The following is a 57,096-nucleotide window of genomic DNA, read 5'->3' as shown; positions in this document are numbered from 1 at the left end:
GCCCACGGCGGACAGGGAGGCCCGGTCCCACTGGAAGATCTCGTCGGCCAGCTGCCGGAGCTGCTCCCGGGTGACGGCATCGTAGGCGGCCAGAATCTCCTCCTGGCTACGCACCCGGCCGTAGAGAAGCTCCGAGGCCCCCATGGAGCTCATGCGGGTCTGAACGGACTCGGCCCCCATAAGGAGCCCCGCCTTGGCCTGCTCCCGCACCCGGTCCAGTTCCTCCTGGGTAGGGCCGTGGTCCCGGAGATCGCTGACCACACCCCGCAGGGTGTCCAGGGCCAGCTCCTCCTGCTCCTTGCCCAGGGCGGTGTAGATGCCCAGAAGGCCGGTGTCCGCGTGGTCAGCCACATAGGAGTAGACGGTGTAGCAGAGGCCCCGCTCCTCCCGCACCTGCTGGAAGAGCCGGGAAGAACAGCCGCCGCCCAGCAGGGAGTTGAGCAGCATCAGCTGCTCCCGCCGGGGATCCAGATAGGTGAGGGCGGGAAAGGCCAGCAGCAGATGGTTTTGCTCAATGGCCTTTTTCCGGGAGGTAACGGCGGGACGGTAGGCGGCCGGGGCCTGCTGGGCCAGGGGGCCGGGCTCCAGGCCGGAAAGGAGCTCCGCCAGCCGGTCTGTCTGCTCCTGGGTAAAGCTGCCCGCCAGGGAGACCACCAGCGCCCCGGAGCGGTAGTGCTCCCGCTGCCACTGCTGAAGGCTCTCCCCCGTCATCCCCGCCAGGGTGGCCTGGGTGCCCAGAATGGGACGGGCCAGGGGGCTCCCCTTGTACACCGCCGCCGACAGCCGCTCGGCAGCCAGATCCTCGGGGGTGTCCTCGTACATACCGATCTCTTCCAGAATCACGCCCCGCTCCAGCTCCACGTCCCCCTGGTCAAAGCGGGAGCGGAAGAGCATGTCGCTTAAAATGTCCATGCCCTGGTCCAGATGCCTGTCCAGCACCCGGGCATAGAAGCAGGTGTGCTCCTTGGTGGTGTAGGCGTTGAACTGGCCCCCCAGGGCGTCCATGTCCCGGGCCAGCCGGGCGGCGGAGCGGGCGTCCGTTCCCTTGAAGAGCATGTGCTCAATAAAGTGGGCGGCGCCGTTCTCCTCCGGCCCCTCGTGGCGGGAGCCCGCCCCCACAAAAAAGCCCAGGGCGGCGGATCGGGCGCCGGGCACCGCCCGGGTCAGCAGCCGCGCTCCGTTGGGCAGGGTCGTCTTCTGGTAATCCATCGTCTCTCCTCATCTCTCCATGGTGTTTCAAAAGTATAGCACAAAGGAAGAAAACCGTCCATCCTCCCCCAGGGGCGGAAAATTTTTTCTGCCCATGTATAACCTTCCTCCCCCTTGTCCAAACTAGGGCTACGGAGGTGGTTTTCCCTTGAAAAAGCGAACTATACTGGAAAAATTCGGCGACTTTGTGCTGGGAAAAGGGTTCTACATCGTCCTGTTCCTGTGCGTCGCCACCATAGGAGTTTCAGGCTACTATTTGTTCCGCGGCCTGGGCGGAGGGCCGGAGGTCACAGAGCCGGTCACCGGCAACCCCACGGTCATCCTCCCGGACTCCGAGGCCAACGGGCCTGACCCTGTGGGCCCCTTCACCCAGGACCCGGACAAGAGTGCATCCGGCACCGAGGAGGTCACCGACCTGGAGCAGAAGGCGGAGAGCGACCCGGCCGAGCCGTCCCAGGCAGAGCCTGAGGAGGCTGACCAGGAGCCCTCCGGCCCCGTGGTGTACACCTGGCCGGTGAAGGGTGAGATTCTCCGCAATTTCAGCGCGGAGACCCTGTCCCTGGACCCCACCCTGGGGGACTGGCGCACCCACGGCGGTGTGGACATCGCCTCGACCCTTGGGGTTGAGGTGGTGGCCCTGTGCCCGGGCACCGTCTCCGAGGTGTACGACGACGGGCTCATGGGCACCACAGTGGTCATTGACCACGGCAACGGCCTGAGCGCCGTCTACTGCAACCTGGCCGGCCAGCCCACGGTGGAGTCGGGTGACACGGTGGAGACCGGCACCATCATCGGTACCGTGGGTGACACCGCCATCGCCGAGAGCGGCATGCCCGCCCACCTGCATCTGGAAGTGAGTTTGAACGGGATCCTGGTGGACCCCAGCGAGTATCTGCCCGACCGCTGACCCCAGCTCAGCAAAAAGGGCCCCAGCTGCCTAAGCGGCAGCTGGGGTCCTTTTTTGTACGGTTCAAGCCCTTTTATCCACGAGAACACGCCGGATATGTTCCCCGAAGCGGTCCAGCCGCTCCTCAATCCCCGACAGGGCCAGGGCCTCGCCGGGGTTGTTGGCCGTCTCCATGAGGGCGAAGCGGCCGGGGAGGTAGAAGGACTTGTTCATATTCATGGCAGCGATGAGCTGCCGGGCCAGGATGTCCCCGCCGGAGTAGCCCGACACCACCAGAGCGAAGAGGGCCTTGTCATAAAAGCGGGTCTGGCGGAAGAGGGCGGTGAGGCGGTTAATGAAGGCGGTGAGGTTCGCGGAGAGGGCATCGTTGTAGTTGGGGCAGAGCATCACCAGGGCATCGGCCTTCCGCACCGCTGGGTAGACCTCCTCCTGCATGACGCCGCCGTAGAAGCAGCCCCCCCGCTCGCCGAAGTGGAGGCACATGGTATAGGGGCAGCCGGAGCAGTCGGACAGGGTGCCGTTGCGCAGGCCGATCTCCGTATAGGAGAAGGCCTCCTCCCCCAGCCGCTCCCGCACCCGGCTCCACAGGGCCATGGTGTTGGAGGTGTGGTGGCTGGAGGCGTGGAGCACCAGCAAATTGGGCCGCTCCCTTTGGGTGAAGGTCTCCTCCTCCAACCGCTGGGCCAGCTCCCGGGCGGCGGCGGCATAGGCCTCCTCCAGCCCGCAGCCCAGATTTTTGGCCTGGATGCGCAGGTTTAAAAGCTCTCCCGTTCCCTCCACCAGGGGACGGCCCAGGAAGGCACAGCCGGCCAGGTTGGCCGCCAGGGTCAGCTCGGCGGCGGCGGACTTGGTGTAGAGGGCGGAGGAGCCGTCCACGATCAGTCCGGCCACACAGCCCTCCAGCAGCCCCGGCTCCCGCCGCAGCCGCTCCAGCATCCGGACATACGCCAGGTTAATCCCAAACTCTCCCAGAGGGAGGGCAAATAAAAGCTTTTTCCCCGCCAGGCCCGAGAGCTCCTCCGCCCGGCGCAGGGTCACTGTCTCCCGCCCCGCCAGAGCCCGGGCCAGAATCCCCTCCAGCCTCTCCCCGTCGCCGGACCGGTCTGCGGGGGGCGCGATGATCACAAGAGACAATTTAACTTCCTTCTTTCTCCGCCTTAAAGAGGAAAGGCGTCCGTTTTCTCCTGGAGCCCTTCCAAAAAGCGGCCCACATGGTAGCCGTCACACACGGCGTGGTGCACCTGTATGGCCAGGGGCAACAGCTGCCGTTCCCCCTCCTGCCGCAGCTTTCCGGCGGTAAAGATGGGGATGAGATAGTCGTTTCCCTTGGGCAGGTTCAGGTGAAAGCCCTCGAAGGTGATCCAGGGCACCATGGAGACCGTGAACACATTGTCCGGCTGCCCCGGCTTGGGGGAAAATCCGGGTGCGGTTCCAAACTGCGCCTGGTCTGCCAGGTAAGAGGCCAAAAAGGTCTTATAATCCGGGTCCCAGGGGGTCCACAGATTGGAAAAGCGCTCCTCCTGGGAATGAAACACCGTATAGCTGGGGCACATCTCGTCGTAAATGCCCAAAATACCGTCTCGGTTGAAGGCGGTGCGGAACTGGGGCTGCTCGTTGACCTGGGCGGTCAGCAGATAGAGCAGCGCCGGATAGAGCTTTACCCCACCCTCCCGCAGCCGCGTGACATCCAGCGTGGCCGTCAGGCTGTAGGAGCAGGACACCTCCTGATGGTAGTGCTGGAAATAGGACTCCCGTGCCCAGCTGGAGCGGTCAATGATCTGAAATTCCATGCTCTTCTCCCCCGCTCTCCCTTACAGAACGGCCTTCAGGTGGTCCGCCGCCTCCCGGATGTGTCCGAAGAGAGGCTCAGGGATGTGGGGCAGCAGCTCGGTCTCCACCCCGGCGGGGGTATAGCGGTTCTTGCAGCCCATATAGATGCCGTCCAGGAACACCGATCCGCAGTGCCACTCCCCCCGCAGGGTGAGCAGCAGGGACAGGGCGCCCGAGGACAGGGCGGGGGCCACATAGGGCTTGAAGCCGATCTCCCGCATCTTCAGATTGGCGGTGACGGTGAGGTGGGTGAGCTCCTGGGACAGCGCCTCGTCGTAGTGCTCCAGGGAGTTGGCAATAAAGAGGCCGGTGCCGTGGGGGCCGAAGGAGCGCCCCTCGGTGAGGAAGGAGGAAAGACGGGGGTCCCGCTTGGCAAAGTAGGCCGCCCGGGCGTTCATCACCCCCAGGCCGAAGCCCTGCACCTGCTCGGGCCGCAAGCCCTTGCCGTCAAAGTTCTCGTTCTCGTCCTTGTTGCTCTCCAGGTAAGCGGTCTTGGCCAGGGGGTCCACCGGGTCGGACACGGCGCACCACAGGCCCTGGAACCGGGCCGCCCGGGCCATTTTGGCGTAGTGGGCCACAATCTTGGCGTTATTCTCAAACTGGTACATCCGCACGTCCTTCACGTCGGAGCCCACGGGAGGAATGCCCTTGGAGGCCACAAAGACGAAGAGGTCGCAGTCAAAGAGCTGCTCCGGCTTGACCACCTCCACCTCGGGGAAAGCGTCGTAGTTCCAGGGCAGGTTGATCTGGCCCATCTCAAACTCCCACCGGGCGGTGATTTGGTCGGAGAGGTCACAGATGCCGATGGAGGAGATGACGTCCCCACCCAGCAGCTTCAATCCGGTGAGCAGCGTGGAGCCCACGTCTCCGATGGCCAGGATGTTGACCCGCTTCTTCCCAGTTTTGGGGGCGGCGGTGAGCAGTTCCTCCCACCCCGTCCGGTTCTGATTGACGGCGGTGAGGCGGCCCTCACGGATGGCGGCGGACACCGCCTCGTCCACCTGGGTGTCGGGCAAACGAGAGGCGTCCAGTACCTCCAGGCCGTTGGGATTGGCCAGCTGGCCCGGGTGGGTCACCTTGAAGGAGCCGCGGCCCAGCATTGGGTCTCCCCCCACCAGAGCGAAGAGACGGCTGGAGGAAATGGGCTCCACCGGGGCGCCCAGCCCCTCCTGGGGGGTCAGGGAAACCAGGTTTGCTCCCTTATAATCGTAATAATACATCAGAATATCACATCCCGTATTTAAATTCCTTAAAAAATCACAAATTTTGTCTCAGCAGCTGCTCCAGATCGTTCTCCAGATAGACGGAGGCGGACAGGTTGGGGTCGTAGTGCAGGCAGGTGCCCTTATCGGGACACAGGGGCAGAATGACTGCCTCCGACAGGCGGGAGAGGGTCAGGTTCCGGCCATAGAGCACCCGGTACTCCTGCTCCAGGGTAGAGATGACATCGTGGGAGCACTCCAGACAGGTTCGGGAGAGCTGGAACACCGCCTCCCGTCCGCACTCCTCCTGATACTGTGGGGCGGCGTAGGGCAGGATGTGGTTGATGCCGGGCAGCAGGCCGGGCACCGGCGAGGTAGGCCGCCGGACCGTGTTGCCGCCGATGAAGGGGTACAGGGTGGACTCCACAAACCACTGCCGCAGCCGGGGCAGGAAATAGATGCTGTCCACCGGCCGGTTCCAGGACTGCATCAGGTCCTTGCCGTAGCCGGACAAAACACCCACCAGCACCATGCGGATGGTCACATCCTCCTGGCGGAGGATGGGGTCCAGGGTGCGCATACGGAAGCCGGGGTGCATCAGATCGTCCACCAGGATGACCGGACGGTTGAAGGACTTGATGGTGCGGATCTGGCTGGGAATGGGGCTATAGTAGGGGAACGCCTCGATGGTATTCTCCTTCAGGTCAGGCGAGTACACCTTGTCGGTGTGGATGGTCTTGGTGACGGTATTGGGGACGATCTTACCGCGCAGCAGCTTGCCGAAGGGAACGCACATGTTCTCGCCCAGGATGCGGGGGTTGGTGGGCACGGAGGGCACGCAGTTGTAGGCAGTGATCTTCTGCAGCAGCCGGTGGTGAATGACGTCGGCGGACAGGGTGAGCACCAAACAGCCGGGGTACAGCCCGGTCATGGCCATCTGCAGCCGCCGGTGGCCCCGGTCAATGGCGGAGAGCACCCGGTTATTGCGGCACAGAGGCTCCTGAATGGTGGTCTCCAGGTTCTGAATGAGGACGGTGGGGGTGTGCATATCCACCTCTCGGATGGGAGCGGAGCCCTCCTTGGCCACAAAGCCCTGGCGGGAGAGCACGTCCTCCTGCTGGGGGGTGAGGCGGCGGTCATGGGGCATGAAGACGGCATAGACGCACTCCTGCTCCAGGGCCCGGGCCAGCAGCTCGCTGAGCAGCAGCTGGGCGTAGTCCTTATGCCGGTCGGAGGTGTCGGCGGACAATCCGGTGATGAGCAGCACGTTGCCCGCCGAGCGCAGGCGGATGCGGTTTGCCAGCTGGTGGTCCCCCAGGGCCTCGAAAAGTTGGGAGGTGGACAGCAGGCGGTAGCTCACATAGCCCAGCTGCTGCTCCTCCTGGGCCACACGGCTGAGCACCAGAATCTGGTCTCCCTGGCGGGCGATGGCCGCCCGGACGGTTTCGCAGTCGCTCTGGCCGGCGGTGAGGTGGGCCACCAGCAGCTCGTCAGGCTGCTCCTCCCACCGGAAGGACAGCTCCCCGGCGTACAGCAGGGCCTTGTCCTGGCTGTCCCGGAGGTAGAGGCCGTTCTGATAGATAAAGTCCTGAATCACCGGGTCCACCAGGGTGGAGATATCCCGGTTCAAATCCACGTTCTCCCGGATGCGGGTGGAGCTGATGTCCTCCAGGTGGGGCGGGAGCTGGAGCTTGATGACCTTGCCGTCAATGGGCAGCTTCCGGGGCAGAGCGGTATCCCCCGCCCGACGGAAGATCACGTGGTTCATGTGGTGGATGGAGTAGGGCTGGGGCAGGGCCTTGTAGGAGGAGGCGTTGGCCACCACGTCGCTGCCCGCCACGATATAGACCTCCTGCTCCGGGAAGAGGGCGCGCAGCCGCTTCAAATCCGCGGGGTTTGCGATGTTCACCGGGACGTCGTCGGGGAACAGGTGGACATGGAAGTCCCCCGCCACCGACAGGTTGACGATCTGCCGCCGGATGAGGTGGGGCTGGGCCTTCTTGGACCAGGAGAACTCGTCCACCGCCAGATAGACCTCGAAGCCCAGATCCCGGATGGCGTGGACAATACCCTTGTGGGACAGGGTGAAGGGGTCGAAGGTGCCGGGGAAGAAGGCAATTTTCTCCGGCGTGGGGAAGGTGAAGGGGCCGTGGTCCAGCCGCCGCAGGGCTATGAAGCGGTTGATGTGGGCCAGAGCGGCCGCCCGGTAGAAGAAGGTGAGGCTGTCCTTGCCCGGGGATTCCTGAACCAGGAAGAGGAGCTTGCGGTAGCAGAGGGCGAAGAGCCGCCCCTTCTCCTCCATGTTCAGCACCGGGGCCTCGAAGAGCAGCTTGCCGATGACCAGCAGAGCCTCCTGGCGCACCGCCTCCCGGTAGTGGGCCAGCCCCTGGAGCAGCAGGCCCAGCAGGTCCTGGCGGCGGGCCTCAAAGTGCTCCTCCGACTCGGAGAAGCGCCCCCGGTAGGTGGGGTAGTACTGGAGCAGCACCCCGGCAGTGTTCAGCGCTCCGGCCACCGCCGAGTCGCTGGAGGAGCCCAGCAGCCCCTTGAGCCACAGTACCTGCTCGTCCAGCTCGCTGGGGTGGAGGTATAGGGCCGCCTGGCCCAGGTACTGGGGAATGTACTTGGAAATCTCGTACTGGCCCATCTCCAGGCCCTTGCCCAGCTCCACCACCACCTCGTTGCGCTGGTCCCGGCGGAGAAGCTCCAGAGTGCGCACCAGGGCGGCGCCGGCGGTCTGCCGCACCACCACCCGCTCGGACACCTTGACCAGGTTGGAGAAATGGGTGGCAATGTGGAGGATGTGGGTCTTCAGCCCGTGCTCCACCTGGTCCCGCAGCAGCTCCACACCCGCCACCTTCACGATCCAGGGGGTGGCGATCTTCAGGTTGTCCAGGAACACCTCGCTGGTGATGTCCATCTGGTAGAGGGTCTGCTCAATGGCGCTCACGTCCTCCCCGGCCTGGCGAAGCACCCGGCACTTGAGGAAGATGGTGGTCAGCTGCTCGGTCTCTATCCCCCGGGCGATCTCCGCGATGCGGGCCATCTGGGGGTGGTCGGCGGGCAGAGCCCGGGCGGCCTCCAGCAAAAACTCCAGGGCGGCGGTACACAACCGCAGCTCCCCGCACTGCACAAAGCAGGCGGCAAACTCAATGAGCTTGCTTCTGGTCTCCTCCCCGTAGTACTGGGGCGGGAGATAGCGCACCGCGTCCAGCAGGGTGAAGGCGGTGTCGGGCGTGGTGGCCTCCGGGTGGTCAAAGTAGCTGAGGAAAATCCCCAGGAAGCGGGGAATGTCCCCCGGCCGGGCGTGCTCCAGCATGGAGCCCACCACCAGCTTCAGGGTGTAGGCGATGTGGGAGCGCTGCTGGGGGGTGGTCTTGTGGTCGGGGAAGATGATCCGGTCCAGATACTGTCCCCAGAGGGTGAAGGGCACCTCCTCCGCCGGGTCGTTCTGGGCGTCGGCGGGAACCTCCTTGCGGTAGACCATGTGGAAGCGGGCGATGATCTGGCCGATGAGGCTGCCCGCCTGACGGCGGATGTCGCCCTCGCGGTGGACCAGCAGCTCGTAGAGGAAGGAGAGAGCCTGGGTCTTCTGGCGCACGGACAGATAGGTGAAGTACTCGCCGAAGACGTTGAGGTAGGCCCGCAGCTGCTGCCAGCTCTTCACCGAGCGGGCGGCCTCAATAATGTTGCCGAACTTCTGCTCGTTGGACAGCAGGTGCATCAGTCGGAGGTTGTGCTCCACGGAGAGGAGGATGAGGCTCTCCAGCGTCTCCTCCGGGTTCATAAGGGCCGGGTCCTTCACCGGAGCGGGGGGCTGAAGCTGACCGGTGAGCTCCACGTCCACGCCCAGCCGGCGCATGTAGTCCTCGAAGTCGTGGAGCTTGCCGTACACCAGCTCGTAGCGGCGGCGCTTCTTGCCGTCCACGTCGTCCAGCTTGGACAAAATCACCTGGAAGGACTCGTCCAGGGGGTAGAGGACGGTAATCTCATTGCCCGCCTCGTCCCGGGCCTGCTTGGACCGGAAGTCGGCGTAGATGAGCAGCAGAGACTCCACCGACAGGGACTCCAGCTCCAGATCCCACACGGAGTGGTTGGAGGCGATGTGGCTGATACCCTCCATCTTCCGGGCGGTGAGCCACTGGTCGGTGTAGTAATAGTGGAGGTAAGGCACCCGCTCCCCCGGCCGGCAGCCGAACTTGCCCACGTCGTGGGCGGCGGCAGCCCCGGAGATGAGGGCCAGGTCTACCTCCTCCCCCGCCTCCGCCAGGCCCCGGGCGGCGGTCATGGCCACATAGTGGACGCCCGCGATGTGACACAGGGTCTTGTAGGGGGACAGCTCCAGGCCCAGGCGCATGAGCTCATAGACAAACTCCTCCCGCCAGCACTTCAACAGCCGGCGGTACTCCCAGGCGTGGTCGCAGAGGACATACTCCTCCTCCGGGAGGAACTGAATGTCCATCAGCGGATCAAAGGGCAGGGCAGCTCGCTCCTGGTCCAGCAGGATCTGGAGCACGGTGAGATATAAAATGGCTCCGTCCCCAAAGGCAGGCTGGCCGGGGTCAAAGCCGCTCCCCGGGAACATCATGTTCTTGATGTACTGCCCGCAGTAGTCCAGCCAGCCCCCCTCCGGCTCCCCCAGGCACACCCGGCCCAGCAGGGGTCGGCATACCTCCAGCACCTGGGCGCAGGTCAGCCGCTCCCGGATGGGGAACAGGGCAGACAGCCCCTCCACCCACACCGGTTCCTTCAGCAGGGATCGGGGGGATCGGCGGCCGGAGAGAAAAGCGGGGTGCCGCTGGCTGAGGGCCTGGGCAATGTCCCCGTTGATCTGTCGAATCAGCTTGTCGTTCATAGTGCCACCTCGCACAAAGCCCGCCAAAAGGCAGGCGGAATCCGTTACCGGTTCTGTTCCTTCAGTTTACCATGTTTCCACCCGTTTGGAAAGACGAAGCGGGACCGCCCAGGGGCGATCCCGCAAAAAAATCATGGGTTTTCCCGCTCCTCCACGCGGCGGCTGAACACCCGCCCGGTCACGGCCCCCAGCAGCAGGATGTTGCCGCAGAAATAGAGCCACACCAGCAGAATGATCAGGGAGGCCAGCGACCCGTACACCAGGGCGTACCGGGAGGACATATCAATAAACCAGGAGAAGAGCACCGAGCAGGCCACCATGGCCAGGGCGGTAAAGAGGGCGGACAGCCGCACGGCACCCCGGCCCAGGGCCTTTCTGGGGGTGCCCACCCGGTAGATAGCCAGCACCAGCAGCAGCACAAAGCAGAAGAGCAGCAGATACCGCATCCACTGCCACAAGTCCCCCAGCACCTCCAGCACCTCCAGGGGCATCAGTTCAATGAGCCGCGGGGGCATATTGGCCCGAAGGAAGCCGAAAAACCAGTCGCCCGTGAAGATGACCACCACAGACAGGTAGACGGTGAGCAGGAAGAGCAGCGAGAGCACCACACTGAGCACAATGCGCCGAACTCCGTTGTCCCGGCGCACGCTGTACAGCTCATCCATGGTGAGAAACAGGGTGCGCAGTCCCGCCGAGGCGGAGACCAGAATGGTAAAGAGGCTGGCCGCCAGCAGGGCCGGGGACTGAATGCCCCCCACATAGCTCAGATAATCGGAGATGACTGACAGCACCCCCGCAGGCAGCACCTGGTCCAGGGCCTGCACCACCTGCTCCAGATTCAGGTGAAAGAGGCCGATGAAAAAGTTCACGCACATCAGAAGGGGAAACAGGGTGAGGATGAGGAAATAGGACAGGGCGGCGGCGGACCGGGGCACGCCCACCCGGTTATAGGTATCCCACACCTCCCACACGAAGGAGACGGGGGGCAGGTCTAACATCCGTTTGAGCATGGTCGCGCCTCCTTCCGGTGCGGTCGTTTCCTGGGGAATGGGGTCGGATTTTGTCGAGGGTATGGAAAAAGCCGTCTGTTACACAGACGGCTTTCAATCCTTCTCAGCTCAGGCCAGCTTGTTCAGCTTGATGGTCATGCTGCTCTTCTTGTTCGCGGCATTGTTCTTATGCAGCAGACCCTTGGCAGCAGCCTTGTCCACCGCCTTGACGGCCACCTTGTAAGCGATATCGGCCTCGCTGCGGTTGCCTTCCGCCACCGCGGCGTCAAACTTCTTCAGCTCGGTCTTCAGCGCGGACTTCGCGGCCTTGTTCTGCGCGGCCTTGGTCTCGGACACCAGCACACGCTTCTTGGCAGACTTGATATTGGGCAAACCAAACACCTCCTCCGATGATTCATCGATTAATTCAGGCACAATACGCCTGTGCAGATACGTATTGTACCATCCTCTTCAAAAAAAATCAACTGTTTTTTTGAAAAAATCTCAGGGATTGGGATAGTTTTTTCCTGCGGGCTAAAAATAGGGGAAACCATGGGCTTTGGCCACAAGATATGGCTGGCCGGAAGGGGGAACCATCATGAAAATCAGGCGGACAGACCTGGCGGTGGAGGCCAGGGAGCTGTGGCAGGAGGGGGCGGGACAGGCCGCCCGCCTGCCCGGGGTGACGGCGGAGGAGGGAAACCGGGAGGGAATCCCGGTGACCACGGTGCGCATCCTGGACCAGGAGGGAGAGCAGGCCCTGGGCAAGCCCCGGGGAAATTACGTGACCCTCACCCTGGACGGGGTGGCCCGGCGGGAGGAGGACATCTTCGGCCGGGCGGCCCGGGCGGTGGCCGGAGAGCTGGAGCGCCTTCTGGAGGGAGTGGCCCCCGACGGCCTGGTGCTGGTGGTGGGGCTGGGAAACCGGGCCATCACCCCCGACGCCATCGGCCCCAAGGTCCACGAGCGCACCCTGGTCACCCGGCACCTGGTGCGGCAGATGCCCGAGCACTTCGGCTCCTTCCGGCCGGTGGCCTCTCTGGCGGCGGAGGTGCTGGGCAACACGGGGATGGAGAGCGGCGAGGTGGCAAAGGCGGTGTGCGAGGACATCCGCCCCGCCTGCGTCATCGCCGTGGACGCCCTGGCCTCCCGCTCCCTGGACCGGCTGTGCCGCACGGTGCAGTTGGCCGACACGGGCATCACCCCCGGCTCCGGGGTGGGCAACCACCGGGTAGGGCTCAACCGTGAGAGCCTGGGGGTGCCGGTCATCGCTGTGGGGGTGCCCACGGTGGTGGACGGAGCCACGCTGGCCGCTGACCTCACGGGGGCGGAGGACCTGCCGCCCCTGGGGGATGGCGGTTCCCTGCTGGTCACTCCCAAGGACATCGACAGCCAGGTATCCGACCTCTCCCACATCATTGGCTATGGCATCAGCCTGGCCCTCCAGCCCGGACTGACGGTGGAGGATCTGGACCTGCTGCTGAACTAGCCCCCACCGGAATAAACCGCCGCCCTTCCGGGCAAACTGAAAAAACCAGATTTTACCGGAAAGGCGGTTTTTTACATGCAAATCAAGGACCTGATGAACCCCAGCGTGGTCTCCATCGAGCCGGGCTCCTCCTGCGCCCTGGCCGCCCGGCTCATCAGCCGGCACAACGTGGGCGCCCTGCCTGTGTGCGCCAGCGACGGGCGGCTTCGGGGGATGGTCACCGACCGGGACATTGTGCTGCGGTGCGTGGCGGCGGAGGAGGACCCCGCCCAGACCCCTGTGCGGGACATTATGACCCGGGGCTGCGCCACCGTCACTCCCCAGGACGACTGCCGGGAGGCCACCCGCCTCATGGCCCAGCAGCAGGTGCGGCGGCTGCCCGTGGTGGACCGGGGTAAGCTGGTGGGCATGATCTCCCTGTCCGACCTGGCCCGCAGCCATCGCTTCGACATGGAGGCCGCCCAGGCCCTGTGCGAGATCTCTGAAAATATTGTCATCCGCTGATGGTCAAAAAAGTGGCACAGCCACTTTTTTGAGAAAGATTGCACGCAAGATAGGCCTCGATTCCGTACGGAAAAGTCGGCCCATCTTGCGTGAGAGGTGTCATTTCCGACGCACATGTCGCCGGAAATGACATACTTAAAATTTATTCCGCCGCCTGCGGGCGGCGGAACTCCTTGCAGGAGGGCTTTTTTATTCCTCCCCTTCGGATTCCTCGTCCTCCTTCTGGTAGTACTCCCGGTTGCGGATCTCGTCCTTCAGGGAGCAGTAGCAAAACACCACCACAATGGCCAGAAAGAGCTGTCCGCCCAGCAGAAAGGCCGTATCGGTGAAGGTCCCTACCACCAGGCTCAGCAGCAGGGGCAAAATCCAGAACACCATGACGTAAAAGAGAGGGATGATGCCCAGCACCGGCCATAAGGACACACTGCGGTAGACGGGTCCCTTCTTCCCCGCCCCGCCGTAGAGAAGCCGCTCCGGCTCCACCTCCAGCACCCGGGCCATCTCCCCCAGGGTGTCCAGCCCCGGCTGGGACACGCCCCGCTCCCAGGCGGACACGGTCTGTCGGGTGACGTGAAGCGCCTGGGCAAACTGCTCCTGGCTGAGCCCCTTCTCCCGGCGCAGATGTTTGATGTTGACGGCAATGGGATTCATAATGCCCCCCTCCTTTTCTGCTCCCATGGTACCATCCCCCCGCCCCTCGGGCAAGCAAATCATATTTGCCCCAAGGCTGTACGCAGATTTTATCTCCATTTTACCTCAATGAGACGGCATTTTCTCCTTCCATGTGCTATGCTGAATGTAGCTCACGGGGCCGGCCCCCGCGCCGCTCCCGACCTAGAAGGAGGAACCGCCTATGCTTCCCTGTCAGGGTCAATGTCCCAATTTTCAAACCGGATGCCACAAACAGTGTGCCCACTGGCGGCAGTATCTGGCCCAGCAGCAGAAAGAGCGGGAGGCTAAAACTGCCTACCTCCGCTTCTACTTCGACCTGTGCGACACGGTGACCCGCCAGCTCCGGGCCGCCACCGTCCGCTATCCCGCCCGATAAACAGCACTCCGCCTCTCTCCGGCGGTGGTCATAAAAAAGCCCGGCACAGGGAGCGCTCCCCGTGCCGGGCCTCTTCTTTTTTCATTACCGGTCCAGCTGCTTCAAGACCTTCTCAAACCAGTCAGGCAGCGGACACTCCACCTCCACCGGCTCCCCGGTGGAGGGGTGGAGAAAGCGCAGCTTCCGGGCGTGGAGGCACTGCCCCGCCAGCCCCGGCCAGGGCTTTTTGCTGCCGTACACCGTATCCCCCAGGAGGGGATGGCCGATGGAGGCCATGTGCACCCTTATCTGGTGGGTGCGCCCCGTCTCCAGCCGGCACTCCACGTGGGTATAGCCCGGGTAACGGGCCAGCACCCGCCAGTGGGTCACCGCCGCTCGGCCGTTCCGGGGCTCAATGGCCATCTTCTTCCGGTCCACCGGGTGGCGGCCAATGGGGACGTTCACCGTGCCGCTGTCCTCCCGCAGATTGCCCACCACCACCGCCTCGTAGACCCGGGCCAGGGTGTGGTCCTGAAGCTGGGCGGACAGGGCCAGATGGGCGCGGTCATTTTTTGCCGCAATGATGAGCCCCGAGGTGTCCCGGTCGATGCGGTGGACGATGCCGGGGCGCAGCTCCCCGTTGATTCCGGAGAGTGATGTTCCGCAGTGATATAACAGAGCGTTGACCAGCGTTCCGTCCGGATGGCCGGGAGCGGGGTGAACCACCAGCCCCACAGGCTTGTTCACCACAATGACGTCGGCGTCCTCATAGACGATGTCCAGGGGGATGTTCTGGGGGACCACCTCCACCGGCTGGGGCTCGGGGAGGGTGACCTCCACCACATCCCCCGGGGCGGTTTTGGTGTTCTTTTTAGCGGGCTTCCCCCCCAGGGTTACCGCCCCCTCCTCCAGAAGGCGCTGGGCGGCAGACCGGGTGAGATCGGGGAGGCTCCTGGCCAGGAAGGCGTCCAGCCGCTCCCCCGCCTGGTCAGCGGTCAGCGTCTTTGTTTCCATGGTCCCCTCCGTCCTTCCATCCGGGCTCCAGCTTTCCCGCCAGGAACAGGTAATAGAGGGCGGCGGCGATGCCGCCCACCACCACGCAGATATCCGCCACGTTGAAGACGGCGAAGTTCATGAACAGAACGTTGAACATGTCCACCACAAAGCCCCGGAAGGCCCGGTCGATGAGGTTACCCACCGCCCCCGCCAGCAGCAGGGTGAGGGTCACCCGCCCCAGGGGGTGGCGGAAGAAGCCCTTCCACAGGGCGGCGGCCAGCACCAGGGACATCACCAGGGAAACGAGGGTCAAAAGCCAGGTATGCTGATTGAACAGGGAGAAGGCGGCCCCCGTGTTCTTCACGTAGGTCAGCTCCACCAGGTAGGGGATGAAGGGCACATGGGCCCCCAGGGGAATATAGGTGAGCACCAGGTACTTCACCAGCTGGTCAACGCCCACCAGAACCAGGGCGAGAATGGCATAGGGCATAGATGGTTCCTCCGCGGTCGGATATAGTGTTCCCGGCGGGCAGGACCCCCGGGCTTTTTTCTCATTGTAGCACAGATTCCCCGGGGCCGAAAAGGCTCTCCCCGGGATTTTTCAAGGGGTTTCCGCCCTCACAGGCGGTTTTTCTTCAAGAGCCGGATGTCGTCCCCGAAGAAGTGGAGCACATGGTACTCCCCCTCCAGGCGGGAGGAAATCTGGGGCGAGTAACGCCGGGCGGCCTCCTCCAGGGTGAGGTTGGAGGAGATGACCGTGTTCCGCCCCGCCACCAGGCGGGTGTTCACCAGCTCATAGAGGGCGGACTGGGTGAACTGGGTGGTGAGCTCGCTGCCCAAGTCGTCCAGGATGAGCAGGTCGCAGTTGAGGTACCGGCGGGTCTCGTCCTTAGCCTCCCGGCCGTCGTCGCTGTCCCGCTGGAACTTTCTTGCTTCAAACTGGGCGAAGATGTTGCCCGCCGTGTCGTACACCACGGAGAAGCCATTCTCCGACACGGTGCGGGCGATGCAGGCGGACAGGAAGGTCTTGCCCAGCCCGGGCGCCCCGGACAGAAACAGGTTTTTGAAGTAGAAGCGGCCGAATTTCTGGGCGTAGTTCAGGCACACCTCATACACCAGCTCCATGTTCTCCCGGGGGGAGGCGCCCCGTCCGGGCCATGGAGTCTGGCTATAATAGTCCATACGGAAGGAGTCAAAGGACTGCTCCCCCAGGTCCAGCAGCTTGGACAGCTCCCGGATCTGCTCCTGGGCGCACAGCTTCTGGAGGCACTGGCACATCTTGGCCCCCTGCCAGCCCGTGTCCCGGCACAGGGGACACTCCGGCTTATCGTCCAGGGCGTCCTCGGGAAGCCCCATGGCCCCCAGCAGCACCGCCCGCTCCCGCTGCAGGTCCAGGTTGCGCTCCTTGATGTCCCGCACCGCCTTGGCCGGGTCCTCCCCCTGGCGCAGGGCGGCGGCCACCAGCTGGGACATGGTGCCCTGGAGCTGCTTGTCCAGCCGCTCCAGCCTGGGCTCCTTGGCGTAGACCTCCGCCCGCAGGCGCTCCAGCCGGTCCCCGCGGGCCCGGCGCCGCTCCTCCAGCTGCTCCACCGCCCGGCGCAGCACGTTTGCGTCGTATGCCATGGGCTTATGTTCCCTCCTCCTGCTTCATCCGCTCCAGCATGCGGCGCATGCGGTCCATATCCTCCCGGGCCCGGCGCTCCTCCCCCGCAGGGGCGGGAGCGGGACGCTGCTGCCCCCCCGCCTGCACCGGCCTGGGGTCCCGGTCCCCCGCCCGGACGGCGGCGGCGGTGTGCAGCCCCTTCTCGTGCCAGCGGCGGAGGATGCCGTTCATGTAGCTCCAGTCCATGGACTGTTTCTTCAGTACCGTCTTCTCGTAGGCCAGGCGGATGGTCTCGTCGTCAAAGCCCATCTCGTCCCAGGCCGCGATGTAGGTGCGCTCCCGCTCCACCAGAGGACGCAGGGGGATGTCCAGAAGGCGCAGGACCTCCCCCTCCCGGCTGCGAAGCCGGGTGAGGCGCTGGATGTGGGCCTCCGCCCGCTCCATGGTGTCGATGCCCCGGCGGGCCCAGGCAAAGCCCTCCCGGCTGATCTGGGACAGGCGTGGCTTGCGCCCGGCGCCGTATTTCCGCTCCATCTCCTCGGTACACCAGCCCACCAGCATCAAAATCACCTCAGCGGGCAGGGCCAGGTGGTCATAGAGGGTATAGAGGCTCTTTAAATCGCTGGCCGACAGCCGCTTGCCCAGGCGGTGCTCCACCGCGTCGCACAGGGCGGAGAAGGGGCTCTGCCCGTCCTCCAGGGCGTCGGTAATGTCGGCGGTGGAGTACTCCGGCGGGGGCGTCTCCTGAGGCTCCGGATCGGGCAGGGCCTCCTCCGCCGGGGCCAGGCCCACCTTCCGAAGGCTCTCCAGGGCGGGGCGCAGCCGCGCCTCCGGCCAGCTGAGCCCCCGCAGGTCCCCCCTGCGCAGCAGGTAAAGGTACAGCAGGGCCGCGTCGCCGCTGTCCAGTTGAATCAGCCGGTCCGCCGTCTGGCCCGTCATGGCCAGAAGACTGCCCGGCAGCATGGTCTGGGGCATGGGCCCCGCCTCCTTTCTCAAGCAATTTCTGTGGGTCTGTTCTTCGCACTTCTTTGTTGTCACGCTGCGGATTGGCCGCGCGGCCGGGTCGATAACGCCGCCGACTCCGCCGCCAAACAGAAGGCGCACGCGTCTTCTTGGTTTGCCGGCATCCGCTCTGTCGTTATCTCCCCTGCACGGCTATCCTCCGCGCTTCTCCGTTGTCACGCTGCGGCGGCTGCGCGACGCGTGGCTTCCCTCCGACTCGGGCTGGTCTCTGGGCCGCCCTGCGGCCCTCCGCTCGCCCTCGCTCCGGTCCATCCACGCTGCTCCGCTCGCCTCCGCGCTTCTCCGCATATTTTACCGCAAATTTCGCCCCCCGTAAACAGGAAATTCCCCCTGCCCTCTCCCCTCCCCCTTTTGCCGGGAAACCAGTTGGAAAAAGCAAAAAATTCATGGATTATTTATTTTTCAAATGTGCCCCCCTGTGGTATAATGATGAGTAAGTTGGGTTTTTGCGCCCACCCACGACTGACAGAGATAAGGGGAGGAGTTCTCATGAAGAACAAAGTGGTGGTCACCATCGCCGGCCAGGAGTACACCATGGTAGCCGTGGAGGATGAGGCCTACGTACATAGATGCGCCGCCCACGTGGACAGCCAGCTTCGGGAGCTGTCCGGCAGCCGCCTGTCCCAGGCCGACGCCGCCGTGCTGACGGCCATGAACATTGCCGACCAGTACTTCAAGGAGCAGGAGGCCTCGGAGAACCTGCGCCGCCAGCTGAAGGAGAGCCTGGAGGAGGCCAGCCGCCTGAAGGCGGAGGTGTCCGAGTGTAAGCGGGAGATCTTCAAGCTGCAGAACCGGAAGTAAAAGAGAGACGGGGCGGCTGCCGCCCCGCTTTCATTCACGCCAGGAGGTCACACCCATGCTGGAGCTTCTCGCCCCCGCCGGCTCCATGGAGTCGGTCACCGCCGCGGTGCAGAACGGCGCCGATGCGGTCTATCTTGGATACGGAGATTTTAACGCCCGCCGCAACGCGAAGAACTTCACGGATGAGGAAGCTGCGGCGGCGGTTTCTTACTGCCATCTGAGAGGGTGCAAGGTCTACCTCACCCTCAACACCCTGCTCACCGACCGAGAGCTGCCCGGCGCGGCCCAGGTGGCCGCCCACGCCAGCGCCATCGGCGTGGACGCGGTGCTGGTGCAGGACCTGGGCGTGGCCCGCATGGTGCGCCAGACGGCCCCCGACCTGCCCATCCACGCCTCCACCCAGATGAGCGTCCACTCCCTGGACGGGGTGAAGCTGTGCGCCGATCTGGGCATGACCCGGGTGGTGCTCTCCCGGGAGCTCAGCCGGGACCAGATCGCCTACATCTGCCGGAACTCCCCGGTGGAAATTGAGATTTTCGGCCACGGCGCCCTGTGCATGTGCTACTCCGGCCAGTGCTTCTTCTCCTCCGTCATCGGCGGGCGGAGCGGCAACCGGGGTCTGTGCGCCCAGCCCTGCCGGCTGAAGTACGGCTGGGGCAACAAGGCCGACAGCTACCCTCTCTCCCTCAAGGACATGTCCCTGGCCGGCCACCTCAAGGAGGTGGAGGAGATGGGGGTCAAGTGCATCAAGCTGGAGGGCCGGATGAAGCGGCCGGAGTATGTGGCCATCGTCACCGGGGTCTACTCCCGGGCCATCCGGGAGGGCCGGGAGCCCACGGCGGAGGAGCTCCGCGCCCTGGAACAGGCCTTCTCCCGCCAGGGCTTCACCGACGGCTACTTCCTGGGGAAAAAGGGCCCGGACATGTTCGGGATACGCCAGGAGGAGAAGGAGCCCCGGGAGCTCTTTGCCCAGGCCCGGGCCACCTACGAAAACGGGGAGCACCGGAAGGAGCCGGTGCGTTTCTACGCCCTCATTGAGCCGGGTCAGCCCGCCCAGGTGGCTGCCCAGGACAAGGAGGGTCACGTGGCCCAGGCGGAGGGCCCGGTGCCCGAGGAGGCCCGGAACGTCCCTCTGACCCGGGAAAAGGTGGAGGGTCAGCTTGAGCGCACCGGAGGCACCCCCTATGTGTGCGAGAAGGCCCTGGCCCGGGTGTCCGACGGCCTGTCCCTCCCCCTGTCTGCCCTCAATGCCCTGCGGCGACAGGTGCTGGACGATCTGTCCGCCCAGCGGGTGGCCCTGCCCCAGCGCCGGACAGAGCCCTTCCGCCCCGGCGTGCGGTACGAAAACCAGAAGGAGCCCCCCCAGATCACCGTCTCCCTCAGCAGTCTCAGCCAGCTCAGCGGTGAGCTTCTCTCCCGCAAGCCGGCGCTCATCTATCTCCCCGCCCAGGAGACGGCGGAGAATCCCCAGGCTCTGGAGCGCTGCCGCAAGGCGGGGGTCCCCGTGGCTGCCCTGCTGCCCCGGATCTGCTCCGACGGGGAGACCCAGGCGCTGGAGGACGCCCTGGTGGCCCTTCGGAAGCTGGGGGTGGAGGAGGCCCTGGCCGGCACCCTGGGCGTGGCCCGGCGGGCCATGGGCCTGGGCTTCCGGGTGCGGTCCGACTTTGGCATCGGAGTGTACAACAGCCAGAGCCTGAAGGAATTAAAGCGCATGGGCTTTGTGTCCGCCACCGCCTCCTTCGAGCTGAAGCTGGCCCAGATTCGTGACCTGTCCAAGGCCATTCCCCTGGAGTTCATCGCATACGGGCGGCTGCCCCTGATGATTACGGAAAACTGCATCGTCTATAACCGCTCCGGCCAGCACACCTGCGGGAACGTGAACCTGCTGGTGGACCGGAAGGGGGAGCGCTTCCCCGTGGTGAAGGCCTGGGGCTGCCGCAATGAGATTTTGAACAGCAAAAAGCTCTTCCTGGCCGATAAGTGGAACGACTGGCAGCGGGCCGGTCTGTGGGCCGGACGGCTTCACTTCACCACCGAGAACGCCTCGGAGTGTGTCCAGGTGCTGGACCGCTACCTGGGACGGGGCTCCTACCAGCCCAATGAGTACACCCGGGGTCTCTACTACCGGGATGTGGAATAAAGTCCCCTGTATGGAACATTTTAACTGAAATCGGGAGGTCGTTTTCCATGCACTGCACCCCTCCCCTGGTCCGGCTGCTCCGGGACCGGGGTAAGCGCTCCCTTCTGGCCGCCTTCGGCCTTGCCGTCTACGGCTTTGGCACTTATCTGCAGATTCAGGCCAACATCGGCCTGTCCCCCTGGAACGCCCTCAGTCAGGGCGTGGCCGACCACATCGGCTGGACCTTCGGCAACGCCTCCATCCTCATCTCCCTGCTGGTCATCGCTTTGGACCTGCTGCTGCGGGAGCCCATCGGCCTGGGCACCATTCTGGATGCCCTGGTGGTGGGCTGGTCCATCGACTTCTTCACCTGGACCGGGTGGGTACCGGTGTCCGATTCTCTGCCGGTGCAGCTGGTGCTGATGCTGGTGGGTCTGGTCATCATGTTTGTGGGGGCCTACTTCTACATGAAGCAGGGGCTGTCCTGCGGGCCCCGGGACGCCATGCTGGTGGCCCTGGGCAAACGCATCCCCCGGGTGTCCATCGGCCTTATCAATATCGCGCTGCTGGTGGCTGTTCTGGTGGCCAGCATTCTGCTGGGAGTTCCCCCGGGACTGGGCACCGTCATCACCATTCTGGGCAATGGCATCATCATGGACCTGGTGTTCAAGTGCCTCCGCTTTGAGCCCCGCTCAGTGGAGCACGAAAACCTGTTTGAAACCTGGCGGGCCATGCGTGCCGCCGCAAAGGAGTCCGGAGAGCCGGCCCAACCGGCCTCTCCCTCCTGATTTTATAAACACTGCGAGGAACCAAACTATGGAACTGAAAATCAAAGCCCTCTCCCCTAAAATCGGCCGGGAGATTCCCGCTCCCTTCTACGCCACCCCCGGCTCCGCCGCCATGGACCTCCACGCCTGTGTGGATGAGGCGGTGACCATCCCCGCCGGGGGACGGGCCGTCATCCCCACCGGTCTTGCCATCGCCCTGCCCTCCGCGGACTATGTGGCTCTGGTCTTTGCCCGCAGCGGCCTGGGCATCAAGCACGGCGTGGCCCCCGCCAACTGCGTGGGCGTCATTGACAGCGACTACCGGGGCGAGGTGATGGTGGGCCTTCAGAACTCCGGCAAGGAGGACTACACCGTGAGCCCCGGCGACCGCATCGCCCAGCTGATGATCACTCCCGTGGTTCAGGCCCAGGTCCGTCTGGTGGACGAGCTGGACGAGACCGAGCGGGGCGCGGGAGGTTTCGGCTCCACCGGCCAGTAAGCCCACCCCATTCAAGGAGGAACCAAACCATGTTCAAACTGTTTGGAAAGAAGCAGGAGCCCCAGGAGGAGGTCCGGGAGGCCGCCCTCTCCCGCCACCCCAAGGCCGCCGCGCTGGGCGCCCAGTTCTGGCAGGAGGAATTCGACATTCTGGCCGTCACCGGGGCCAACGGCTTCGGCGGCGGCGAGGAGGACGTGGGGGAGGAGTACCGCACCGTCACCCTGCCCCTCACCGCCTGGCGGGAGGACGGCGGCCCCATCCACCGTGAGGACACCGGTCTGGTGGCCCTGGCGGACGACAAGCTGCTCACCTATCTGCGCCGTCTGGCCCCGCCGGACTCCATCATCCAGGCCCGGGTACGCCAGGGTATGGGGGACAACCGCTTTTTGCTTGTGGGCCTGCCCAGTCCGGTGATGGACCCGGAGTTGAAGGCCATTCTGGACGAGCAGACCCAGGAGGTCAGCCTGTATGTGGCCGACCTGGGCACTTTTGTGCTCAACCGCACGGTGAACTGGTTCCAGGCCGATGTGGACTGGCAGGGCCAGTCCATCCAGCTGGTGTACGACCGGGGGAGCGAGGAGGAGATGAAGAAGGCCCAGGAGACCGGCCGGTCCCTCATGTCCGCCCAGGCGGACTGGGACAAGCGGGTACGGGCTTACGCCGCCGAGCAGCTTCCCATCCAGTATGAAGGACTGGAGGACGAAATGCTGGATCTCTCTCCGGAGGAGCTGGCCGGACGGCTGGAACCGGAATCCATCCAGGTCTGGGCCGACGGCTCCTTTGAATTCTGGTTCCACGACGCCGACTACCAGTGGGAACACAGCCTGCGGGTGTGCGGCAGTCTGGAGGACGGCCCGGACCAGGTGCATCTGGAGGGCTGAGTCCCACATTTCACACAAAGAGGTGTTTCCATGGCCATCATTCTCGCCTCCCAGTCGCCCCGGCGGCGGGAGCTGCTATACCAGATGGGCCTGACTCAATTTACCATCCGCCCCGCCTTAGGGGAGGAGATTGCCGACCCCGGCCTTACCCCCGCCCAGCTGGTGGAAGCCCTCTCCCGTCAGAAGGCGGAGGAGGTGGCCGGGCGGTCGGACCCCGGGGACCTGATCATCGCCGCCGACACGGTGGTGTCCATTGACGGCCAGATCTTGGGCAAGCCCCGGGACGAGGCCCACGCCAAAGAGATGCTCTCCCGCCTCTCCGGTCGGGAAAACACGGTGTACACCGGAGTCACCGTCCGCCGGGGTGATCAGATCCTCACCCAGCACGAGGCCAGTCAGGTTCGTTTCCGCCCCCTGTCCCCGGCGGAAATTGACGCCTACGTCCGCTCCGGCGAGCCCATGGACAAGGCCGGGGCCTACGGCATCCAGGGCCTTGGGGCCCTGCTGGTGGAGGGCATTGAAGGGGACTACTGCAACGTGGTTGGCCTGCCGGTGTGCCGGCTGGGCCGGATGCTGGTGGAATTTGGGGTGGACCTTCTGGCCGGTGCCCCCAGGGAGGAGTAAGCCAGGTGAAAAACTTTCTGCGTCAAAACGGAATATGGCTTTTGGCCATCGCCCTGCTGCTGTCTCTGGTCATCACCCTGAGCTCCGTGCTGTTGGGCGGCAGTGCCAATCCCCTCTCCAACGTGGTGCAGGCGGTGACCTCCCCCATCCGGGGCGGCATCTCCGCGGTGCTGGACTGGGCGGGCGGCGTATCCGACTACGTCTTCCGCTACGGGGAGATGCAGCAGGAGCTGGAGGATCTCCGCGTGCAGGTGTCCCAGCTGGAGGAACAGATCCGCCAGGGCGAGGAGGACAGCCGGGAAAACGAGCAGCTGCGGGAGCTTCTGAAGCTGCAGCAGCAGCGTCAGGACTTTGTCTTTGAAAACGCCAGAGTCACCGCCCGCTCCAACTCCAACTGGGAGTCCACCCTCACCCTGAGCAAGGGCTCCGCCGCCGGCGTGGCCGCGGGCAACTGCGTCATCACGGAGACCGGGGTGCTGGTGGGCGTGGTGTCCGAGGTGGGCACCAACTGGTGCACCGTCTCCACCGTCATCAACACCGACATTGAGATGGGCGGCATCGTCACCCGCACCTACTCCGCCGGCGTGCTGGAGGGAGACTTCTCCCTTATGAGCCAGGGCAAGCTGAAGCTCAACTACCTGCCCGAGGGGGCCCAGCTGGTCTCCGGGGACGAGGTGCTCACCTCCGGCAAGGGAGACGTGTATCCCTCCGGCCTGGTGGTGGGCCGGGTGGAGGGCGTGTTTACCGACCCCTCCGGCATGACCCGCTACGCCGTTATTACCCCCGACGTGGATCTCAGCTCCCTCATTGAAGTGTTCGTCATCAAGGATTTTGACATTGTGGAATAACCGCTCCACCCCAGTTTTCCGAGAGGAGGTCCTCCCTTGACCCGACGGGACCTGATGCACAAATGGCTGATCTACACCCTGGGCCTTGTGCCCATCTGGCTGCTGGACGCCTATATTCTCCCCCGCTTCCCCCTCTTCGGCACCACTCCCATTCTGCTGCCGGTGGCGGTGGTGGCAGTGGCCGTTCTGGAGGGCGCCCACGCCGGGGCCGGCTTCGGCATGGGGGTGGGCCTTCTGTGGGCGCTGGCCTACCCGGGCGGCTACGGCAGCCGGGTGTTCCTTTTGTCCCTTCTGGGCATGGCCTCCGGCGCCCTGTGCCAGTATGTGCTGAGCCAGTCCCTGGCCGGGTGCATGCTGTGTGCCGCGGGGGTGGTGGCCCTACTGGATCTCCAGCAGATTTTCCGCCTTCTGCTGGCCGACCTGGCACATTTGCCCGCCCTTTTGCAGGTGGCTGTCCCCGAATGGCTGCTGACCATGCTCTGGACTCCCATCATCTACGTTCTCTTCCGGGCCATTTTCCGCCGCGTGGGCGGGACCAAGCTGGCCTGACCCATTTCCCCTCGTAAGGAGGTGCTCCGTTTATGGATCCCAAGCAATTTTCCCGCCGTCTGTGCGCGGTGGTGGTACTCCTGGCCCTACTTCTCACCGGAATGGGCTCCGCCCTCTATGATCTGCAGATCAACAACGGCGAGGACTACTACCGCCAGTCCCAATATAAAATCGCCGAAACCGAGACTGTGGAGGCCGCCCGGGGCCAGATTCTGGACCGGAACGGCCGGGTGTTGGTCTCCAATGAGGTGGTCTATCAGGTCACCCTGGACCCCGACCTTCTGAAGAAGAGCCCCGACCCGGAGGACGGCCGCACCCCGGAGCAGTGCCGCAACGACACCCTCTCCGCCCTGCTGGCCATCTGCCGGGAGGAAGGGGTAGAGTGGACGGATACCCTGCCCATCTCCCAGACCCAGCCCTTTACCTTCACCACGGAGAATCCCTACTACACCACCTCCACCGATGAGGATGGGAACACGGTCCGCTCGCTCACCCAGCTGGGCAAGCTGGCGGTGAAGATGAAGTGGATCTCCGACCCCACCGTGGAGGCGGAGGAGACCGAGGAGACCCAGGAGGAGCCCGCCGCCCCCAAGGAGCCGGGGCTGTGGGATAAAATCAAGGCCTTCCTCACCGGCAGCGACCCCACCCCGGAGACCACTCCGGCCACGGTCAAGGATGACACGCCTCCCACCTATCTCTCGGCGGAAGAGCTGCTGGGAAAAATGTGTGAGAGCTTCTCCATCAAAGGAGAGGGCGCCGTGGACCGGAAGAAAGCCGAGGAAGCCGGCGAGACGGTGCCCACCCTGAACATCGGCGACCTGGACCCCCTGGAGGCCCGGGCTCTGGCCGGGGTGGTGTACGGAATCACCCTGCGCACCCAGGAAATCACCTGGAACCCCTATATCTTTGCCGAAGACGTGGACATCGACTTTATCTCCCAGGTGAAGGAGAAGAGCCTCAACGGCGTGGTCATTGAAGCGGCCACCGTCCGCCAGTACCACACCGACTACGCCGCCCACATTCTGGGCCGGGTGGGCCCCATCTACCAGGAGGAGTGGGATCACTACAAGAACCTGGACGAGGATGGCGACGGCAAGGCCGACTACCAGATGGACGACACCGTGGGCAAGGAGGGCGTGGAGCTGGCCTTCGAGTCCTACCTGCGGGGCACCTCCGGGGAGCGCATTGTGGAGCGCAACACCAGCGGCAAGGTGGTCTCCCAGGCCTGGCAGAGCGAGCCGGAGCCCGGAGACAACGTGGTGCTCACCATCGACATCGACCTGCAGAAGAAGGTGGAGGACACCCTGGCTGAGTCCCTGCCCAATCTGGAAAGTAAGGAAGTGGAGGGTGCCGCCTGCGTGGTGCTGGATGTGGACAGCGGCGACGTGCTGGCCTCCGCCTCCTACCCCACCTACTCCCTGGCCACCTTCTCCCAGGACTGGAAGGAAAACTCCTCCAACCCCCTCAATCCCCTGGTGAACCGGGCCCTCAACGGTCTCTATCCTCCCGGCTCCACCTTTAAAATGATCACCGCCATCGCTGCTCTGGAGACCGGCATCATCACCCCGGACACCAAGATCCGGGACGAGGGTATCTACACCTACTGGTCCAGCCCCCAGCCCAAGTGCTGGTACTACCGCCAGTACGGCCAGAAGCACGGCCTCATTGATGTCTCCGAGGCTATCGAGGTCTCCTGCAACTACTTCTTCTACGACGTGGGCCGCCGGCTGGGCATCGACACCCTGGTGGACTACGCCACCCGCTTTGGCCTGGGCCAGGAGACGGGCATTGAGCTGCCGGAAAAGGTGGGCGGCGTGGGCAGCCCCGAGCGGTCTGAGGCCCTCGGCCAAAAGTGGTACGAGGGCAACATCCTCAACGTGGCCATCGGACAGGACAACACCCAGGTCACCCCCATCCAGCTGGCCAACTATATTGCCACTCTGGTCAACGGCGGCACCCGCTACTCCACCCACCTGCTCAAGGAGGTCAAGTCCAGCGACTTCTCTCAGATCCTCTACACCTACGAGCCGGAGGCCGTGGAGACCATTGAGATTCAGGACGAAAACCTGAACGCGGTGAAGGCGGGCATGCTGGCCCTGACCACCGAGGGCTCAGTGGCCAAGTACTTCCAGGACCTTCCGGTCCAGGTGGGCGCCAAGACGGGCTCCGCCCAGGTCAGCGCCCAGACCGAGTCCAACGCCGTCTTCGTCTGCTTTGCCCCCTATGACGACCCGGAAATCGCCATGGCCATCGCCGTGGAGCACGGCGGCAGCGGCTCTGAGCTGGGCGCTATGGCGGCGGAGATCTTCTCCTACTACTTCTCCACCCAGGAGGGGCGTGAGGACATCCCCACCGAAAACACGCTGGTGCGCTGAGCCGCCTTGGTTTCGGCGGAAAATCCCTTGACGAGGGGAAGAAAAACCATTACACTCATACTTTGGTAAGAAGCTCCCGGATGTTCCGGGAATGAATAAAGGAGATGCCTTTTCATGTCTGAAAGCTGCACCCACAACTGTTCCAGCTGCAGTGCTGACTGTTCCTCCCGGGACATGCGTGTCCCGGCCAATGCCAAGTCCTCCATCACCCGCGTCATTGCCGTGGTCAGCGGCAAGGGCGGCGTAGGCAAGAGCACCGTCACCGCCTCTCTGGCGGTGGCCATGGCCCGCAAGGGCCGCAAGGTGGCCATCTTGGACGCCGACATCACCGGTCCCTCCATCCCCACCGCCTTCGGCATCCATGAGAAGGCCACCGGCACCGACGAGGGCATTGACCCCGCCGTCACCGCCGGCGGCATCAAGCTCATGTCCCTGAACCTGCTCACCGCCAATGAGACCGACCCCGTCATCTGGCGCGGCCCCGTCATCGCCGGCGTAGTCACCCAGTTCTGGCAGGACGTGGTGTGGGGCGACGTGGACTACATGTTCGTGGACATGCCTCCGGGAACGGGCGACGTGCCCCTCACTGTGTTCCAGTCCCTGCCTGTGGACGGCGTCATCGTGGTCACCTCTCCCCAGGACCTGGTGTCCATGATCGTCACCAAGGCGGTGAACATGGCCCGGATGATGAACATCCCCGTGCTGGGCCTGGTGGAGAATTACAGCTACTTCCAGTGCCCCGACTGCGGCAGCCGCCACTCCATCTTCGGCGAGAGCCATCTGGACGAGGTGGCCGCCCAGCTGGAGACCCCGGTGCTGGCCCGTCTGCCCATCGACCCCAGCCTGGCTGCCGCCTTCGACGCCGGCAAGCTGGAGCAGGTGGAGCGCAACTATCTGGAGGAAGTGGCCAGCCGTCTGGACGGCTGAGCCCCCTCTCAACCCCCGCTTTCCATCAAAAAAGACGGTCTCGGAGAGGCCGCCTTTTTTTGTGCAGAAAAACCCCCGCCTTACCCTTATTTCCGCAGGCGCAGTCCCCCTTCCGATTTAATTCCTGCGTTTTTTCTCCGCCCCTCTTGTAATTTTTAAAGGTTATGATATAATGTAGCCGGTTTCGGGGCAGAGCTCCGAAATCCCTAGCAGAGTAGGACCTTGTGCGTATCATACCCATTGGTATCCAGTGCCCGCCGAACGGGGAGTTGACGGTGGGACGAATAGCTTTGAGCTAGCGATACAAGGCTCGCATCCCATTGCTACATAACGAGAATTTGCCGCTTGACGCCTCTTTTTATGTAGCCGCGCTTACATAAAAGGGAGGTTTTTTTATGCCTGTCTTTTGGTAGCGCCCCCGTTCCCCACTTCATCCCCGCAGCCACTTAAATTTTTGTTCGGAGGGTACATTTATGAGCGTCACTACCAAAAAAATCGCCATGATGGGCATGCTGCTGGCAGCCCAGGTCGTGGCCGGCATGTTCTTTTCCATCAAGCTCCCCCTGGTCACCATCGGCTTCATCTTCCTGCCCCTGTCCATTACCAGCATGCTCTACGGTCCCCTGTGGGGTGCCGCCGCCGCTGTGATGGGCGACTTCCTCATCGCTGCCTTGGGCCCCTACGGCTACTATCCTCCCATGGCCACCACCGCCTTCCTCAGCGGTCTCATCTACGGCCTGTTCCTCTACCGTAAGCCCATCACCATCCCCCGCGTCTCTCTGTGCGTCATCACCGAGTCTCTGCTGTGCAGCGTGCTGCTCCAGACCTACTGGCTGACCACGCTGATGAACAAGGCCTATCTGGTGCTGCTGCCCACCCGCCTGTTCCAGAATGCTCTGGTTGCTCCGGTGAGCATCATCTGCATCTACATTGTGGCCCCCCGTGTGCTGGCCGTTGCCGGAAAGATCTTCGGCGCCACTCCCAGCCTGGCCGGCAAATAAGTTTCGTTCCCCCTTCGGCCCGTTCCGTGCCCCGGCATGGGACGGGCCGTTTTTTATTTCCCTCGCCCACGGGGCAGAAAGAAGGTTTTTTCTATGGCACTGGACACATTCCGCAGCCACTTTTCCCAGACCACCCAGAACGGAATCTTTTTTGACAACGCCTCCATGGGCCCGGTGGCCCCGGAGGTCACCGCGGCCATGACCGCCTGCATGGAGCTGCGGCAGGCCATGCCCATGAAGTACTATCAGTACGCCGCCCGGGTCTTCCCCGCCTGCCAGGCGCTCCTGGCCCGTCTCATCGGCAGCCGCCCGGAGGAGATCGCCTTCACGGAAAATGTGGCCTACGGCATCAACTCCGCCGCCAATTCCCTCCCTCTCCAGGCGGGGGACAACGTCATATTGTGCGACCGGGAGTTTGCCTCCAACGTCTACCCCTGGCTGCGGCTGCAGAAGGCCAAGGGAGTGGAGGCCCGGATCATCCCCAACGACGGGGGCGGACTGACGGTGGACCGGCTGGAGCAGTACGCCGACGCCCGCACCCGGGCGGTGACGGTGAGCAGCGTGGAATTTTCCGACGGCTTTGCCACTGACCTGGAGGCCATCGGCAGCTGGTGTCAGGCCCACGGGGCCTACCTCATTGTGGACTGTGCCCAGTCCCTGGGCGTCATGCCCATGGATGTGAAGCGCTTCCACATCGACTTCCTGGCGGGTCTGGCCTCCAAGTGGCTGCTGGGCCCCTTCTCTACCGGTTTCCTCTACGTCCGTGAGGATCTGGCCCGGGAGCTGGAGCCCCCCTTTGCCGGGGCGGACAGCGTAAAAATTGACGTGGACTCGGTGGACTACTGCCTGGACTGGCGGGAGGGCGCCGCCCGGTTTGAGCTGGGTCTGCCCAATGCCCCGGGCATCGCAGGCCTCCACGCCTCCCTGCAGCTGATGGACCAGGTAGGCTTTGAGGCCATCCGCCGGGAGGCCTGGCAGGTGAGCGGCTACCTCATTGACGGGCTGAAGGAGCTGGGCGCCGACCTGGCCCCCTGCGTCCTCCGGGATGACACCCGCTCCACCATCGTCTCCTTCTCCACCCCCGACCCCCAGCAGACCTACCAGTACCTGCGGGGCCGGGACATTGCCTGTTCCCTGCGCTGCGGCCTCATCCGTATGGGTATCCACGGCTATAACACCACCCAGGAGGCCGACCAGGTTCTGGAGGTCCTCCGCCCCCATCTGGCCCGCTGAAAGCAGCAAGCGGCCCTGTCCTTCCCGGACAGGGCCGTTCTGGCTGTTTAACAGCCAGAATTCCGTTACTTTTTCGCCCGGGATGGGGCGAAAAAGTCCTCGCTTAGCTCGCCGCATCCCTTGTTGCACAAGGAATGCGGGGAATTTGATTTCATTCGAGGCGGGCGGCTGCCCCCTCGAGCTCCCCCGCCCATTCTCCAAACAGCTACCTCACTCCAGAGGGTTTTCCACAAAGGGAAGCGGCCCTGTCTTTGCCAGACAGGGCCGCTTTTTTGGTCTCTTTATTTCTTTTCGTAGGTCTGGAACAGGTCCACAAACCACCGCCAGAATCGCCCCAGGTCAATGTCTTCAGCGCACCACACGTTCTTTTCCTTGTCCGGGCACACATCCCGGAAGTCCGCCACCGTCATGCCCCGGGTGATGGTGCCCTCCGTCTCCACATCCATGTAGTACTTCTTAAAGGTAAGCACCGAGGGGTTCACCAGCGCGCAGAAGGCCACCACGTCATGGAGGTTGGCCTCGTCATAGCCCCACTCCTTGTTCCGCCGCAGGCAGAAGTCGATGACCTGGGAAGCCAGCTGGGCCTCGGGGGTCTCCACCCGCTCCACTGCCTCCTTGACCCACATGGGCACTGCCGTCTTCAGGGTGACGTCCAGACCCACCATGGTCACGTCCAGACCGGAGCGGAAGACAATCTGCATGGCCTCCGGGTCGGCATAGGCGTTGAACTCTGAGGCCTGGGTGGTGTTGCCCCCCACCAGGCACCCGCCCATGAGGTACACCTTTTTAATGAGCCCCACCAGATCGGGGTAGCGCTGGAGAGCCGTGGCCAGGTTAGTCTGGGGAGCGGTGCCGATGTAAATGAGCTCCCCGGCGCAATCCACGGCGATGTCGTGGAGCATCTGGGCGGCGTCCTTCTCACAGAAGGGCCGGGCCGAGGCGGGAATCACCACGTCGCCGAAGCCGGTGGCCCCGTGGGAGACGGAGCACTGCAGCTCCCGCTTCAGGGGCCGGTCCGCCCCCTTGGCCACGGGGATATCCGTGTGCCCCAACAGGTCCACAATGTTCAGGGTGTTGGAGGCGGTGGCGGACAGGGGAACATTTCCAGCTACGGCAGTGATGGCTTTGATGTCCAGCTGGTTCCGGCTCATCAGGGCGCAGATGATAGCGATAGCGTCATCCGTCCCGGTGTCCACGTCCATCACCACAGGTATTTTTTTCATAGGCTTCTCCTCCCAAGCATCGTTGGTGCGGCCAAAGGCCGGTCTCTGTTTGTCGTATAAAGTAATAGTACCCTGCTCCATCCGTCTGCGCAAGTCTCCCGCCGCATTTTTTCCACAATACAGGCCCTCCGCCCCTGCTGCAAAGGCAGCTGCATTTGGGAACCGTATCACATAAACCCTTCGGCTTCATGTGCCGGATGGGCATCCGCTCCCCCATGATTGGGTAAACTCTTCCGCCCATTTCTGCTCTGCACCATCGGTCCATTTCCAGATTTCCAGACATTTTTCGTGCTCTATGTACAATGGCGGCACAAGCAATTCCGCCTTTTCATGTAAGGTTGCAAAAACTTTTATTTCAGCTGCAATTTTCCTTGCATTTTCTCTTCACGCGCCTTATAATTTAGTTCACTATTTATCTAGTGTGCTAAATCGATAGTGTGTAAATGCAAGGAGGAGAATTATGAAACAAAATCGAAAGGGCCGCGCCATTTACGTCCTTATTTGGGTACTGGCCTTTGCCCTGGTCAACTACCCCATTGGCGCCTGGGCATCTAACAAACTGGAACCGTATATTTTAGGTTTGCCTTTTAGCGTATGTTACTTTTGGGTGGCCTATACGCTGCTGATTCTGGCCGGCGTACTGCTGGCCTGGAAGGCTATGCGGGATTGAGAGGGGATATGGATATGGATATGGATATGGACAACTGGCAGATTATTCTGATTATTGTGGCGCTTTATTGCGCCCTGGTCATCGCGGTAGGCGTATTCACCCGGACAAAAGGGGAAAGCACCCTGCAGGACTACTTTGTGGGCAACCGCTCCCTGGGTGCCTTTGTGGCCTTTTTTACTTATGTAGCGACCTTCCACAGCAGCTTTGCCTTTATTGGCGCCGCAGGTCAGATGTACTCCTCCGGCATCAAATTCTTTGCCACCTTTACCTCCTGTGTGGTCAGTCCCCTGATGATTTACATCATCGGCCGTCCCACATGGTATCTGGGACAGAAGTATAACTACATGACCCAGGGCGAACTGGTGGGCGACTACTACGAGAGCAAGGCTCTTCGCTATCTGGTGGCTGTGGTCAGCCTGGTTTTCCTGATTCCCTATCTCCAGTCCCAGATTGCGGCCGGCGGAATCATCTTCCAGACCATTACCGAGGGGCGGGTTTCCTATCTTCTGGGCTGCGTCATTTTGTACGCTGTTATCATCAGCTACATTCTGCTGGGCGGCTTTAAGGCCGTCGCCTGGACGGACACCGTTCAGGGCATTTTGATGATCGTCATGATCTGGATTGCCGGCGGCGTCATTTTGGTGCGCACCAGCGGCAGCATGAACTGGAGCAATCTGATGCAGACCATGGCGACCCAGTACCCGGAAAAGGTACTGATCCCCGCGGAATACTGGCCCACCTATATGACTTCCTTCATCTCTCTGTTCGGCATCTCCATTTATCCCCCTTCCTTCCAGCGCTTCTTTGCGGTAAAGAATCCCAAAACCCTGAAGTGGCTGTCGGTTACCACTCCCATTTATCTGATCTTCTTCTACGTGCCCATCATGATCATCGCCTTCTCCGGCGTGGTCTATATGCCGAACCTGGAGAGCGCCGATCAGGTGGTTCCCATGATGCTGACCCAGTACGCCTCTCCCATTTTGGTGGGTCTGGTCATGGCCGGCGCTTTGGCGGCCACTATGTCCTCCACGGACTCCCAGCTGCACAGCGCTTCCTCCATTTTTACCGTCGATCTCTACAAGGGATTCAAGCCGGACGCCTCGGATAAGCAGGCACTGTTCTCCGGCAAGACCTTTATCGTAATCATCAGTGCCGCTGCCCTGATTCTCAGTCAGTACTCCAGCGCCCTGATCACCACCATCGTCACCATTGCCCTGGGCGGCTGCCTGCAGATTCTGCCTTCCCTTATCGGTGCCCTGTACTGGAAGGGCGCCTCCAGGCTGGGCGCGCTGAGCGGATTGATCGTGGGCGTCATTGTGGTCATCCTGACCCAATACGTCCCCGCCATCAAAACACCCCTGGGTCTGTCCAGCGGCTTCTGGGGGCTGGTATGCAATCTGCTGGTCTTCTTCCTGGTCAGTCGGGCAACGCCCAAGCCCTCTGCGGCAACCGTCCAGAAATTCCACGGCTATCTGGAGGAAGTGAACCGCCAGAGCGACCGAAAGGCGGCGGCGCGATGAACGGCGGATACGATCTCCATTTTCACGTGGGGCCAGAGGTGATTCCCCGCCGGTGTGATGCGCTCCGGGCCGGGGAAGAGCTGCGCCGGGACGGGATGTCCGGCGCGGTGCTGAAAAGCCATTACTTCTCCACCGCGCCCTTTGCACAAATGGCCCGGGAGCAGGGATTTGACAATGTATATGGCGCGCTGGTGCTCAATCACTACGTGGGGGGACTGAACCCCTTTGCCCTGCGCGGCTCTCTGCGCATGGGGATGCTTAAGATCGTTTGGATGCCCACAGTCCATGCCGCTGCGCACCTGGCGGTGCGGAAAGCAGACGGAGAACAGTATGACATCCCCCCTGAATGGACCGGAGGCATCATTACCGGCACCCCGGTGGATCAGGTCCCCCCTATTTCCATTACAGCCCGGGATGTTCAGGAGCCATTAAAGGAACTCCTGCGCATCATTGCAGACCAGGATCTGATCTTGGCCACAGGACACATCTCCCGGGACGAGGTCTTCCACCTGGTTCCCCTGGCCCACAGCCTTGGCGTCACAAAAATCATCCTGACCCACCCCTCTTATGAAACCACCCGGCTGTCCTTGGATGATATCCGCGCGCTCACCGCTCTGGATGGGGTATATGCGGAACAGAGCTATGCCCTCATGCCAATTGATGGGCAGACCCCGGATCAGGTGGCAGGATACATCCGGGGTGTGGGGGCGGAGCACACCATTATGACCACCGACTTGGGACAGTTGGGACGGCAGTCCTCCGGCGAAGGCCTGGCCCTGTTCCGCAGTCTGATGGAAGCGGAAGGCATTACGCCCGCCGAACTGGATCTTATGACCATCCGGAATCCCGCTCGTCTTTTGGGGGTCTAGATTGGCGGCAGGCTGAGCCCATCTGCCCGCTGCACCCCTTCCCCGATCTTGTCTCAGCCACAGCATGTTTCACATCTAAGAACAAGTTCTATAAAAGAAATGTGCCGCAGAGGGAATCCCTTTGCGGCACACTTCTTTTTCCATAAAAAACACTCCTTTCCCAACGAAGCGTCGGAAAAGGAGTGTCTTTGTCTTTTATTGATTTAAAAAGTTGTAAAACAGCTTTTTGGAATCAAATTACTTGTGGTCGACGGAGTACATGTGCTTGATCAGCTCCAGAACCTTGTTGGAGTAGCCGATCTCGTTGTCGTACCAGGACACGACCTTCACGAAGGTGTCGGTCAGAGCGATGCCGGCGTCGGCGTCGAAGATGGAGGTGCGGGTGTCGCCCAGGAAGTCGGAGGACACGACGGCCTCGTCGGTGTAACCCAGGATGCCCTTCAGCTCGCCCTCGGAGGCCTCCTTCATGGCGGCGCAGATCTCCTCGTACTTGGCGGGCTTCTCCAGGTTAACGGTCAGGTCAACGACGGACACGTCCAGGGTGGGAACACGCATGGACATACCGGTCAGCTTGCCGTTCAGGGAGGGGATAACCTTGCCCACGGCCTTGGCGGCGCCGGTGGAGGAGGGGATGATGTTGCCGGTAGCAGCACGGCCGCCGCGCCAATCCTTCAGAGAAGGACCGTCAACGCTCTTCTGGGTAGCGGTAACAGAGTGCACGGTGGTCATCAGGCCGTCCTTGATGCCCCACTTGTCGTTCAGAACCTTGGCGATGGGGGCCAGGCAGTTGGTGGTGCAGGAGGCGTTGGACACGAAGTTCATGTCGGAGGTGTACTTATCCAGGTTCACGCCGCAGACGAACATGGGGGTGTCGTCCTTGGAGGGAGCGGACATAACAACCTTCTTGGCGCCGGCGTCCAGGTGGCCCTGAGCCTTCTCCTTGGTCAGGAACAGACCGGTGGACTCCACAACGTACTCAGCACCCAGCTTGCCCCAGGGCAGGTCGGCGGGGTTACGCTCGGCGGAGACAGGGATCTCCTTGCCGTTGACCACGATGGCGTTCTCGGTGTAGCTGACCTCGGCCTCGCACTTGCCGTGCATGGTATCATACTTCAGCATGTAAGCCAGGTAGTCGGCGGGGCACAGATCGTTGATGCCGACAATCTCGATCTCAGGATGATTCAGGCTGGCGCGGAACACCATACGGCCGATACGGCCAAAGCCATTGATGCCAACTTTGATGCTCATGTTGAATTTCTCCTTTTCACAATAATCAAGTATTTGCGTCTCTTGATTGGGTTCAGTCTGTATTATACCCCGTTTTTACCGATTTTCCAAGTAGCTTTTTTTCCAGAATTCATCAATTTTTTCGTGCAAAATTAGCCATACCGCAAAGGAAGCCCGGGCTTATCCCTTCTGCCCGTCCATTTTTCCCGCCTAAGGGCGCTTTTATTCCGCCGATCTCCTGGTCAGCGCTCTTCTTTCCCCTGACATTTTTCTATCTCTTCCGGTTCTTTCTCCCTTTTTTCGCTTGTTGGCGACAGCAAACTTTGCTATACTGTTTTCCAGATAACTTCCCCTCTGTTTTGTACATATTAAGTGACAGAACGAAACCCATTTACACCACGCCACGCCGGACCAGTGTCCGGAAGGAAGGAACTGTATGTCTGAAGCAATTTTTTCGCTGCTGGACCGCCTGTCTGAGGCCGCCGTTCTCATTCACGAAGGGGTTGTGTCCGCCTTCAGCCCCATGGCACTGCACTATCTGCCCCAGCTGCAGGCCGGACACCTGGCTCCCGACTGCCTGCCTCAGTCCGCCCTGTCGGGAGGCGGCCTTTTCTCGGCCGGTACCAGCACCTATTCTTATACCAATACGCCTCTGGAGCAGGGCCAGCTGCTGATTTTCCGCCCCGCACCCCAGACCGCCGTCACTGACGTGCAGCTGGACGGCGCCATGCGCCAGTTCCGCCAGTTTATGGGCGAGCTGCTGGTGGAGACCGACGCGGAGGCCACCAGCGCCCCCTTCCGCAAGACCTTTTACCGGATGCTCCGCCTGCTGCGGAATCTGGAGTATCTCCACCAGGAGGACGCCGCCCTTCCCACCGGCACGCTGGACGTTGCCGGTCTGTGCCGCCAGACGGTGGCGGAGGCCGCTCCGCTGCTTCTCCAGGGCGGCATTGAGCTGGACTACACCTGCACCGACGCCTCCCTGCTCATTCCCGGCGACGGGGACCTGCTGCGGTACATGGTGCTGGAGCTGGTGGCCAACTCTGCCCGGGCCGTGGGCCGGGGACAGATTCACCTCCACCTGAAGGCCCAGGGCGGACGGGTGCTGCTCACCCTGTCCGACAGCGCAGGCGCCCCTTCCCGGCGGCAGCTGGCCTCCCTGCTCCAGCAGGACTCCGACCAGAACATCCCCGCCGCCGGCGCGGGAGCCGGGCTGGGCCTGTCCGTGGTGCGGAGGGTTGTGGCCCTCCACCGGGGCACCATGCTGGTGGAGTGGGGCGAGGGCGCTCCCGTCACCCTCATCTCCCTCCCCGCCGGACCGCTGAACCCCCGTGCCACCGTCAGCACCCCCGCTGTCCAGCGGGATGGCGGTCTCTCTCCCCTGCTCACCGCCCTGGCCGACGTGCTGCCTGCCGCCGTGTTTGAGCTGGCTGAGCTGGATTGATTGGAAAGATTCTCTCCCTCCGCTCTTGACGTAGAGGGCGGGGGAGAGTAAAATATTTTGGTGATTTTTTTGGCAGCGCCCCGCGTTTCCCTCCGCAGCGCTGCCTTCTATCTTGTTTCGGGAGGTTTTGTTATGTCTCAAATTGGCTTTGACAATGAGAAATATCTGCACATGCAGTCCCAGCACATCCGGGAACGCATCGCCCAGTTCGGCGGCAAGCTGTACCTGGAGTTTGGAGGCAAGCTCTTTGACGACTACCATGCCTCCCGGGTGCTGCCCGGCTTCGAGCCGGACAGCAAGCTCCGTATGCTGGAGCAGCTGCGGGATAAGGCGGAGATCATCATTGCCATCAACGCCGGCGACATCGAGAAGAACAAGGTCCGGGGCGATTTGGGCATCACCTATGACAGCGACGTGCTGCGCCTCATCGACATTTTCCGGGGCCGCGGTCTCTACGTGGGCAGCGTGGTGGTCACCCGTTACACCGGTCAGCCCGCCGCCGACGCCTTCCAGCAGCGACTGGAGGCCCTGGGAGTGAAGGTCTACCGCCACTACCCCATCGAGGGCTACCCCCACAACATCGCCAAGATCGTCTCCGACGAGGGCTACGGCAAGAACGACTACATCGAGACCTCCCATCCCCTGGTGGTGGTCACCGCTCCCGGCCCGGGCAGCGGCAAGATGGCCACCTGCCTCTCCCAGCTCTACCATGAGCACAAGCGGGGCATCGTGGCCGGCTACGCCAAGTTTGAGACCTTCCCCATCTGGAACCTGCCTTTGAAGCACCCGGTGAACCTGGCCTATGAAGCGGCCACTGCCGACCTGGACGACGTGAACATGATCGACCCCTTCCATCTCCAGGCCTACGGCGAGACCACCGTCAACTACAACCGGGACGTGGAGGTCTTCCCCGTGCTGGCCGCCATGTTTGAGCAGATCACCGGCGCCTGCCCCTACAAGTCCCCCACCGACATGGGCGTGAACATGGCGGGCAACTGCATCACCGACGACGAGGCCTGCAAGGCCGCCGCCCGCCAGGAGATCGTCCGCCGGTACTACGACGCCCTGTGTGAGCGCCGCCAGGGCAAGGGCAGCGACTGCACGGTGTACAAGCTGGAGCTTCTCATGCAGCAGGCCGGGGTGACGCCTGAGATCCGTCCCGTGGTGGCCGAGGCCAACCGTCTGGCCGAGGAGACGGGCGAGCCCGCTATGGCCATCGAGCTCTCGGACGGCTCCATCGTCACCGGCAAGACCTCCGAGCTCATGGGCTGCTCCGCCGCCGCCCTCCTGAACGCCCTGAAAAAGCTCTCCGGCGCCGGCGGACATGGGGTCCACCTCATTGCCCAGAGCGCCATCGAGCCCATCCAGACCGTCAAGGTCCAGTACTTAGGCTCCAACAACCCCCGCCTCCACTCCGACGAGGTGCTCATTGCCCTGGCCTCCTCCGCCAATCTGGAGCCCAAGGCCGCTGAGGCTCTGAAGGTGCTGGCCCAGCTGAAGGGCTGCCAGGCCCACTGCTCGGTCATCCTCTCCCCCGCCGACGAGGTCACCTACCGCAAGCTGGGCCTGCAGCTCACCTGTGAGCCCCAGTACCAGAGCAACAAACTCTATCACCGATGAACCATATGCGCCGCTCCCCCGCCGTGCCGCTGGCTCTGGGCGGAGCGCTGGTGTTTTTTCTCTTCCTGGCCTACGCCACCCCGTACAGCCCCCTGGATGACATGCAGTGGGGCATGGAGGAGGGGCTTCGGTGGTGGCTGGGAGGACTGCTCAACGGGCGGTATGTGGGCAACTTCTTTGCTGTCATTCTGTGCCGCTCTTTCCTGGTGAAGACCCTCCTCATGGGCCTTGGGATGTTTTCCCTCCCCCTGCTCATGGCCCTGGTAGCCAGATGGGGCAAAGGCTTCCCCCTGCTGCCTGCCTACTTCTTTTGCTGCGGCGGGCTGCTGCTGATGCCTCCCATTATCTGGAAGGACGTCTTCGGCTGGGTATGCGGCTTTGGAAATTATGTTGTTTCCATTCTGTTTTTCCTGTGCTGGGTGCTGCTCATCCTCCGGGCCGAGACCGCTCAGGCCCACAAGGGGCTCTGGGCCGCCGGTCTGTTTCTGATGGCCCTGTCCAGCGGCCTGTTTTTGGAAAACCAGACCCTTCTCAATCTGGGGCTTGCCCTGCTGCTGGTCCTGCGGGCGCTGCTGCTCCGCCGGGGCCGCCTTCTGGCGCTGGCCAGCCTGGTGGGCGCCGCGGCAGCCGTGGTCCCCATGTTCCTCAACCAAATCTTCATGGACATGCTGTCCACCGGCTCCGCCCTCAACGAGCTGCGCAAGTTTACCTTCTCCCTGGAGGACGGACTGTGGGCTGCCGGTCTGACCGTGGTGCGGGAGTATCTGGCCGCCCTGCTTCCCCTGGCCCTGTCCCACAGCATGTACCTGACCTGGCCCTGTGCCATCATCACCGCCTGCGCCCTGTGGCGCTCCTCCCTGCGGCCTCTGGCCCTGCTGGGGGTGGTTCCCCTGGTGTGCGGCTGGTGGTGCGCGGCGGGAGAGGCCCCCATTCCTCTCTGGCTGGCCAGCAGTCTTTGCTGGTTCCTCCCCGGAGTGGCCCTGCTGCTGGAGCGGACCTCCTGGCCGGAAAAGCTGTTTTCCCTGGCCCTCTATCTGGCCGCTCCCCTGTCCCTGGCCCCCATGGCGGCCATCAACACCCGGGGCGGACGCATCTTCCTCTTCCCCCTGGTGATGCTGCTGGTGGCCGCGGCCCGCGCCGCCGGTCCTCTGCTGGCCCGGCGGGAGATCACCCTGCTGGTGGCCGCGGGCACGGTGGCCCTGATGGCCATGTGGGGCGGACGCTATGGCGAGGTCCTGTCCTGCAACAATCTGCGCAGCGAGCTCATCGCCCAGAGCATCGAAAACCATACCTCCCCCCTGGTGCTGCCCACCGACCGCTACAGCCAGGTGGTGTGGTGGTTCCGCAACCCCTGGGATGTGGAGAGCGCCGACTGGTTCCGCCGCTTTTACCACATTCCCGATGACATCACCCTGATTTTCCTCCCCCCCGGCACCTATGAATCCTGGCCTGAGATTTCCGACGAGGCCTGGGAGAACCGCACAGAGCTGACCCCGTCCAAGGACTTTGTGCCCTCTCTGCCGTAACACCGCCCCGCTTCAGAGGGCGTGAAAGGAGCGTTCACTGCTGTGACCGCAAAACGAACCGTCCTGCGCCGTGTCTTCCTGGCGTGCGTGCTGATTTTCGACCTCTATGTTGGCCATACCGTGTTTTACAGTCCTTTGGATGACTGGCAGTGGAGCATGGACATGGGCATTGAATGGTGGCTGAGCGGTATGCTCAACGGCCGGTACGTGGGCAATCTGGTGGCGGTGGTGCTGACCCGCTCCGTCCTGCTGAAGACCCTGTCCATCGGCCTGGGACTGTTCATCGTGCCCTACCTGATGGCGCGTCTGCTGGCCCGGGGCCGGGAGGAGCGGATTTTGGTCCTGTTCATCACCTGCAACGCGGGCATGCTGCTGGTCCCCTCCATGATTTGGCGGGAGACCTTCTTCTGGGTGTCCGCCTTCGGTAATTTTGTGGTGCCCACAGTGGGCTTTCTGGCCCTTCTTCTGCTGCTGCGCCGGGCCGATCAGACCCGGACCCATCTGGCCGTGTGGAGCGTATTTCTCTTCGCCTACACGGTCGTCCTGGGGCTGTTCCTGGAAAATCTGACCCTCCTCTTTGTGGGGGCCTGTCTGCTGATGCTCCTGCTGTCCTTCCGGGACCCCTTTTTCCGCACCCTCTCCCTGGTCATGCTGGCCGGATCCCTCATCGCCGCCTACCTCATGTTCTCCAACGCCATCATGACCGACCTGATGTCCACGGGCAACGCGGTGAACAGCTACCGCAGGCTGTCCTTCTCCCTGGAGGATGGGCTGGTCGCTGTGGTGTACAGCATCCTGCGCCAGTACCTGGGCGAGCTGCTGCCCCGGGCCTTTGACCTGGGTCCCTATCTGGCCTGGCCCCTGGCCGTCATCGTCTTCCTGGGCTTTTGGAACAGCCCCTGCCGTCCCGCCTGTGTGCTGGCTCTGTTCCCGGTGATCCATAACCTGGTCATCCTGAAAACACAGGTCATCATCTCCCGTCCGGGCTGGATCGCCAGCTGCATTTCCTGGTCCCTGCCCCTGCTGGCGCTGCTGGTGAACCGGACGGACTGGTCAGTCAAGCTGCGCTGGCTGCTGCTCTATTTTGCAGCGCCCCTGTCCCTGCTCCCCCTGGCCTTCACCTCCTCCCTGGTTTACCGCCATTTCTTCTTCCCCATGATCCTGCTGATTATCATCGCGGTGGATCTGGCCCAGCCCGTTCTCTTTTGCCGCTGGGGCTGGGCGGTGCCCACGGTGATGCTGGTGGGGCTGATGCTGCGGTGGGGGCTCCCCTGTCCCACCATCAACGGGTGCACCCAGCTGCAGGAGGAGCTCATCGCCCAGGCCCGGGAGACCGGCGCCGACACGCTGGTGCTGCCCACCGACCGCTTCCAGTTCAGCGTATGGTGGGCCCGGAACCCCTGGGACGTGGAAAAATCCCACTACTTCTGCCAGGTCCACGGCCTGTCCGATGACATCACCCTCATTTTCCTCCCGGTTGGCTCCTATGAGACCTGGCCGGAGATTTCTCAGGAACAGTGGGACGCCCGGGTGGAGCTTCACCCCTCCCCCGACTACACCCCTGTCATTCCAATTCCATAATCTGTGCGCAAAGAGGCGCCCCCGGGAGAAGGATCTCCCAGGGGCGCCTGTCTCGTTTTTTAACCTGTCCACCGACGGGCGTTTTCCCCGGCTCAGGCTCACTCCAGAGGGAACTCCGTCCCGCTCAGGATGACGGATTCCACTTGGGTCAGATCTATGGTGGAGCTGGTGGTATAGACAATTTCCGCCAGCTCCCGGCCCCGCACATCCGCCGGGCCGGGCACGTCACAGACGGCCAGCTCCAGCCCCAGTTCCTCACAGGTCAGCACCCGGCCGTCCTTCATCCGGAAGGTGACCGGCAGCTTATATTGCAGGGCGTCTGGATAGCGTCCCTCGTAGGTAAAGCGGATGGGGCTCAGCTCCAGATGGTCCACATAGAGCAGTTCCCCGCTGGACGGGTCCTCCAGAAGCTCCTGCTGGACGGGGATCTGAATGACCTGGGGCATCTGGTCAACGGGGATGGAGACATAGCTTCCCTCCGCCATAAAGTTGACCCGCAGCGTCACAGGCTCTGTCTGAGGATGGTCCAGTCCCGTCAGCGTCACGCGCAAAATCCAGGAGCGGCTGCGCTCAGAGGGGTTGGGCAAGCTGTCCGCCGCCAGAGTGGAGACATGGTTTCCCCGCTCCAGCCGGACCTGGAACAGATCCGGCTCCCAGCCTCCCCGCTCCATCCACTCTTTTCCGTGCTCCGCCCCCCATTTGCTCTGCAGATAATCCAGAATGACCTGCCCGCTCATCAGCTGTTCCGTCGCCTGGTCGTTCAGCCCCTCCACCGTGGCAGTCACATAAAGCACCTCTCCGTCAAACAGGCTGCTGTCCACGGTCAGCCGATAGTTTCCATCCTCCGCATGCTCCAGCTCTGTCTGTACATAGGGCTCCAGCTCACTGGTGTCCCCCTGGAAAAACAGGTCCAGCACCCCAGTCTGATAGGCCATCGCCAGGGCGGTTCCGCCCATTAAGAGTGCGGCCGCCGCCGCGGCCAGCACCACCGGCCACCTTTTCCGCAGGCCGGGGCCGCGTTTTTGGGTCTGCCGCCCCTCCAGCATCCGCTCCATGCGTTCCCATGCCTCGTCGGACAGGCAAACCTTGTCCATGGCTCGATTATACTCCTGTCTCATGGGACGTCCCCTCCTGTTCCAGTTGTTTTTTCAGCTTCTCTCTGGCCCGCTGCAGGCGGGTGGTCACAGCCGTCTGGCGAATCCCCAGCAGCTCCCCCACCTCCCGGGTGGAATAGCCCTCGTAATAAAACAGGTACAGCACGGCCCGGTCCCTGGCCGGCATGTCCATGACCGCACTGAGCATGGATTGCTCCTCCGGCGCGGCCAGCTCCGCCGCTTCCTCCAAGGGTTCACACCGGTGCCGGGACAGCGTTCTCCACAGGCTGCGGCATTCGTTGACCGTGACCTGAAACAGCCAGGCCCGTTCCTTCCCCTCTTCCAGCCTGGCCCGCCCCTCCAGCAGCTTCAGGAATACCGTCTGGGTCACATCCTCCGCATCCTGCCGGCATCCGGTGTAGCTCCAGGCCAGCCGGTACACCCGGTTTCCGTAACGGCGGAACAGCTCCGCTGCGTCCATGGCCTCTCCCCCTTTCTGTCTGTATAACGCCTGCTCCCTGCCCCCTGTCACAGGGCAGACCGGGATTTTTTATTTTTGTTCACTTTTTCCTTGACGACTCCCCTATGTTCCGCGTACAATAGCCCGGTGTTTTTTTCAGGGCTTGTACCCATACTAATACCCAACCACCACAGTTACAACGGAGGGATCAAATTATGGCAGTAAAGTACATTTTTGTCACCGGCGGTGTGGTATCCGGCCTGGGCAAGGGCATTACAGCGGCCTCTCTGGGGCGCCTGCTGAAGCAGCGTGGCCTGCGGGTGAAGGTCCAGAAGCTGGACCCCTACCTCAACGTGGACCCGGGCACCATGAGCCCCTACCAGCACGGCGAGGTGTTCGTCACCGATGACGGGGCGGAAACCGACCTGGATCTGGGCCACTACGAGCGGTTTATTGACGAAAATCTCACCATTCATTCCTCCGTCTCCTCGGGCAAGGTGTACTGGAACGTCCTCAACCGGGAGCGCCGGGGCGACTACCTGGGGGGCACCGTCCAGATTATCCCCCACATCACCGATGAGATCAAGCGCTGCATCTACTCCCTGGACACCCCGGACACCGACGTAGCCATCGTGGAGATCGGCGGCACGGTGGGCGACATCGAGTCCCAGCCCTTCCTGGAATCCATCCGCCAGGTGGCCGCCGAGCGGGGCCGCCAGAACGTGATGTTCGTCCACGTCTCCCTCATTGTGGCCATTCCCGGCACCGGCGAGCTGAAGAGCAAACCTACCCAGCACTCCGCCAAGGAGCTTTTGAGCCTGGGCATTCAGCCCGACGTCATCATCTGCCGCAGCGACTACCCGGTGCCCAAGGACATTTTGGAAAAAATCTCCCTGTTCTGCAACATCCCGGTGGAAAACGCCATTCCCAACCTCACCGCCGACCTTCTCTACGAGGTGCCCCTGATGCTGGAGCGGGAGGGACTGGCCGACGTGGTGGTCCGCCGCCTGGGCCTCATCTGCCACATGCCCGACCTCACCGAGTGGGCCACCATGGTCCACCGGGCCAAGCACCCCAAGGGCCAGGTAGAGATCGCCCTGGTGGGCAAGTACGTGGCCCTCCACGACGCCTACCTGTCCGTGGCCGAGGCCCTCACTCACGGCGGCATTGAAAATGAGGTGAAGGTGAAGGTCCGCTGGATGAATTCCGAGGAGGTCACCGACGAAAATGCCGCACAGCTGCTGGCGGGTGTGGACGGCATTCTGGTGCCCGGCGGCTTCGGCGACCGGGGCATCGAGGGCAAGATTTCCGCCGTGCGCTATGCCCGGGAGCAGAAGATCCCCTTCCTGGGCATCTGCCTGGGCATGCAGATGGCGGTCATTGAGTTTGCCCGCCACGTGTGCGGCATGGCGGACGCCCACTCCAGCGAGCTCAGCCAGTCCACCACCCACCCGGTCATCGACCTGATGCCCGACCAGCGGGGGGTCACCGCCAAGGGCGGCACCATGCGTCTGGGGGCCTACCCCTGCCATATCACCGGGGAGGACACCTTCGCCTACCGGGCCTACGGCCAGGAGGAGATCAGCGAGCGCCACCGCCACCGCTATGAGTTCAACAACGATTACCGTCAGACTCTCACCCAGGCCGGTCTGGTGCTCTCCGGCCTCAGCCCCGACGGACGGCTGGTGGAGATGGTGGAACTTGCCGACCACCCCTGGTTTGTGGGCGTCCAGTTCCACCCGGAGCTGAAAAGCCGCCCCAACAAGGCCCACCCCCTGTTCCGGGAATTTATCGCCGCGGCCAAGACCTTCCATCAAAAGTAACTGTCCCCGACGCGGGGCGGCTTTTCCCCATCTCCGGCGGTTCTCCCGAAGGGAGGGGCCGGAGGGGTTTTATCAAGGATTCTTCGGGCAAGGCCCGGAGAATCGCCCCAATAAGGCCCATCCCCTTGCCGCGGCCAAGAATTACCACTCCAAATAGTTGTCCTGCCTTCGGTCATTCCCATAAGAAAACGCCCGGTCCTCTAAGAAAGAGGTCCGGGCGTTTTTTCTATCATTTTATATTACTTCAGGTGCCAGATATCCTGATTATACTGGGCGATGGTGCGGTCGGAGGAGAAATACCCCGACTTGGCAATGTTCACCAGCATCTTTTTGGCCCAGGCCGTGCGATCGCCGTAGTCGTGGATGCACCGCTCCTTGGCGGCGATGTAGTCCTCCACGTCCAGAAGGGCCATGAACCAGTCCTTGTTCTTCATATCCTTCCACAGTGTGGCCAGACTGGCGGGGTCACCCACCGCCAGCAGCTCCGGGGACACCAGGAAGTCCACCAGCCGCTCCACCTGGGGGCGGTGGTAGCAGTCCAGGGAGCGGTAGCTGCCCTGGGCATACAGGTCCATCACCTGCTCGCTGGAGGTTCCGAAGGTGTAGATATTCTCCTCTCCCACCAGCTGGGCAATCTCCACGTTGGCTCCGTCCATGGTGCCCAGGGTGACGGCGCCGTTGGCCATGAGCTTCATGTTGCCGGTGCCGCTGGCCTCCTTGGAGGCCAGGGAGATCTGCTCAGAGATGTCGCAGGCGGGAATGAGGGTCTCGGCCCAAGTGACGTTGTAGTTCTCCACCATGGCCACCCGCAGCCAGGGCCGCACCTGGGGGTCCTGCTCAATGAGCTGCCGCAGGCACAGGATGAGGTGGATGATGTGCTTTGCCATGACGTAGGCGGGGGCCGCCTTGGCGCCGAAGATCACCGTCACCGGCCGCTCAGGCAGGTGGCCCGCCTTGATTTCCAGGTACTTATAAATGAGGTAAAGGGCGTTCATCTGCTGGCGCTTATACTCGTGCAGGCGCTTGATCTGGATGTCGAACACCGACTTGGGGTCCAGCTCAATGCCCTGGCGGTGCCAGATGGCCCGGCACAGCTGGTCCTTCTTCGTCTGCTTGATGGCCAGCAGCTCCTCCAGCACTTTCTCGTCCTCGGTGAAGGCCATGAGGCCCTCCAGCTTCCGGGTATCCTGCCGCCAGTCCTTGCCGATGCACTTGTCAATGAGGGCGGTGAGCTCGGGATTGCAGCCCTCCAGCCAGCGGCGGAAGGTGACGCCGTTTGTTTTGTTGTTGAACTTCCCGGGATAGAGGTCATAGAAGGCCTTGAGCTCGGAATTTTTCAGGATCTCGGTGTGCAGAGCGGCCACTCCGTTGACGGAAAAGCCGTAGTGGATGTCCATGTGGGCCATGTGCACCCGGTCCTGCTCATCGATGATGGCCACCTTGGGGTCGGGGTAGGCCTCCTTCACCCGGCGGTCCAGCTCCCGGATGATGGGCACCAGCTGGGGCGCCACCGTCTCCAGGTAGGCGATGGGCCACTTCTCCAGGGCCTCGGCCAGAATGGTGTGGTTGGTGTAGGCACAGGTGCGGCTCACCTGGCTGATGGCCTGGTTCACGGACATGCCCCGGTCGGTGAGCAGGCGGATGAGCTCAGGAATGACCATGGAGGGGTGGGTGTCGTTGATTTGGATGACCACGTGGTCAGAGAGGGTATCCAAGGCATAGCCCCGCTCCTCCAGCTCCTGGAGGATGAGCTGGGCGCCGGCAGACACCATGAAGTACTGCTGGTACACCCGGAGGAGCCGCCCCGCCTCGTCGCTGTCGTCGGGATAGAGGAAGGAGGTGAGGTTGTGGGCGATATCCCCCTTGTCGAAATCGATGCCCACCCAGGGCTGGGCGGCGGGCTCCTCCACGTCAAAGAGGTGGAGCCGGTTGGCGATGCCGCTGCCCGCGCCGGGCACCGGCAGATCGTAGCACACCGCCTTGACCTCTCCCTTTCCGAAGGGCACAGTGAAGGTCCGGCCGGTGGGAACAAGCCAGCTGTCCTTCTCCAGCCAGGGGTCGGGGTGCTCGGTCTGCTTGTGGTTCTTGAACTGCTGGCGGAACAGGCCGTAGTGGTAGTTGAGGCCCACTCCGTCGCCGTTGAGCCCCAGGGCGGCGATGGAGTCCAGGAAGCAGGCGGCCAGACGGCCCAGCCCGCCGTTGCCCAGGGAGGGCTCGGGCTCCAGGGACTCAATCGTGCTGATGTCCCGGCCCAGGTCGGCCAGCATGGCCTTCACCTGGTCGTAAATGCCCAGGGCCAGCAGGTTGTTGCTCAGCAGCTTGCCCACCAGGAACTCCGCCGAAAAATAATAGAGCTTCCGCCCGCCCTCCGGCGCCGGACGCGCCAGGGCCATGTCCCGGGTGAGCAGCAGCAGGGCCTCGTACAGCTCCTGATCCCCGCACTGGTCGGGGGACAGGCCATACCGCTCCTGGGTCAGTTGAAACAGTCGCTCGTTCAGTTGCATGGAAAAAACTCCTCTCCGCAAGGATATCGGAAACGTTTCCAATTCGGATTCTGGCGTCAGTATAGCAGTCCCGCGCCCTCGCGTCAAATATTTTTTGGTGAAATTCTGCACAATTTTACCAAAGTTTAACCCAAAACTTCCCACTCAGCGGCAAAAAGGAGGCGTTTTTGTGAAAAATAACCATGCCGATTAGGAGCGGCGGCGGCGACGGACAGTCCGGTTTACTTCCCTTTTTTCGGCCGGGGCAGCCGCTGGTAGACCTTCATCTCCCGGCGGAGCCGCCGGGCCAGAGAGGGAGAGCCGCTGCCGGGCAGCGCCCGCCACATCCAGTTACCCCCCAGGGTGGAGGGGATGTTCATCCTTGCCTCGCTGCCCAGGCCCAGCAGGTCCTGCATCTGCATCACCGCCAGGTCGGCGGCGGAGGCCCAGGCCGCGCGCATCATGCCCCAGTGGTAGCCCTCCCGGCGGCTGAGGCGCAGGTACTCCTTGGCGAAGGCCACGTCCTTCCGGGGGGCGGAGGCCATCCAGCCCTGGATGGTGTCGTTGTCGTGGGTGCCGGTGTAGACCACGCAGTGGGGGGTGTAGCAGTGGGGCAGGTAGTCGCTGCCCGTGTCCCGGCTGTCGAAGGCGAACTCCAGCACTTTCATACCGGGGTAACCCGACTGACGCAGCATCCGGCGCACCGAGGGGGTGAGGAAGCCCAGGTCCTCGGCGATGATGTCCTTCCTACCCAGCGTTTTCTTCACTGTCTGGAAGAACTCGATGCCCGGTCCGGGCCGCCAGTGGCCGTTGCGGGCGGTCTTGTCCCCGTAGGGGATGGCGTAGTAGGAGTCAAAGCCCCGGAAGTGGTCGATACGCAGGCTGTCGTAGATGGTGAACTGGAAGGCGATGCGGGCAAGCCACCACCGGTAGCCCTCCTCCTTCATCCGCTCCCAGTTGAAGAGGGGGTTGCCCCACAGCTGGCCGTCCTCGGAGAAGCCGTCGGGGGGACAGCCGGCCACCTCGGTGGGCCGCCCCTCTTCGTCCAGCTGGAACTGCTCCGGGTTTGCCCACACGTCGGCGCTGTCCCCGGAGACGTAGATGGGCAGGTCCCCCAGAATGGAGATCCCCCGGTCATTGGCGTACCGCTTCAGCGCCCGCCACTGACGGAAAAAGAGGTACTGCACCCCCTTCCAGAAGCGGATTTCCTCCTCCAGGGTGCGGCGGGCCTTCTCCAGGGCCGCCTTCTGGCGAAGGCGCTCCCCCCGGGGCCACTCCTGCCAGCTCTTGCCCTTATGCTTGTCTTTCAGGGCCATGAAAAGGGCGTAGTCCTCCAGCCAGGCCCGGTTTTCCCGGCAGAATTCCTCCACCTCCGCCTCTTTTTGTTTCCACAGCCGCTCGCAGGCCAGCCGCAGCACCGGGAAGCGCAGCTTGTAAAGCCGGGGGTAGTCCACCCGCTCCGGGTCGTCCCCCCAATTGAGAGTCCGGTACTCCTCCGGCTCCAACAGGCCCTCCCCTGCCAGCTCATCCAGGTCAATAAAGTAGGGGTTGCCCGCATAGGAGGAGAAGGACTGGTAGGGGGAGTCCCCGTAGCTGGTGGGACCGATGGGCAGAATCTGCCAGCAGCTCTGTCCCCCCGCCTGCAAAAAGTCCGCAAAGGCCCGGGCCTCGGCTCCCAGGGTGCCAATCCCGTAGGGGGAGGGCAAGGAGGAGATGGCCATTAAAATTCCCGCTCGTCTCATAAAACCGCACTTCCTCTCATGATTTCCCGTCCAGCCGGGCCACGCTCTCCCCCTCCACCAGGAGGAAGGGGACCGTCCGGTGGACGGGCTGGGTCTGCTCGCCCTGGATGTGTCCCAGCAGCAGCTCCACCCCCTGCTCCGCCAGGGCGGCGGTATCCTGCCGCACCGTGGTCAGCCGGGGGATGCTGTACCGGGACAGGGCCACCCCGTCGTAGCCCACCACCGAGATGTCCTCCGGCACCCGCCGTCCCCGGTCCATCAGGGCCCGGATGCAGCCCAGCGCAATGACGTCACCCAGGGCAAAGATGGCGGTGAGGCCGGGCTCCCGGTCCAGCAGCTGCCCGGCCGCCTCGTAGGCCTCGGCCAGGGAGTAGCGGCAGGGCTGGTACTGGCTCTGGAAGTCAAAGGGCAAGTCCAGGCGGGCAAAGGCGTCCTGGCAGCCCACCAGACGCAGGTGGCTGATCTGGGCGTGGGAGTCGTTGCCCCCCAGCACGCCGATGCGGCGGTGGCCCCGCCCGGCCAGGTAGGCAATCACCTGGTGGGCGGCCGCCCGGTCGTCGGTGGTCAAGGAGGAGAGATTGGGAAAGTCCAGCTCCCCCGCCCCGTTGGTGAGCAGCACCGCCGGGGTATGAATGTCCCCGAAGCCCCGGCGGAAGCACTCCAGATCGCCCCCTAAAAACAGCAGCCCCTGGGGCTTCCGCTCCCGGCACAGCTGCCGGGCGTAGGCCACCTCGTCCCGGTCCTCGTCCAGGTAGTAGAGTGCGGTTTCCTGGCCCCGCTCCCCCAGCCGGATCTGCACCTGCTCCACCAGATCGGCAAAGAGCAGGTTCTGGCTGCCCTTCACCAGCACGGCCACGCTCTTGCCCGCCTGCTGCTTGAGATTTTTGGCGTTGGCATTGGGCTCGAAGCCCTGCTCCTCCACCACCGCCAGCACCCGGCGGCGGGTCTCCTCGCTCACATCCCGGTGCCCGTTGAGCACCCGGGAGACGGTGGCCACGCCGCACCCGGAAAGCCGGGCGATGTCCTTGATGGTCATGTGCCCATTCCTCCCTGCCCCGGAGGGGTCATCCCCCTTCCGGTAACGTTTCCAATTCGTTTGTCATCATACTGATTTTCCCAAAAAGTGCAAGAGCCTTTTTTCAAGCTTTCGTATTTTTGTTGAACCTGCAGAATATTCCATTCCATTTTTGTCTATTCTTCCCCGCTCTTTTCCGGTATTTGGGGGATTTTGCTCCGGGCACGGCGGAGCGCAGATTTTCGTTGTCATTTTCTTCGGTTTCCGCTATAATATAGAAAAGGATCCGCCCTTGGTTCTGCTCACCAGAGCAGGCCTGGGAGAATCCCACTGAGCGCGGGAGGGATACCATGAGCAACTATGTGATTTCCATCAGCCGTGAGTTCGGCAGCGGCGGCCGCTTAATTGGCAAGCGCCTGGCTGCCCGCCTGGGGATCCCCTGCTATGACCGTACCATTATCCAGAAGACCTCGGAAAAGAGCGGCCTGTCCCCGGACTTCATTGCCCGGGCGGAGGAACGGGCCCGCAGCCGCTTCCACCTGTCCATCGCCCCCATTGGCATCGGCACTCCCGCCTTTGCCCACCAGGGCGTGCCCGTCAGCCACCAGGCCTTTTTTGCCCAGGCGGAGGTCATCCGTGAGCTGGCCGACGAGGGCCCCTGCGTCATCGTGGGCCGGTGCAGCGACTATGTGCTGGGCAACCGCCCGGAGTGCCTGAAGGTCTTTGTCTACGCCGATCTGCCCTCCCGGGTGGAGCGGTGCGTGGAGGAGTACCACATTCCCGCCGACGACATGGAGCGCCGGGTCACCCTTATGGACCGGGGCCGCTCCAACTACTATAACTACTACACCGGCCACACCTGGGGCGACATGCGCCGGTATGACCTGACTCTCAACTCCAGCACCACCGGCATTGAAGGCGCGGTGGACCTGATCATTGCTTTGGTTCATGCCCGCACGGCTCAGGACGCCGCCATGCAGGAGGTATGAGCCCCGTTTGGGGAGAAGGAGCCCCTCATTTATGAACCGACCCCTTCGTCTTCAACTCTCCGGCGAGGCCGGAGGCACGGATCACTATGTTCAGGCCCTCAGTCAGCTGGGGGCCTGTTCCTTCGCCGGCTACGCCCCGGAGCCTGACCTTACCTGCGACGGCCTGGTGCTGTGCGGCGGAGGCGATTTGGAGAGCACCCTCTTTGGTCAGGAGGACCGGGGCTCCAATCCCCCGGACCGGGTGCGGGACCGGGCGGAGCTTCGTCTCTTTGACGCCTTCTATCAGGCGGGCAAGCCCATTCTGGGCATCTGCCGGGGCATGCAGGTCATCAATGTGGCCCTGGGGGGCGACATCATCCAGGATCTGCCCCCCAGCGTGCGCCCCTTCCACGTTCCCCGGGAGAAGGAGGACCAGGTCCATCCCATCCGGGCGGCAGAGGACAGCGTTCTCGCTTCCCTTTACGGCCCGGTGTTCCCGGTGAACAGCTGGCACCACCAGGCGGTGGGCCGGCTGGGGGAGGGCCTGCGGGCCATTGCCTGGGCGGAGGGCGGCTTTGCCGAGGCCCTGGAGCATCAAAGCCGTCCCATTCTGGGGGTCCAGTTCCACCCCGAGCGCCTGGCCCTGTACCGCCGCCCGGACCGAGTGGACGGCGCGCCCCTGCTGTCCTATTTTCTCTCCCTGTTTCCCGGCTGACGGCCGTTCCTTTCGAGATTTCCACCCGCAGGAGGTTTTATCATCATGTCCCCGTCTGTTCCTGTGCGCCGGCTGGCCGCTGTGCTCACCGCCGGTCTGATTGTGCTGATTCCCCTCTCCGTGGGGGCGGTCTCCTCCACCCAGATCGCCCAGGCGGTGCCCGCCGTCTCCGTCCCCTCCCGCTGGCAGTCCCTGCGGGAGCAGGCTCTGCTCTACGAGGCCCAGGCCGCCCAGCTGGACCAGCTGGGTCTTGACCAGGCCGCGGCGGCCCGGCTGTGGAACCGCTTTGGCTCTGATCTGTCCCAGGTAGTCAAGGAGAGCGCCCTCTCCCCCGCCTGGGCCCAGGTGCTGGCCCAGCCCAACAGCCGCGAGGAGCTGCTGGACTGGTATTCCGCCTACCTTCAGGACCACCCTGACCTCAGCGCCCAGGAGGTGGTCCGGCAGGTAAACATGGGGCTGGACCGCCCCTTCTACCAGGACACAGAGGAGCTCTCCCTTGCTTCGGGCAGCAGCGATACCCAGATGCTGGTGAATAAATACCACGCCCTGCCCTCCAGCTATGTGCCCAAGCTGGTGCCCCTCACCGGTCTGGGCTCCGGCTCCCTGGCCCCGGAGGCCGCGGAAGCCTTCTCCGCCATGGTGAAGGCCGCCAAGGAGGACGGCATCTCCCTGCGCAGCAAGTCGGCCTACCGCTCCTATTCCACCCAGAAAACCATCTATAATCGCAACCTCAGTCAGTACAGCCAGAGCTTTACCGACACCTTTTCCGCCCGTCCCGGCTACTCCGAGCACCAGACCGGTCTGGCCCTGGACATCAACAGTGCCAGCATGCTGGACCACTTTGAGCGCACCCCCGCCTACGCCTGGCTCCAGGAGCACTGCGCCCAGTACGGCTTCATCCTCCGCTACCCCGAGGGGAAGGACGCCATCACCGGCTACCGCTTTGAGCCCTGGCACTACCGCTATGTGGGCACCGAAATTGCCGCGGTGTGCATGGAGGAGGGGCTGACTCTGGAGGAGTACTTTGCCGCTCAGCCCTCCGGCTGGGGGGAGGCCCCCGCTATCCTCTGGGAGGGACAGGCCCTCACGCTGAGCAGTTCCCCCCTCTGTCTGGAGGGTGACTGGTATCTCCCCGTGGAGGAGACCGCCCTGGCCCTGGGCTGGACCCGGACGGAGGAGAGCGACCTGCTCTCCCTCACCAACGGGGAACGCCAGCTGGAGTGTGTCTCCGGGCAGCGCTGCCGGGTGGACGGAGTGACCCTCCGTCTGACGGACCCGGTGCTGACCCTGGAGAACCATCTTTACTTATCGGTCTCCGACCTGTGCTCCGCTCTTGGCGTGGACCTTCAGGAGACGGAGGAGGGCTTTGTGCTCACCGCCTGATCGTCCTCTTACATCCATATGAAAAAAGGGAGCGCCCTCAATGGGCGCTCCCTTTTTGACGTTCTGAACGATTACCGGGCCACAATCACCCGCAGCCGGCCGCCGGCGCTCTCCGCCTTGTCGTACCAGCCGGTGAGGGTATAACCCTCCTCCTGCACCCGGGCCAGGGTGGAGAGGTAGTAGCTGCCGTTCCGATACTCATAGACCACCAGCTGCTCCGAGATGGCATAGCGGGTGTTCTTCACCTCGAATTTGCCGCTGACCACCGTGCCCGTTCCCGCAGAGGTGAGCCGGGCCAGCCGCTCAGGCGCGGTGGGGCTGCCCTTGATGCACACGGGGCCCTCCTCCACCGGATAGCGGGTGGTGCTGTCGGGCATCACCACCTGACTGCCCGCCACGTTCAGCACATAGGAGTAGTAGGTGGAAAACTCGCTCACCGGGGTCTCCCGAATCTCCTCCAGGATGCCGTAGTGGTGCATGTCACCGGTGACGTCGCTGAGGATGAGCCGTTCAATCTCACCGGCGCTGTTGAGGGAGTAATACTTCACCGCAGATTCGGACAGGCTCACCCCTGCCAAACGCTGGGGATACACCCGCAGGCCGTAGCCGCCGCTCACGTCCAGAATCTCCGCATTGTCCGCCAGAGAGTAGCTGCCCACCTTGGTCCCGGCGGCGTTCACCTTGCCGGAGAGGGAGACGGAGGTCAGCCGCCGCAGGGTGACGCCGCCCGCTTCATCGGAGACGGTGACCCGCACCAGGTCCCCGGCCTTCATGCCCGTGGCTTTGTAAGGATAGCGGTAGCTCTGGCCGTGGGTGGCCAGCAGGGTGACGGTCTGGGCGGTGTAGCTGCCGCCCTTGCCGTCGGGGTAGGAGGCGTTCTCCACCGCGGTTACCACGCCCACCTTTTCGCTGTTCTGGGCGGCCACACCCTTCACCACAGCGGCCACGCCGCCGGTGCGGCCCAGCAGCAGGGTAACGGTGTCGCCCAGGCAGTACTGGCCCAGGTTGGAGAGGGCGTAGGCGGCGGAGGCCGTCTCAATGGTGCAGGTGCGCCCGGCCACCGTCACCGAGGTGGGGCTGGCCCCGGAGGGCTCCAGGGCCTGGATGGTACCCGTCACCTTGTCGGAATAGGCCCACAGGGTGGCCATGGAGCGGTTATAGTAGAGCACGTCGTACTCCTGGATGGCGCTGGCGTTCACCGCCACTCCGTCCCGATACACCTTGGCGGAGGACAGGGCAATGGGCAAGCTGGACTTCCAGTCCCCCTGAGCCACCACCGGCCCCTCCATGGAGGCCCCCACCAGGGCCACCAGGTCGATCTCCCCCGCCTCATTCAGGGAGTAGCCCAGGGTGGTGAGGTACACCTGGCCCTCCTTATTTTTGGTGGTCATCAGGTTATAGAAGAGGTACATGGCGTCCAGCCGTTTCAGCTCCGTCCCGGCCTGGGTGGCCGTCACACCCTTGTCCAGCCCCAGGCTTCGGTACATGGCCAGCTGCCCCGTGGGGTAGGCCCCGGTGAGGTCGGAGGGGCCGTAGCCCAGCAGCTGCAGCACAATGGTGGCCCCCTCCGCCAGGGTGATGCGGTGGTTGGGGCGGAAGGTGCCGTCGCTGAAGCCGGAGACCAGCCCAGCCTTTACTCCCATCTCCACATAGCCGGAGGCCCAGTGGCTCCGGGGCACGTCGGGGTAGGGAGAGGTGGCCGCCTGGCCGATTTCCCCGCCCCCCGGCAGGGCCTTCACCGCCATGGTGATAAATTCCGCCCGGGTCACCGGGCTCTCCAGGTTCAGATTGCCCCGGTCATCCCCGGACATAATGCCCAGAGTCTGGACCACCTGGGCGGCCTCCGACTGGGAGGGGACCGTCCCGGCCGCGGCGGCGGGCAGCACCAGCCCGGCGGTCAGGCACAGCGCCAGCAGGGCGGCAGAAAGTCGATGTCTCATAACAATATTCCTCCTGCGGGGACTACTGTGTCCCCTTGTTGTAGGGCGGGCTCTGTCCCGCCGCGGAAAACCCGCACGCTGCTCTCTCGGGCAGGCGCCTGCGGGCCGTCAGTCGTAGCGCAGCGCGTCAATGGGGTTGAGCTTGGCGGCCTTGTTGGCGGGCAGGTATCCAAAGAGGATGCCGATGCCCACAGACACGCCGAAGCTGATGGCCACCGCCCCCAGGGTGGGAGTGGCGTGGAAGGAGGCCCCGCCCATCTGGGCGGACAGGGACGCGCCGATCAGAGACCCTACCCCCGTGGCCAGCAGGCACCCAAGGCCGATGCCCAGCAGTCCGCCGATGGCGGAGGTGGTCCCCGCCTCAATGACAAACTGACGCCGGATGTCCCGCCGCTTGGCACCCAAGGATTTGCGGATGCCGATTTCCCGGGTGCGTTCGGTCACCGAGACCAGCATAATGTTCATGATGCCGATGCCGCCCACCAGCAGAGAGACGGCGGCAATGGCCACCAGCACAGCCATGGCGGCCCCCATCATGGCGTTGATGAGGTTGGCCTGCTCGGCCATGGTGGTGGTGTAGTAGGCATCCGTGCTCTGGAAGAATTTCTCCAGCATCCCGTCGATCACCACCTTTGCATCGGCAGCGGTGTCGCCGGAGGTGCTGGTAAAGATATAAAAGGTCACCATCCGGGAGCCCATGATCTCCATGGCGTTCTCATAGGGGAGGTAAATCCGGTCATCCGTCCCTCCCTTTTCCAGGGTCTGGCCCTGCTGCTTCAGCACCCCGATGACGGTGTAGGTGGCGCCGTTGATGGACAGCTTCCTGCCCAGAGCGTCGCCTCCGAAGGCCTCCTGGGCCAGATAGGCTCCGATGACGCACACGTTCTGCCGCCGGGTCACATCCAGATAGGAGAGAAAGCGCCCCTGGGCCAGGGACCCGCCGTCCAAGGTGGTGCCCTTGGCGCTGTTATACATGACCTCGCTGACGCCGTAGAGCTTGGTCTTGTCGTACTTGGTGTCCCCCCGGCGCAGGGTGGCGGTGAGGGAGACGTAGGGGGACACACCGGAGAGCACGTCGGGGTGCTCCTCCACCAGGTCGTACATGGCCTGGGGATCCAGGTTCATGGTGGTGCCGTCTCCCCGCCCCCACACGGTGGTCTGAATCATATTGATGCCCAGCTTATCCACCTGCTGGTTGATCATCCCCTGCACCCCGTTGCCCAGGGCCAGGATGACGATGACCGCCGCCACGCCGATGATAATGCCCAACATGGTCAGAAGGGAGCGCATTTTGCTGGTGGTCAGGGCCTTCAGGGCCAGGCGGAAGGATTGGGTAAAATTCATGTCTTCCCCTCCTCTCCGGCCTCCGGGAGCTCTTCGCCCGGCCGGACCACCGCCCGGGGGTCGCGGGCGTCCCCGTCATAGATGATTTTCCCGTCCTGGAGGCGGATAATCCGGTCGGCCTGCACGGCGATGGAGTTATCATGGGTGATGAGGACTACCGTGTCCCCCTCCCGGTTGAGCTTTTTGAGAAAGCC

The 57,096-nt window shown here is 63.3% G+C and carries 50 protein-coding genes and 1 riboswitch (2 of these 51 only partly in view); of the genes, 27 read left to right on the top strand and 23 right to left on the bottom strand.

What is annotated here, in order from left to right; all coding sequences use genetic code 11:
- On the bottom strand, positions 1-1,209 hold the 5' portion of the coding sequence (locus DWX58_RS10100) for a pitrilysin family protein (RefSeq protein WP_118643529.1). Its footprint begins 45 nt before the window's first position; only the first 1,209 of its 1,254 coding nucleotides appear in the window; the start codon lies at positions 1,207-1,209; the stop codon falls past the left edge of the window.
- Between the two features lie 148 nt (positions 1,210-1,357).
- Here DWX58_RS10100 and DWX58_RS10095 point away from each other — a divergent pair, with 148 nt between their 5' ends.
- Positions 1,358-2,116: a M23 family metallopeptidase gene (locus DWX58_RS10095; protein WP_243093416.1), complete on the top strand. Its 759-nt coding sequence runs from the start codon at positions 1,358-1,360 to the stop codon at positions 2,114-2,116.
- Positions 2,117-2,179: 63 nt separating this feature from the next.
- Here DWX58_RS10095 and DWX58_RS10090 read toward each other — a convergent pair whose 3' ends face one another.
- From DWX58_RS10090 to rpsT, 6 genes are all read right to left on the bottom strand, one after another.
- A complete protein-coding gene (locus tag DWX58_RS10090; protein ID WP_243093414.1) occupies positions 2,180-3,241 on the bottom strand; it encodes an NAD(P)H-dependent oxidoreductase in 1,062 nt (353 codons plus the stop codon).
- A 32-nt stretch (positions 3,242-3,273) separates the two neighbouring features.
- Positions 3,274-3,906 (bottom strand): CatA-like O-acetyltransferase, encoded by a 633-nt coding sequence (locus tag DWX58_RS10085; protein ID WP_118643527.1) that lies wholly within the window; start codon positions 3,904-3,906, stop codon positions 3,274-3,276.
- Positions 3,907-3,927: 21 nt separating this feature from the next.
- A complete protein-coding gene (locus DWX58_RS10080; protein ID WP_118643525.1) occupies positions 3,928-5,166 on the bottom strand; it encodes a lactate dehydrogenase in 1,239 nt (412 codons plus the stop codon).
- 37 nt (positions 5,167-5,203) lie between these two features.
- On the bottom strand, positions 5,204-10,000 hold the full coding sequence (locus DWX58_RS10075; protein WP_118643523.1) for a cytidyltransferase-related domain protein: 4,797 nt from the start codon (positions 9,998-10,000) through the stop codon (positions 5,204-5,206).
- A gap of 131 nt (positions 10,001-10,131) precedes the next feature.
- Positions 10,132-11,010: a YihY/virulence factor BrkB family protein gene (locus DWX58_RS10070; RefSeq protein ID WP_118643521.1), complete on the bottom strand. Its 879-nt coding sequence runs from the start codon at positions 11,008-11,010 to the stop codon at positions 10,132-10,134.
- 108 nt (positions 11,011-11,118) lie between these two features.
- Positions 11,119-11,382: a 30S ribosomal protein S20 gene (gene rpsT, locus DWX58_RS10065; protein WP_118643519.1), complete on the bottom strand. Its 264-nt coding sequence runs from the start codon at positions 11,380-11,382 to the stop codon at positions 11,119-11,121.
- Positions 11,383-11,587: 205 nt separating this feature from the next.
- On the opposite strand from rpsT, the gene gpr reads away from it, so the two are divergent.
- Both gpr and DWX58_RS10055 read left to right on the top strand, forming a co-directional pair.
- Positions 11,588-12,478 (top strand): GPR endopeptidase, encoded by an 891-nt coding sequence (gene gpr / locus DWX58_RS10060; protein ID WP_118643517.1) that lies wholly within the window; start codon positions 11,588-11,590, stop codon positions 12,476-12,478.
- A gap of 75 nt (positions 12,479-12,553) precedes the next feature.
- Positions 12,554-12,982: a CBS domain-containing protein gene (locus DWX58_RS10055; protein WP_118643515.1), complete on the top strand. Its 429-nt coding sequence runs from the start codon at positions 12,554-12,556 to the stop codon at positions 12,980-12,982.
- A 189-nt stretch (positions 12,983-13,171) separates the two neighbouring features.
- Here the strand turns inward: DWX58_RS10055 and DWX58_RS10050 are convergent, their stop codons facing one another.
- A complete protein-coding gene (locus DWX58_RS10050; protein ID WP_118643513.1) occupies positions 13,172-13,633 on the bottom strand; it encodes a helix-turn-helix transcriptional regulator in 462 nt (153 codons plus the stop codon).
- A 202-nt stretch (positions 13,634-13,835) separates the two neighbouring features.
- On the opposite strand from DWX58_RS10050, the gene DWX58_RS10045 reads away from it, so the two are divergent.
- On the top strand, positions 13,836-14,030 hold the full coding sequence (locus DWX58_RS10045; RefSeq protein WP_118643511.1) for a hypothetical protein: 195 nt from the start codon (positions 13,836-13,838) through the stop codon (positions 14,028-14,030).
- An 84-nt stretch (positions 14,031-14,114) separates the two neighbouring features.
- Here DWX58_RS10045 and DWX58_RS10040 read toward each other — a convergent pair whose 3' ends face one another.
- From DWX58_RS10040 to DWX58_RS10025, 4 genes are all read right to left on the bottom strand, one after another.
- Complete coding sequence (locus DWX58_RS10040) at positions 14,115-15,023, bottom strand: RluA family pseudouridine synthase (protein ID WP_118643509.1); 909 nt, start codon at positions 15,021-15,023, stop codon at positions 14,115-14,117.
- A complete protein-coding gene (gene lspA / locus DWX58_RS10035) occupies positions 14,998-15,495 on the bottom strand; it encodes a signal peptidase II (RefSeq protein ID WP_118643507.1) in 498 nt (165 codons plus the stop codon). Before lspA ends, DWX58_RS10040 begins: the two co-directional genes overlap by 26 nt.
- 128 nt (positions 15,496-15,623) lie before the next feature.
- Positions 15,624-16,628: an ATP-binding protein gene (locus DWX58_RS10030; RefSeq protein ID WP_118643505.1), complete on the bottom strand. Its 1,005-nt coding sequence runs from the start codon at positions 16,626-16,628 to the stop codon at positions 15,624-15,626.
- Positions 16,629-16,632: 4 nt separating this feature from the next.
- Entirely contained in the window at positions 16,633-17,583 is a 951-nt protein-coding gene (locus DWX58_RS10025) for a DnaD domain protein (protein ID WP_118643503.1), read from the bottom strand.
- A 537-nt stretch (positions 17,584-18,120) separates the two neighbouring features.
- Between DWX58_RS10025 and DWX58_RS10020 the strand changes: the two genes are divergently transcribed.
- The 12 genes from DWX58_RS10020 (at position 18,121) to DWX58_RS09965 (ending at position 30,255) form a co-directional block, all read left to right on the top strand.
- The gene (locus DWX58_RS10020; protein ID WP_118643501.1) at positions 18,121-18,432 is read left to right on the top strand and encodes a cell division protein ZapA; all 312 of its coding nucleotides are present in this window, start codon (positions 18,121-18,123) and stop codon (positions 18,430-18,432) included.
- 55 nt (positions 18,433-18,487) lie between these two features.
- On the top strand, positions 18,488-20,572 hold the full coding sequence (locus DWX58_RS10015) for a DUF3656 domain-containing protein (protein ID WP_118643498.1): 2,085 nt from the start codon (positions 18,488-18,490) through the stop codon (positions 20,570-20,572).
- A gap of 47 nt (positions 20,573-20,619) precedes the next feature.
- Positions 20,620-21,339 carry a hypothetical protein gene (locus tag DWX58_RS10010; protein WP_118643496.1) on the top strand — a complete coding sequence of 240 codons (720 nt, stop codon included), beginning with the start codon at positions 20,620-20,622 and terminating at the stop codon, positions 21,337-21,339.
- A 28-nt stretch (positions 21,340-21,367) separates the two neighbouring features.
- Positions 21,368-21,817 carry a dUTP diphosphatase gene (dut, locus tag DWX58_RS10005; RefSeq protein ID WP_118643494.1) on the top strand — a complete coding sequence of 150 codons (450 nt, stop codon included), beginning with the start codon at positions 21,368-21,370 and terminating at the stop codon, positions 21,815-21,817.
- A gap of 29 nt (positions 21,818-21,846) precedes the next feature.
- Positions 21,847-22,698 (top strand): DUF2262 domain-containing protein, encoded by an 852-nt coding sequence (locus DWX58_RS10000; RefSeq protein ID WP_118643492.1) that lies wholly within the window; start codon positions 21,847-21,849, stop codon positions 22,696-22,698.
- 30 nt (positions 22,699-22,728) lie between these two features.
- Positions 22,729-23,322, top strand: a complete 594-nt coding sequence (locus DWX58_RS09995) for a Maf family protein (RefSeq protein WP_118643490.1) — start codon at positions 22,729-22,731, stop codon at positions 23,320-23,322.
- A gap of 5 nt (positions 23,323-23,327) precedes the next feature.
- Positions 23,328-24,170: a rod shape-determining protein MreC gene (gene mreC, locus DWX58_RS09990; protein ID WP_118643488.1), complete on the top strand. Its 843-nt coding sequence runs from the start codon at positions 23,328-23,330 to the stop codon at positions 24,168-24,170.
- 36 nt (positions 24,171-24,206) lie between these two features.
- A complete protein-coding gene (locus tag DWX58_RS09985; RefSeq protein WP_118643486.1) occupies positions 24,207-24,719 on the top strand; it encodes a rod shape-determining protein MreD in 513 nt (170 codons plus the stop codon).
- Between the two features lie 32 nt (positions 24,720-24,751).
- Positions 24,752-27,094, top strand: coding sequence for a penicillin-binding transpeptidase domain-containing protein (locus DWX58_RS09980; protein ID WP_118643484.1), 2,343 nt, complete (start codon positions 24,752-24,754; stop codon positions 27,092-27,094).
- A 114-nt stretch (positions 27,095-27,208) separates the two neighbouring features.
- On the top strand, positions 27,209-28,021 hold the full coding sequence (locus DWX58_RS09975; RefSeq protein ID WP_118643482.1) for an Mrp/NBP35 family ATP-binding protein: 813 nt from the start codon (positions 27,209-27,211) through the stop codon (positions 28,019-28,021).
- 208 nt (positions 28,022-28,229) lie between these two features.
- Positions 28,230-28,346: riboswitch (THF riboswitch) on the top strand.
- Between the two features lie 148 nt (positions 28,347-28,494).
- Positions 28,495-29,022, top strand: coding sequence for a folate family ECF transporter S component (locus DWX58_RS09970; protein ID WP_118643480.1), 528 nt, complete (start codon positions 28,495-28,497; stop codon positions 29,020-29,022).
- Between the two features lie 93 nt (positions 29,023-29,115).
- On the top strand, positions 29,116-30,255 hold the full coding sequence (locus DWX58_RS09965) for an aminotransferase class V-fold PLP-dependent enzyme (protein ID WP_158579254.1): 1,140 nt from the start codon (positions 29,116-29,118) through the stop codon (positions 30,253-30,255).
- A 281-nt stretch (positions 30,256-30,536) separates the two neighbouring features.
- Here the strand turns inward: DWX58_RS09965 and DWX58_RS09960 are convergent, their stop codons facing one another.
- A complete protein-coding gene (locus DWX58_RS09960) occupies positions 30,537-31,478 on the bottom strand; it encodes a nucleoside hydrolase (protein ID WP_158579253.1) in 942 nt (313 codons plus the stop codon).
- Positions 31,479-31,938: 460 nt separating this feature from the next.
- Between DWX58_RS09960 and DWX58_RS15130 the strand changes: the two genes are divergently transcribed.
- The 3 genes from DWX58_RS15130 to DWX58_RS09950 are packed head-to-tail and all read left to right on the top strand — an operon-like array spanning position 31,939 to position 34,537.
- On the top strand, positions 31,939-32,148 hold the full coding sequence (locus DWX58_RS15130) for a hypothetical protein (protein WP_147382260.1): 210 nt from the start codon (positions 31,939-31,941) through the stop codon (positions 32,146-32,148).
- Positions 32,149-32,162: 14 nt separating this feature from the next.
- Positions 32,163-33,668, top strand: a complete 1,506-nt coding sequence (locus DWX58_RS09955) for a sodium:solute symporter family protein (protein WP_158579252.1) — start codon at positions 32,163-32,165, stop codon at positions 33,666-33,668.
- On the top strand, positions 33,665-34,537 hold the full coding sequence (locus tag DWX58_RS09950) for a DUF6282 family protein (protein WP_118643472.1): 873 nt from the start codon (positions 33,665-33,667) through the stop codon (positions 34,535-34,537). Before DWX58_RS09955 ends, DWX58_RS09950 begins: the two co-directional genes overlap by 4 nt.
- Positions 34,538-34,774: 237 nt before the next feature.
- Here the strand turns inward: DWX58_RS09950 and gap are convergent, their stop codons facing one another.
- Positions 34,775-35,785, bottom strand: coding sequence for a type I glyceraldehyde-3-phosphate dehydrogenase (gene gap / locus DWX58_RS09945; protein WP_118643470.1), 1,011 nt, complete (start codon positions 35,783-35,785; stop codon positions 34,775-34,777).
- 415 nt (positions 35,786-36,200) lie between these two features.
- Here gap and DWX58_RS09940 point away from each other — a divergent pair, with 415 nt between their 5' ends.
- The 4 genes from DWX58_RS09940 to DWX58_RS09925 all read left to right on the top strand — a co-directional run bounded on the left by DWX58_RS09940 (position 36,201) and on the right by DWX58_RS09925 (position 41,935).
- Positions 36,201-37,208, top strand: coding sequence for an ATP-binding protein (locus DWX58_RS09940; RefSeq protein WP_118643468.1), 1,008 nt, complete (start codon positions 36,201-36,203; stop codon positions 37,206-37,208).
- Between the two features lie 132 nt (positions 37,209-37,340).
- Positions 37,341-38,828 carry a DUF1846 domain-containing protein gene (locus tag DWX58_RS09935; RefSeq protein ID WP_118643466.1) on the top strand — a complete coding sequence of 496 codons (1,488 nt, stop codon included), beginning with the start codon at positions 37,341-37,343 and terminating at the stop codon, positions 38,826-38,828.
- Complete coding sequence (locus tag DWX58_RS09930; RefSeq protein WP_118643464.1) at positions 38,825-40,354, top strand: hypothetical protein; 1,530 nt, start codon at positions 38,825-38,827, stop codon at positions 40,352-40,354. The genes DWX58_RS09935 and DWX58_RS09930 overlap by 4 nt, the downstream gene beginning before the upstream one ends.
- 42 nt (positions 40,355-40,396) lie before the next feature.
- Positions 40,397-41,935, top strand: coding sequence for a hypothetical protein (locus tag DWX58_RS09925; RefSeq protein WP_118643462.1), 1,539 nt, complete (start codon positions 40,397-40,399; stop codon positions 41,933-41,935).
- A 98-nt stretch (positions 41,936-42,033) separates the two neighbouring features.
- Here the strand turns inward: DWX58_RS09925 and DWX58_RS09920 are convergent, their stop codons facing one another.
- Together DWX58_RS09920 and DWX58_RS09915 are read right to left on the bottom strand one after the other, a co-directional pair.
- The gene (locus DWX58_RS09920; protein WP_118643460.1) at positions 42,034-43,053 is read right to left on the bottom strand and encodes a DUF4179 domain-containing protein; all 1,020 of its coding nucleotides are present in this window, start codon (positions 43,051-43,053) and stop codon (positions 42,034-42,036) included.
- Complete coding sequence (locus tag DWX58_RS09915) at positions 43,037-43,510, bottom strand: sigma-70 family RNA polymerase sigma factor (RefSeq protein ID WP_118643458.1); 474 nt, start codon at positions 43,508-43,510, stop codon at positions 43,037-43,039. The genes DWX58_RS09920 and DWX58_RS09915 overlap by 17 nt, the downstream gene beginning before the upstream one ends.
- 194 nt (positions 43,511-43,704) lie before the next feature.
- Between DWX58_RS09915 and DWX58_RS09910 the strand changes: the two genes are divergently transcribed.
- Positions 43,705-45,312 carry a CTP synthase gene (locus tag DWX58_RS09910; protein ID WP_118643456.1) on the top strand — a complete coding sequence of 536 codons (1,608 nt, stop codon included), beginning with the start codon at positions 43,705-43,707 and terminating at the stop codon, positions 45,310-45,312.
- Positions 45,313-45,551: 239 nt separating this feature from the next.
- Here the strand turns inward: DWX58_RS09910 and DWX58_RS09905 are convergent, their stop codons facing one another.
- The 4 genes from DWX58_RS09905 to DWX58_RS15395 form a co-directional block, all read right to left on the bottom strand.
- Positions 45,552-47,816, bottom strand: a complete 2,265-nt coding sequence (locus tag DWX58_RS09905; RefSeq protein ID WP_118643454.1) for a glycogen/starch/alpha-glucan phosphorylase — start codon at positions 47,814-47,816, stop codon at positions 45,552-45,554.
- Positions 47,817-48,037: 221 nt separating this feature from the next.
- A complete protein-coding gene (gene malQ, locus DWX58_RS09900) occupies positions 48,038-49,537 on the bottom strand; it encodes a 4-alpha-glucanotransferase (protein ID WP_118643452.1) in 1,500 nt (499 codons plus the stop codon).
- A gap of 16 nt (positions 49,538-49,553) precedes the next feature.
- Entirely contained in the window at positions 49,554-50,573 is a 1,020-nt protein-coding gene (locus DWX58_RS09895) for a LacI family DNA-binding transcriptional regulator (RefSeq protein ID WP_118643450.1), read from the bottom strand.
- A 66-nt stretch (positions 50,574-50,639) separates the two neighbouring features.
- Complete coding sequence (locus DWX58_RS15395; RefSeq protein WP_199648757.1) at positions 50,640-50,804, bottom strand: hypothetical protein; 165 nt, start codon at positions 50,802-50,804, stop codon at positions 50,640-50,642.
- A gap of 98 nt (positions 50,805-50,902) precedes the next feature.
- Here DWX58_RS15395 and DWX58_RS09890 point away from each other — a divergent pair, with 98 nt between their 5' ends.
- Genes DWX58_RS09890 through DWX58_RS09880 form a run of 3 tightly spaced genes read left to right on the top strand, consistent with a single transcriptional unit; the run spans position 50,903 to position 53,618 of the window.
- A complete protein-coding gene (locus DWX58_RS09890; protein ID WP_118643448.1) occupies positions 50,903-51,541 on the top strand; it encodes a cytidylate kinase-like family protein in 639 nt (212 codons plus the stop codon).
- Positions 51,542-51,572: 31 nt separating this feature from the next.
- Entirely contained in the window at positions 51,573-52,235 is a 663-nt protein-coding gene (locus tag DWX58_RS09885) for a gamma-glutamyl-gamma-aminobutyrate hydrolase family protein (protein ID WP_158579251.1), read from the top strand.
- 45 nt (positions 52,236-52,280) lie between these two features.
- A complete protein-coding gene (locus DWX58_RS09880) occupies positions 52,281-53,618 on the top strand; it encodes a D-alanyl-D-alanine carboxypeptidase family protein (protein ID WP_118643444.1) in 1,338 nt (445 codons plus the stop codon).
- Between the two features lie 71 nt (positions 53,619-53,689).
- Here the strand turns inward: DWX58_RS09880 and DWX58_RS09875 are convergent, their stop codons facing one another.
- The 3 genes from DWX58_RS09875 to DWX58_RS09865 form a co-directional block, all read right to left on the bottom strand.
- Entirely contained in the window at positions 53,690-55,558 is a 1,869-nt protein-coding gene (locus DWX58_RS09875) for an S-layer homology domain-containing protein (RefSeq protein ID WP_118643442.1), read from the bottom strand.
- 108 nt (positions 55,559-55,666) lie between these two features.
- On the bottom strand, positions 55,667-56,902 hold the full coding sequence (locus tag DWX58_RS09870; protein WP_118643440.1) for an ABC transporter permease: 1,236 nt from the start codon (positions 56,900-56,902) through the stop codon (positions 55,667-55,669).
- A protein-coding gene (locus DWX58_RS09865) for an ABC transporter ATP-binding protein (RefSeq protein ID WP_347559170.1) crosses the window boundary here: on the bottom strand, positions 56,899-57,096 show its 3' end. The gene runs 552 nt beyond the window's last position; only the last 198 of its 750 coding nucleotides appear in the window; its start codon lies off the right edge, out of view; it ends in the stop codon at positions 56,899-56,901. Before DWX58_RS09865 ends, DWX58_RS09870 begins: the two co-directional genes overlap by 4 nt.

This window comes from Pseudoflavonifractor sp. AF19-9AC (assembly GCF_003478995.1).
Taxonomy (GTDB): Bacteria; Bacillota; Clostridia; order Oscillospirales; family Oscillospiraceae; genus Lawsonibacter.
Note: the sequence above shows the minus strand (reverse complement) of the source record. Positions and strands in the feature narration are given on the sequence as shown.

Coding starts and splice junctions, on each gene's coding strand:
- DWX58_RS10085 (WP_118643527.1), bottom strand. CDS start 3,906: ATGGAATTTCAGATCATTGACCGCTCCAGCTGGGCACGGGAGTCCTAT.
- DWX58_RS10080 (WP_118643525.1), bottom strand. CDS start 5,166: ATGTATTATTACGATTATAAGGGAGCAAACCTGGTTTCCCTGACCCCC.
- DWX58_RS10075 (WP_118643523.1), bottom strand. CDS start 10,000: ATGAACGACAAGCTGATTCGACAGATCAACGGGGACATTGCCCAGGCC.
- DWX58_RS10070 (WP_118643521.1), bottom strand. CDS start 11,010: ATGCTCAAACGGATGTTAGACCTGCCCCCCGTCTCCTTCGTGTGGGAG.
- gpr (WP_118643517.1), top strand. CDS start 11,588: ATGAAAATCAGGCGGACAGACCTGGCGGTGGAGGCCAGGGAGCTGTGG.
- DWX58_RS10055 (WP_118643515.1), top strand. CDS start 12,554: ATGCAAATCAAGGACCTGATGAACCCCAGCGTGGTCTCCATCGAGCCG.
- DWX58_RS10050 (WP_118643513.1), bottom strand. CDS start 13,633: ATGAATCCCATTGCCGTCAACATCAAACATCTGCGCCGGGAGAAGGGG.
- DWX58_RS10045 (WP_118643511.1), top strand. CDS start 13,836: ATGCTTCCCTGTCAGGGTCAATGTCCCAATTTTCAAACCGGATGCCAC.
- DWX58_RS10040 (WP_118643509.1), bottom strand. CDS start 15,023: ATGGAAACAAAGACGCTGACCGCTGACCAGGCGGGGGAGCGGCTGGAC.
- lspA (WP_118643507.1), bottom strand. CDS start 15,495: ATGCCCTATGCCATTCTCGCCCTGGTTCTGGTGGGCGTTGACCAGCTG.
- DWX58_RS10030 (WP_118643505.1), bottom strand. CDS start 16,628: ATGGCATACGACGCAAACGTGCTGCGCCGGGCGGTGGAGCAGCTGGAG.
- DWX58_RS10025 (WP_118643503.1), bottom strand. CDS start 17,583: ATGCCCCAGACCATGCTGCCGGGCAGTCTTCTGGCCATGACGGGCCAG.
- DWX58_RS10020 (WP_118643501.1), top strand. CDS start 18,121: ATGAAGAACAAAGTGGTGGTCACCATCGCCGGCCAGGAGTACACCATG.
- DWX58_RS10015 (WP_118643498.1), top strand. CDS start 18,488: ATGCTGGAGCTTCTCGCCCCCGCCGGCTCCATGGAGTCGGTCACCGCC.
- DWX58_RS10010 (WP_118643496.1), top strand. CDS start 20,620: ATGCACTGCACCCCTCCCCTGGTCCGGCTGCTCCGGGACCGGGGTAAG.
- dut (WP_118643494.1), top strand. CDS start 21,368: ATGGAACTGAAAATCAAAGCCCTCTCCCCTAAAATCGGCCGGGAGATT.
- DWX58_RS10000 (WP_118643492.1), top strand. CDS start 21,847: ATGTTCAAACTGTTTGGAAAGAAGCAGGAGCCCCAGGAGGAGGTCCGG.
- DWX58_RS09995 (WP_118643490.1), top strand. CDS start 22,729: ATGGCCATCATTCTCGCCTCCCAGTCGCCCCGGCGGCGGGAGCTGCTA.
- DWX58_RS09980 (WP_118643484.1), top strand. CDS start 24,752: ATGGATCCCAAGCAATTTTCCCGCCGTCTGTGCGCGGTGGTGGTACTC.
- DWX58_RS09975 (WP_118643482.1), top strand. CDS start 27,209: ATGTCTGAAAGCTGCACCCACAACTGTTCCAGCTGCAGTGCTGACTGT.
- DWX58_RS09970 (WP_118643480.1), top strand. CDS start 28,495: ATGAGCGTCACTACCAAAAAAATCGCCATGATGGGCATGCTGCTGGCA.
- DWX58_RS09965 (WP_158579254.1), top strand. CDS start 29,116: ATGGCACTGGACACATTCCGCAGCCACTTTTCCCAGACCACCCAGAAC.
- DWX58_RS09960 (WP_158579253.1), bottom strand. CDS start 31,478: ATGAAAAAAATACCTGTGGTGATGGACGTGGACACCGGGACGGATGAC.
- DWX58_RS15130 (WP_147382260.1), top strand. CDS start 31,939: ATGAAACAAAATCGAAAGGGCCGCGCCATTTACGTCCTTATTTGGGTA.
- DWX58_RS09955 (WP_158579252.1), top strand. CDS start 32,163: ATGGATATGGATATGGACAACTGGCAGATTATTCTGATTATTGTGGCG.
- DWX58_RS09950 (WP_118643472.1), top strand. CDS start 33,665: ATGAACGGCGGATACGATCTCCATTTTCACGTGGGGCCAGAGGTGATT.
- gap (WP_118643470.1), bottom strand. CDS start 35,785: ATGAGCATCAAAGTTGGCATCAATGGCTTTGGCCGTATCGGCCGTATG.
- DWX58_RS09940 (WP_118643468.1), top strand. CDS start 36,201: ATGTCTGAAGCAATTTTTTCGCTGCTGGACCGCCTGTCTGAGGCCGCC.
- DWX58_RS09935 (WP_118643466.1), top strand. CDS start 37,341: ATGTCTCAAATTGGCTTTGACAATGAGAAATATCTGCACATGCAGTCC.
- DWX58_RS09930 (WP_118643464.1), top strand. CDS start 38,825: ATGAACCATATGCGCCGCTCCCCCGCCGTGCCGCTGGCTCTGGGCGGA.
- DWX58_RS09920 (WP_118643460.1), bottom strand. CDS start 43,053: ATGAGACAGGAGTATAATCGAGCCATGGACAAGGTTTGCCTGTCCGAC.
- DWX58_RS09915 (WP_118643458.1), bottom strand. CDS start 43,510: ATGGACGCAGCGGAGCTGTTCCGCCGTTACGGAAACCGGGTGTACCGG.
- DWX58_RS09910 (WP_118643456.1), top strand. CDS start 43,705: ATGGCAGTAAAGTACATTTTTGTCACCGGCGGTGTGGTATCCGGCCTG.
- DWX58_RS09905 (WP_118643454.1), bottom strand. CDS start 47,816: ATGCAACTGAACGAGCGACTGTTTCAACTGACCCAGGAGCGGTATGGC.
- malQ (WP_118643452.1), bottom strand. CDS start 49,537: ATGAGACGAGCGGGAATTTTAATGGCCATCTCCTCCTTGCCCTCCCCC.
- DWX58_RS09895 (WP_118643450.1), bottom strand. CDS start 50,573: ATGACCATCAAGGACATCGCCCGGCTTTCCGGGTGCGGCGTGGCCACC.
- DWX58_RS15395 (WP_199648757.1), bottom strand. CDS start 50,804: ATGACAACGAAAATCTGCGCTCCGCCGTGCCCGGAGCAAAATCCCCCA.
- DWX58_RS09890 (WP_118643448.1), top strand. CDS start 50,903: ATGAGCAACTATGTGATTTCCATCAGCCGTGAGTTCGGCAGCGGCGGC.
- DWX58_RS09885 (WP_158579251.1), top strand. CDS start 51,573: ATGAACCGACCCCTTCGTCTTCAACTCTCCGGCGAGGCCGGAGGCACG.
- DWX58_RS09880 (WP_118643444.1), top strand. CDS start 52,281: ATGTCCCCGTCTGTTCCTGTGCGCCGGCTGGCCGCTGTGCTCACCGCC.
- DWX58_RS09875 (WP_118643442.1), bottom strand. CDS start 55,558: ATGAGACATCGACTTTCTGCCGCCCTGCTGGCGCTGTGCCTGACCGCC.
- DWX58_RS09870 (WP_118643440.1), bottom strand. CDS start 56,902: ATGAATTTTACCCAATCCTTCCGCCTGGCCCTGAAGGCCCTGACCACC.